At 41.8% G+C, this 57,671-nt stretch carries 41 protein-coding genes and 1 other annotated feature (2 of these 42 cut by a window edge); of the genes, 24 read left to right on the top strand and 17 right to left on the bottom strand.

What is annotated here, in order from left to right; all coding sequences use genetic code 11:
- The 7 genes from lpxC to L4C37_RS08000 form a co-directional block, all read left to right on the top strand.
- Positions 1–858: the 3' portion of a UDP-3-O-acyl-N-acetylglucosamine deacetylase gene (lpxC, locus tag L4C37_RS08030; protein ID WP_273293507.1), read on the top strand. Its footprint begins 60 nt before the window's first position; the window shows 858 of its 918 coding nt (coding positions 61–918); its start codon lies beyond the left edge, outside the window; its stop codon occupies positions 856–858.
- A 411-nt stretch (positions 859–1,269) separates the two neighbouring features.
- Positions 1,270–4,005: a preprotein translocase subunit SecA gene (gene secA, locus L4C37_RS08025; protein ID WP_429768301.1), complete on the top strand. Its 2,736-nt coding sequence runs from the start codon at positions 1,270–1,272 to the stop codon at positions 4,003–4,005.
- Positions 4,006–4,100: 95 nt separating this feature from the next.
- Positions 4,101–4,499 carry an 8-oxo-dGTP diphosphatase MutT gene (gene mutT, locus L4C37_RS08020; RefSeq protein WP_137374504.1) on the top strand — a complete coding sequence of 133 codons (399 nt, stop codon included), beginning with the start codon at positions 4,101–4,103 and terminating at the stop codon, positions 4,497–4,499.
- An 88-nt stretch (positions 4,500–4,587) separates the two neighbouring features.
- A complete protein-coding gene (dapB, locus tag L4C37_RS08015) occupies positions 4,588–5,412 on the top strand; it encodes a 4-hydroxy-tetrahydrodipicolinate reductase (protein ID WP_273293505.1) in 825 nt (274 codons plus the stop codon).
- Between the two features lie 502 nt (positions 5,413–5,914).
- Positions 5,915–7,054, top strand: a complete 1,140-nt coding sequence (gene carA / locus L4C37_RS08010; RefSeq protein ID WP_137374506.1) for a glutamine-hydrolyzing carbamoyl-phosphate synthase small subunit — start codon at positions 5,915–5,917, stop codon at positions 7,052–7,054.
- 16 nt (positions 7,055–7,070) lie between these two features.
- Positions 7,071–10,301 carry a carbamoyl-phosphate synthase large subunit gene (carB, locus tag L4C37_RS08005; protein WP_137374507.1) on the top strand — a complete coding sequence of 1,077 codons (3,231 nt, stop codon included), beginning with the start codon at positions 7,071–7,073 and terminating at the stop codon, positions 10,299–10,301.
- A gap of 195 nt (positions 10,302–10,496) precedes the next feature.
- Positions 10,497–11,276, top strand: a complete 780-nt coding sequence (locus L4C37_RS08000) for a TSUP family transporter (RefSeq protein WP_429768300.1) — start codon at positions 10,497–10,499, stop codon at positions 11,274–11,276.
- On the opposite strand, the gene L4C37_RS07995 is transcribed toward L4C37_RS08000, so the two are convergent.
- The 10 genes from L4C37_RS07995 to gltB all read right to left on the bottom strand — a co-directional run bounded on the left by L4C37_RS07995 (position 11,227) and on the right by gltB (position 29,953).
- Complete coding sequence (locus tag L4C37_RS07995; RefSeq protein WP_273293564.1) at positions 11,227–12,072, bottom strand: LysR family transcriptional regulator; 846 nt, start codon at positions 12,070–12,072, stop codon at positions 11,227–11,229. The genes L4C37_RS08000 and L4C37_RS07995 overlap by 50 nt on opposite strands.
- Positions 12,073–12,279: 207 nt before the next feature.
- Entirely contained in the window at positions 12,280–12,897 is a 618-nt protein-coding gene (locus tag L4C37_RS07990) for a TRIC cation channel family protein (protein WP_137374510.1), read from the bottom strand.
- 71 nt (positions 12,898–12,968) lie between these two features.
- Complete coding sequence (gene btuF, locus L4C37_RS07985) at positions 12,969–13,790, bottom strand: vitamin B12 ABC transporter substrate-binding protein BtuF (RefSeq protein WP_429768358.1); 822 nt, start codon at positions 13,788–13,790, stop codon at positions 12,969–12,971.
- Between the two features lie 25 nt (positions 13,791–13,815).
- Complete coding sequence (locus L4C37_RS07980) at positions 13,816–14,769, bottom strand: cobalamin biosynthesis family protein (RefSeq protein ID WP_273293562.1); 954 nt, start codon at positions 14,767–14,769, stop codon at positions 13,816–13,818.
- Between the two features lie 11 nt (positions 14,770–14,780).
- A complete protein-coding gene (gene mtnN / locus L4C37_RS07975; RefSeq protein ID WP_137374512.1) occupies positions 14,781–15,491 on the bottom strand; it encodes a 5'-methylthioadenosine/S-adenosylhomocysteine nucleosidase in 711 nt (236 codons plus the stop codon).
- Positions 15,492–15,623: 132 nt separating this feature from the next.
- Complete coding sequence (locus L4C37_RS07970; RefSeq protein WP_429768299.1) at positions 15,624–16,052, bottom strand: DUF1499 domain-containing protein; 429 nt, start codon at positions 16,050–16,052, stop codon at positions 15,624–15,626.
- A gap of 107 nt (positions 16,053–16,159) precedes the next feature.
- Entirely contained in the window at positions 16,160–17,920 is a 1,761-nt protein-coding gene (locus tag L4C37_RS07965; protein WP_429768298.1) for a diflavin oxidoreductase, read from the bottom strand.
- A gap of 30 nt (positions 17,921–17,950) precedes the next feature.
- Positions 17,951–23,398: a glutamate synthase-related protein gene (locus L4C37_RS07960; protein ID WP_429768297.1), complete on the bottom strand. Its 5,448-nt coding sequence runs from the start codon at positions 23,396–23,398 to the stop codon at positions 17,951–17,953.
- Between the two features lie 538 nt (positions 23,399–23,936).
- On the bottom strand, positions 23,937–25,406 hold the full coding sequence (locus L4C37_RS07955) for a glutamate synthase subunit beta (RefSeq protein WP_137374516.1): 1,470 nt from the start codon (positions 25,404–25,406) through the stop codon (positions 23,937–23,939).
- Positions 25,406–29,953, bottom strand: a complete 4,548-nt coding sequence (gltB, locus tag L4C37_RS07950; protein ID WP_137374517.1) for a glutamate synthase large subunit — start codon at positions 29,951–29,953, stop codon at positions 25,406–25,408. The genes L4C37_RS07955 and gltB overlap by 1 nt, the downstream gene beginning before the upstream one ends.
- Before the next feature lie 534 nt (positions 29,954–30,487).
- Between gltB and mnmL the strand changes: the two genes are divergently transcribed.
- From mnmL to L4C37_RS07930, 4 genes are all read left to right on the top strand, one after another.
- Positions 30,488–31,450: a tRNA modification radical SAM protein MnmL/YtqA gene (gene mnmL / locus L4C37_RS07945; protein WP_429768295.1), complete on the top strand. Its 963-nt coding sequence runs from the start codon at positions 30,488–30,490 to the stop codon at positions 31,448–31,450.
- A 43-nt stretch (positions 31,451–31,493) separates the two neighbouring features.
- A complete protein-coding gene (locus L4C37_RS07940; RefSeq protein WP_372264470.1) occupies positions 31,494–33,245 on the top strand; it encodes a diguanylate cyclase domain-containing protein in 1,752 nt (583 codons plus the stop codon).
- Positions 33,246–33,385: 140 nt separating this feature from the next.
- A complete protein-coding gene (gene arcB, locus L4C37_RS07935) occupies positions 33,386–35,833 on the top strand; it encodes an aerobic respiration two-component sensor histidine kinase ArcB (RefSeq protein WP_429768294.1) in 2,448 nt (815 codons plus the stop codon).
- A 4-nt stretch (positions 35,834–35,837) separates the two neighbouring features.
- The gene (locus tag L4C37_RS07930) at positions 35,838–36,278 is read left to right on the top strand and encodes a hypothetical protein (protein WP_273293550.1); all 441 of its coding nucleotides are present in this window, start codon (positions 35,838–35,840) and stop codon (positions 36,276–36,278) included.
- A 100-nt stretch (positions 36,279–36,378) separates the two neighbouring features.
- Here L4C37_RS07930 and arcA read toward each other — a convergent pair whose 3' ends face one another.
- Positions 36,379–37,095, bottom strand: coding sequence for a two-component system response regulator ArcA (gene arcA, locus L4C37_RS07925; RefSeq protein WP_137374522.1), 717 nt, complete (start codon positions 37,093–37,095; stop codon positions 36,379–36,381).
- 577 nt (positions 37,096–37,672) lie between these two features.
- Between arcA and L4C37_RS07920 the strand changes: the two genes are divergently transcribed.
- The gene (locus L4C37_RS07920) at positions 37,673–38,155 is read left to right on the top strand and encodes a putative 4-hydroxy-4-methyl-2-oxoglutarate aldolase (protein WP_429768293.1); all 483 of its coding nucleotides are present in this window, start codon (positions 37,673–37,675) and stop codon (positions 38,153–38,155) included.
- A gap of 14 nt (positions 38,156–38,169) precedes the next feature.
- Here L4C37_RS07920 and L4C37_RS07915 read toward each other — a convergent pair whose 3' ends face one another.
- Complete coding sequence (locus L4C37_RS07915) at positions 38,170–38,625, bottom strand: ribonuclease regulator (RefSeq protein ID WP_429768292.1); 456 nt, start codon at positions 38,623–38,625, stop codon at positions 38,170–38,172.
- Between the two features lie 311 nt (positions 38,626–38,936).
- Positions 38,937–39,055 (top strand) — a sequence feature (Thr leader region).
- A gap of 30 nt (positions 39,056–39,085) precedes the next feature.
- Here L4C37_RS07915 and thrA point away from each other — a divergent pair.
- From thrA to thrC, 3 genes are read left to right on the top strand one after another with little or no spacing between them, the layout of a single operon-like run.
- Entirely contained in the window at positions 39,086–41,545 is a 2,460-nt protein-coding gene (gene thrA, locus L4C37_RS07910) for a bifunctional aspartate kinase/homoserine dehydrogenase I (protein WP_137374525.1), read from the top strand.
- Between the two features lie 17 nt (positions 41,546–41,562).
- Positions 41,563–42,519 (top strand): homoserine kinase, encoded by a 957-nt coding sequence (gene thrB, locus L4C37_RS07905; protein WP_429768357.1) that lies wholly within the window; start codon positions 41,563–41,565, stop codon positions 42,517–42,519.
- Positions 42,516–43,799, top strand: coding sequence for a threonine synthase (thrC, locus tag L4C37_RS07900; RefSeq protein ID WP_429768291.1), 1,284 nt, complete (start codon positions 42,516–42,518; stop codon positions 43,797–43,799). Before thrB ends, thrC begins: the two co-directional genes overlap by 4 nt.
- Before the next feature lie 153 nt (positions 43,800–43,952).
- On the opposite strand, the gene grcA is transcribed toward thrC, so the two are convergent.
- Entirely contained in the window at positions 43,953–44,330 is a 378-nt protein-coding gene (gene grcA, locus L4C37_RS07895; RefSeq protein ID WP_137374527.1) for an autonomous glycyl radical cofactor GrcA, read from the bottom strand.
- A gap of 328 nt (positions 44,331–44,658) precedes the next feature.
- On the opposite strand from grcA, the gene nfo reads away from it, so the two are divergent.
- From nfo to L4C37_RS07880, 3 genes are all read left to right on the top strand, one after another.
- On the top strand, positions 44,659–45,552 hold the full coding sequence (gene nfo, locus L4C37_RS07890) for a deoxyribonuclease IV (protein ID WP_372264479.1): 894 nt from the start codon (positions 44,659–44,661) through the stop codon (positions 45,550–45,552).
- Between the two features lie 442 nt (positions 45,553–45,994).
- Positions 45,995–46,672, top strand: coding sequence for a uracil-DNA glycosylase (ung, locus tag L4C37_RS07885; RefSeq protein ID WP_429768290.1), 678 nt, complete (start codon positions 45,995–45,997; stop codon positions 46,670–46,672).
- A gap of 89 nt (positions 46,673–46,761) precedes the next feature.
- On the top strand, positions 46,762–47,313 hold the full coding sequence (locus tag L4C37_RS07880; RefSeq protein ID WP_429768289.1) for a hemerythrin domain-containing protein: 552 nt from the start codon (positions 46,762–46,764) through the stop codon (positions 47,311–47,313).
- Positions 47,314–47,499: 186 nt separating this feature from the next.
- On the opposite strand, the gene L4C37_RS07875 is transcribed toward L4C37_RS07880, so the two are convergent.
- The gene (locus L4C37_RS07875; RefSeq protein WP_137374531.1) at positions 47,500–47,688 is read right to left on the bottom strand and encodes a DUF3545 family protein; all 189 of its coding nucleotides are present in this window, start codon (positions 47,686–47,688) and stop codon (positions 47,500–47,502) included.
- A gap of 708 nt (positions 47,689–48,396) precedes the next feature.
- On the opposite strand from L4C37_RS07875, the gene L4C37_RS07870 reads away from it, so the two are divergent.
- Together L4C37_RS07870 and yaaA are read left to right on the top strand one after the other, a co-directional pair.
- Positions 48,397–49,824 (top strand): alanine/glycine:cation symporter family protein, encoded by a 1,428-nt coding sequence (locus L4C37_RS07870; protein WP_137374532.1) that lies wholly within the window; start codon positions 48,397–48,399, stop codon positions 49,822–49,824.
- 186 nt (positions 49,825–50,010) lie between these two features.
- On the top strand, positions 50,011–50,787 hold the full coding sequence (gene yaaA / locus L4C37_RS07865) for a peroxide stress protein YaaA (protein ID WP_429768288.1): 777 nt from the start codon (positions 50,011–50,013) through the stop codon (positions 50,785–50,787).
- Positions 50,788–50,929: 142 nt separating this feature from the next.
- On the opposite strand, the gene srmB is transcribed toward yaaA, so the two are convergent.
- Together srmB and L4C37_RS07855 are read right to left on the bottom strand one after the other, a co-directional pair.
- Positions 50,930–52,177, bottom strand: a complete 1,248-nt coding sequence (srmB, locus tag L4C37_RS07860; protein ID WP_273294712.1) for an ATP-dependent RNA helicase SrmB — start codon at positions 52,175–52,177, stop codon at positions 50,930–50,932.
- 108 nt (positions 52,178–52,285) lie between these two features.
- Positions 52,286–53,014, bottom strand: a complete 729-nt coding sequence (locus tag L4C37_RS07855) for a tRNA1(Val) (adenine(37)-N6)-methyltransferase (protein WP_429768287.1) — start codon at positions 53,012–53,014, stop codon at positions 52,286–52,288.
- A 351-nt stretch (positions 53,015–53,365) separates the two neighbouring features.
- Between L4C37_RS07855 and brnQ the strand changes: the two genes are divergently transcribed.
- Positions 53,366–54,679 (top strand): branched-chain amino acid transport system II carrier protein, encoded by a 1,314-nt coding sequence (gene brnQ, locus L4C37_RS07850; protein ID WP_137374536.1) that lies wholly within the window; start codon positions 53,366–53,368, stop codon positions 54,677–54,679.
- A 126-nt stretch (positions 54,680–54,805) separates the two neighbouring features.
- Here the strand turns inward: brnQ and fldB are convergent, their stop codons facing one another.
- Positions 54,806–55,327 carry a flavodoxin FldB gene (gene fldB, locus L4C37_RS07845; RefSeq protein WP_137374537.1) on the bottom strand — a complete coding sequence of 174 codons (522 nt, stop codon included), beginning with the start codon at positions 55,325–55,327 and terminating at the stop codon, positions 54,806–54,808.
- Positions 55,328–55,478: 151 nt separating this feature from the next.
- Between fldB and xerD the strand changes: the two genes are divergently transcribed.
- From xerD to recJ, 3 genes are all read left to right on the top strand, one after another.
- Positions 55,479–56,396, top strand: coding sequence for a site-specific tyrosine recombinase XerD (xerD, locus tag L4C37_RS07840; protein ID WP_273294707.1), 918 nt, complete (start codon positions 55,479–55,481; stop codon positions 56,394–56,396).
- 26 nt (positions 56,397–56,422) lie between these two features.
- Positions 56,423–57,226 (top strand): thioredoxin fold domain-containing protein, encoded by an 804-nt coding sequence (locus tag L4C37_RS07835; RefSeq protein WP_429768286.1) that lies wholly within the window; start codon positions 56,423–56,425, stop codon positions 57,224–57,226.
- A gap of 66 nt (positions 57,227–57,292) precedes the next feature.
- Positions 57,293–57,671, top strand: the 5' end (the start) of a protein-coding gene (gene recJ / locus L4C37_RS07830) for a single-stranded-DNA-specific exonuclease RecJ (protein ID WP_429768285.1). Its footprint extends 1,358 nt past the window's final position; the window shows 379 of its 1,737 coding nt (coding positions 1–379); it begins with the start codon at positions 57,293–57,295; the stop codon falls past the right edge of the window.

Raw genomic sequence — 57,671 nt, 5'->3', positions numbered from 1 at the left:
GGTCGTAAAGTCACGCTTACTCTTCGCCCTGCAGCTGCAAATACAGGTGTTGTTTATCGTCGTACCGATGTAAATCCACCAGTAGACTTCCCAGCTGATCCAGCTTCAGTCCGTGACACTATGTTGTGTACCGCTTTGGTAAATGATGATGGTGTACGTATTTCAACAGTAGAGCACTTAAATGCAGCTCTAGCTGGAATGGGTATTGATAACATTATTGTTGAAGTTGATGCTCCTGAAATTCCGATTATGGATGGTAGCGCAAGCCCATTTGTCTATTTACTACAGCAAGCTGGCGTTGAAACATTAAACGCTGCCAAGCGTTATATCCGAATTAAGAAACCTGTACGTTTTGAAGATGGCGATAAATGGGCTGAATTTGTACCATTTAATGGCTTCCGTATGGATTTCGAAATTGATTTTAACCACCCTGCGATTGAATCTGACGAACAGCGTTTATTGTTTGATTTTTCATCTCAAGGTTTTGTTAAAGAAATTTCACGAGCTCGTACCTTCGGTTTTATGCGTGATATCGAATACCTACAATCACAAAACCTTGTGTTGGGTGGTAGCTTTGATAATGCAATAGTTCTGGATGAATATCGAATCCTGAACGAAGAAGGTCTTCGTTTCGAAAATGAATTTGTGACACATAAAGTTCTAGATGCGATTGGTGATTTATATATGTGTGGACACGCTATTATCGGTGAGTTCAGAGCATATAAATCAGGTCATGGCTTGAACAACCAACTTCTTAGAGCTGTATTAGCTGATCAAGAAGCGTGGGAGTGGGCAACATTTGAAGAAGAAGCTGGCTCACCTGTCGCTTTTGCAGAGCCTAATATGGTTTTAGCGTAAGCTAAAGAATTTTTAAAAAGCCAAGCTATTAGCTTGGCTTTTTTGTATCTGAATTTCAGCATCCTTCCTTTCTAGCCCAACGAATCTGTATTTTTTGATGGATACCTGTTTAATCCCTCACCAATCTGTAATAAAACTTCAAACCACATCAAACAAATGAATTCTAAAATGGTTGTCAGTAACAAAATTACTTACACTAGAAGGCAATATTTTCAACTCAAGCCTTGAAAACTCTACTCTCAAGTCCAATATCAAAGATACAAGATTTATCTCAGTATCCTGGTTTGCAATGAAAGACTAAGTTAATAGTTATAGATCCTACTCTATGCTAATAACTGGTTAACCACTGGTAGAGACAAACGGCATTTAACCAGATCGTACTCGGTCTGAGAACGAAGAGATTCCTAGCACATGATTACTAAGCTGCTGACAAAGGTAATTGGCAGTCGCAATGATAGAACACTGCGCCGCCTTAAAAAAATCGTAAAAGAAATTAATAACTACGAGCCAACATTTGAAGCTCTATCTGATGAAGAGTTGAAGAATAAAACCGTTGAATTTAGAGCTCGTATTGAAAAAGGTGAAAGCCTAGATCAGCTACTCCCAGAAGCATTCGCAACAGTACGTGAAGCATCTAAACGTGTATATGGCATGCGTCATTTTGACATGCAACTTGTTGGTGGCATGGTACTTAACGCTGGTCAAATTGCAGAGATGCGTACTGGTGAAGGTAAAACGTTAACAGCAACTCTTCCTGCTTATTTGAATGCATTACCAAGTAAAGGTGTTCACGTTGTTACAGTGAATGACTACCTAGCTAAGCGTGATGCGGAAACAAACCGCCCATTATTTGAATTTTTAGGTATGACGGTTGGTGTCAATGTTCCAAACATGCCGCCACCGGAAAAAAAAGAAGCGTACTTAGCTGATATTCTATACGGAACAAATAATGAATTTGGTTTCGATTACCTACGTGACAACATGGCTTTCCGAGCGGAAGATCGAGTTCAGCGTGAGCGCTTCTTCGCTGTAGTCGATGAAGTGGATTCTATCTTAATTGATGAAGCTCGTACTCCTCTGATCATTTCAGGACCTGCTGAAGATAGCTCTGAACATTACACTCGTATCAATACTTTGATCCCTCACCTTGAGCGTCAAGATAAAGAAGATTCTGAAGAGTACCGTGGCGATGGTCACTACACTATGGATGAAAAATCTAAGCAAGTTCATCTGACTGAAACTGGTCAAGAGTTTGTTGAAGAATTGATGGTGGAAAATGGCTTAATGGAAGAAGGTGATACATTGTATTCACCAGCTAATATTAGCTTACTACATCACGTCAATGCTGCTTTACGTGCTCATGTACTTTTTGAAAAAGACGTCGATTACATCGTTACTGAAGAAGGCGAAGTAGTTATCGTTGATGAACATACTGGTCGTACAATGCCAGGACGTCGTTGGTCTGAAGGTCTACATCAAGCTGTAGAAGCTAAAGAAGGTGTGAAGATCCAGAATGAGAACCAAACGCTAGCATCGATCACCTTCCAGAACTTCTTCCGCTTGTACGAAAAACTGTCAGGTATGACAGGTACAGCAGATACAGAAGCATTTGAATTTCAGTCTATCTACGGTTTAGAAACGGTAGTTATTCCAACGAACCGTCCAATGGTACGTGATGACATGCCCGATGTTGTATATCGTACCGAAGAAGATAAATTTAATGCGATCATTGAAGATATCAAAGAGCGTGTTGAAAAAGGACAACCGAGCTTAGTTGGTACTGTTTCTATTGAAAAATCAGAACTACTTTCTAATGCGCTTAAGAAAGCTAAAATTAAGCATAATGTACTGAATGCAAAATTCCATGAAATGGAAGCAGAAATCGTTGCACAAGCTGGTACACCAGGTGCAGTAACGATCGCAACTAACATGGCAGGTCGTGGTACTGATATCGTGTTAGGTGGTAGTTGGCAGTCTGAAGTGGATAAGTTAGAAAATCCAACGAAAGAACAGATTGATCAGATTAAAGCTGACTGGAAAGTTGTACACGATAAAGTATTAGAGTCAGGTGGTTTACATATCATTGGTACTGAGCGTCATGAATCTCGCCGTATTGATAACCAGCTACGTGGTCGTTCTGGTCGTCAAGGTGACGCAGGTTCTTCACGTTTTTACTTATCTATGGAAGATTCATTACTCCGTATTTTCACTTCAGATCGTATGGCTGGTCTTATCCAAAGCGGTATGGATGAAGGTGAAGCGATTGAAAGCCGTATGCTTTCGCGTTCTATTGAAAAAGCGCAGCGTAAGGTTGAAGGTCGTAACTTTGATATCCGTAAGCAGCTGCTAGAATATGATGATGTAGCAAATGACCAACGTAAAGTGGTTTACGAGCTGCGTGATGAACTAATGAGTGCTGATGACATCAGCGATATGATCGAGCAGAACCGTTTTGATGTGTTTACAGCAATTCTTGATGAATACATCCCGCCACAATCTTTAGAAGATATGTGGGATATTCAAGGTCTACAAGAACGCTTGAAGAATGATTTTGATTTAGATTTCTCGATTCAAACTTGGTTAGATGAAGACGATAAGCTTTATGAAGAAGCTTTACGTGAAAAGATTCTAGCGACTGCGGTTGAAGTATATAAAGAGAAAGAACAGATTGTTGGTGCACAAGTTTTACGTAACTTCGAAAAATCAGTGATGCTACAAACGTTAGATGGGCTTTGGAAAGAACACTTGGCTGCGATGGATCACTTGCGTCAAGGTATCCACTTACGTGGTTATGCTCAAAAGAACCCGAAACAAGAGTATAAGCGTGAGTCTTTTGAACTATTTGAAGGCTTATTAGATGCTCTGAAAACAGATGTGGTTACTATTCTTTCAAAAGTTCGAGTTCAGCAACAAGAAGAAGTTGAGAAGATGGAAGCCCAGCGTCAAGCTCAGGCTGAAGAAGCGGCTCGCCGTGCTCAAGCTCAACATGCTTCAGCTCAAAATCAGCTATCAGATGGCACGAGCGAAGAAGCTGCTGATGGTTCACACCAGCCAGTTGTTCGTGATGAGCGTAAAGTTGGTCGTAATGAACCATGTCCATGTGGAAGTGGTAAAAAATTCAAGCAATGCCACGGTCAAATTAACTAATTAGAACCGTATTTATTTGTATGAAATAGAAAGAGTCGCTTAGGCGGCTCTTTTTTTAACCAAAATTAAGTTAAGTTGTTTAAGTAGAGGCATAAATGAAACGAATTCATATAGTTGCAGGGATTATATTCAATTCTGATAAATCGGAAGTGTTTATAACGAAGCGCCCAGATAACCTTCATAAAGGAGGGTTCTGGGAGTTTCCCGGAGGAAAAGTTGAAGCCGGCGAGAGTATTGAACAAGCAATGGGGCGTGAGCTAGATGAAGAGATCGGTATATCTGTCACAGCTCAATCATTATTCGAACATTTAGAATTTGATTACCCTGAAAAATCATTGAAGTTTGATTTTATCCTGGTGACAGAGTTCGAAAATGAGCCTTATGGGAAAGAAGGTCAACAAGGAAAGTGGGTTAAGATTTTGGATTTAGCTTCTTATTCTTTCCCTGAAGCAAATGTTCCTATTTTAGAAAGAGTTGTAAAAGAGTTCTCTTAATGACTAGCCTATGGTTACGAATGTTGTTAATTTAATTGAATCGTGAATACAAAAATGTTTGTTACTTTTAACAGTCATTAAAACAAATATGGAGATAGATGCAGTGGTAAGAATTGCAATTGCAGGAGCAGCTGGTCGCATGGGGCGCAATTTAGTTAAGGCAACCCATCAAAACCCTAATGCAAGCGTAGGCTCTGGTTCTGAGCGCCCAGAGTCGTCATTGGTTGGTGTCGATGTTGGCGAACTCTGTGGAGAAGGGCACTTCAATGTAGCTCTTGTTGACGATCTATCTAAAGCAATAACAGATTTTGATGTAATTGTTGATTTTACTGCACCAGTTAGTACTTTGGCTAATATTGAACTGTGCAAACAGCATGGTAAGAAGTTAATTATTGGTACGACAGGTTTTTCTGAAGAAGAAAAGCAAATAATTGATTCTGCGGCTAAAGAGATCTCAATTGTTATGGCTCCAAACTACAGCGTTGGAGTAAATCTAGTATTTAAGTTACTAGAAAAAGCAGCGAAAGTGATGGGCGACTATAGCGATGTGGAAATTGTAGAAGCGCATCACCGTCATAAAGTTGATGCGCCGTCTGGTACTGCTATTGGTATGGGGGAAGCGATAGCTGGAGCTATGGGTAATAACTTGAACGATGTAGCTGTTTGGTCTCGTGAAGGTATTACTGGTGAGCGAACTAAAGATGAAATCGGTTTTGCGACGATCCGTGCGGGCGATATTATCGGTGAGCATACTGCAATGTTTGCTGATATTGGTGAGCGAGTGGAGATCACTCATAAAGCAACAGACCGAATGACTTTTGCTAATGGGGCAATCAAGGCGGCAGTTTGGTTAAACGACAAACCCGCAGGTTTTTATACCATGACAGATGTCCTTGGTTTAAATGACCTATAAATAGATATTTATGCGCTGGCAATTGCCGGCGCTTTCTTTATTCACTGTATTTACCTTAATAGTTTCCCTTTCTTAATCTTCAATTTATTCTCTTTTCCCAGCTTGTTCAGCTTGCTTTTACTGTTTCTTTTATTTGTTTGGTTGTTATTTTTGATTGAAGCCCTTAAATGTCTGTATTTATCTTGGTATTTATCGATTGCTTTTTTTGGATGTTATTTTTACCGCTCGATAACGAGAGGAAATTAGGGGTTAAAATTATAAAATCGTAATCTTCGTATTAAAAGAGCCATAAAGTTAGACTTTTGAAGGTTTGGAGGGGGAAATTGAATTAGTTATTACAAATGTTTAATTTCTTTCTCGTTAAATGTTGACACATATCACGCAGATCACTAAAATACCGCCAATTTGTCTAATTTCCATAAACACGCAGTTATGGGTGTTGCAGGAAGGTAGATTTGCAAATTAAATCAATTTTAATGCATTTTTATTTCTGGAGGTTGTCTTGAAGAAGTCAGCACTGCTTGTCCTAGAAGATGGGACAGTATTTCACGGTGAAGCCATCGGCGCGGTCGGTTCTGCAGTTGGTGAAGTCGTTTTTAATACCTCGATGACGGGGTACCAAGAAATCCTCACTGATCCTTCCTATTCTCAACAAATCGTTACCCTTACTTATCCTCACATTGGCAATACCGGAACCAATTCCGAAGATGAAGAATCCTCTTCAATCCATGCTCAAGGCCTTGTGATTCGCGATCTCCCTCTAATCGCTTCTAACTTCCGTAATGAACAATCTCTTTCTGATTATCTAAAGTCGCAAAACGTTATTGGTATTGCTGACATAGATACTCGTAAGTTGACGCGTATTTTACGAGAGAAAGGCGCGCAAAACGGTTGTATCGTAGCGGGTAACAATTTAGATGAAGCTTTGGCTCTAGCTAAAGCAAAAGAATTCCCTGGCCTGAAAGGTATGGACCTTGCGAAAGAAGTTACAACAAAAGAAGCGTATCAATGGAAACAAGGTTCGTGGACGCTTACGGGTGGACTTCCTGAAGCGAAAGCAGACTCTGAATTGCCATACCACGTTGTTGCTTATGACTTCGGTGCAAAACGAAATATCTTACGAATGCTTGTTGACCGCGGCTGCCGCCTAACGGTTGTTCCTGCTGAAACTTCAGCAGAAGAAGTACTCGCTCTAAACCCTGACGGCGTTTTCCTTTCAAATGGTCCTGGTGACCCAGAACCATGTACTTACGCGATTGAAGCAACAAAAGTGTTCCTAGAAAAAGGTTTACCAATCTTTGGTATCTGTCTAGGTCACCAGATTCTTGCTCTTGCGTCAGGCGCTAAAACAGTGAAGATGAAGTTTGGCCACCACGGTGCAAACCACCCGGTTAAAGACTTAGATCGTGATGTTGTGATGATTACTTCACAAAACCACGGCTTCGCTGCTGACGAAGATACGCTTCCAGAGACATTACGAGCGACTCATAAGTCTCTATTTGATGGTTCTCTACAAGGTATCCACCGTACAGATAAACCAGCATTTAGCTTCCAAGGTCACCCAGAAGCAAGCCCAGGTCCAGAAGATGCGGCGCCGCTATTCGACCACTTCATTGAATTAATTAAACAGCACACAGCGTAATCCGGAGTAGTAGATAATGCCAAAACGTACTGACATTAAAAGTGTTCTAATTCTAGGTGCTGGTCCGATTGTTATCGGTCAAGCATGTGAGTTTGATTACTCTGGTGCTCAAGCTTGTAAAGCACTTCGCGAAGAAGGTTACCGAGTTATTCTTGTAAACTCGAACCCAGCGACAATCATGACTGACCCAGACATGGCTGATGCGACTTACATCGAACCTATCCAATGGGAAGTGGTTCGTAACATCATCGCTAAAGAGAAGCCAGATGCAGTTCTACCGACAATGGGCGGCCAAACTGCACTTAACTGTGCGTTAGATTTAGAAAAATACGGTGTACTTGAAGAGTTCGGCGTAGAGATGATTGGCGCAACCGCTGACGCTATCGATAAAGCAGAAGACCGCTCTCGTTTTGATAAAGCAATGAAAGCTATTGGTCTTGAGTGTCCAACGGCTGATACAGCGAAAACGATGGAAGAAGCTTACAAAGTTCAAGAAATGGTTGGTTTCCCTTGTATCATTCGTCCATCGTTTACGATGGGTGGTACAGGCGGTGGTATCGCTTATAACAAAGAAGAATTTGAAGAAATCTGTCGTCGTGGTTTGGACTTGTCTCCAACCAACGAACTTCTAATCGATGAGTCACTTATCGGTTGGAAAGAGTACGAGATGGAAGTGGTTCGTGACAAAAACGACAACTGCATCATTGTATGTGCGATTGAAAACTTCGACCCGATGGGTATTCACACTGGTGACTCAATCACAGTGGCTCCGGCTCAAACGCTGACAGACAAAGAATACCAACTAATGCGTAACGCATCTCTAGCAGTATTGCGTGAGATTGGTGTTGAAACGGGTGGCTCAAACGTACAGTTTGGTATCAACCCGAAAGATGGCCGTATGGTTATCATCGAGATGAACCCACGTGTATCTCGTTCTTCTGCACTTGCTTCTAAAGCAACAGGTTTCCCAATCGCTAAGATTGCAGCGAAACTGGCTGTTGGCTTTACGCTAGACGAGCTAATGAATGACATCACTGGCGGCGCAACGCCAGCATCATTCGAACCAACAATCGACTACGTAGTAACTAAGATTCCTCGTTTTAACTTCGAGAAATTTGCAGGTGCAAACGACCGTCTAACGACTCAAATGAAGTCGGTTGGTGAAGTTATGGCTATCGGCCGTAACCAACAAGAATCTCTACAGAAAGCACTTCGCGGTCTAGAAGTTGGCGCAACTGGTTTTGACGAAATGGTTGACCTAGATGCACCTGATGCTCTAACGACGATTCGCCATGAGCTTAAAGAAGCTGGTTCTGACCGTATTTGGTACATCGCAGATGCTTTCCGTGCAGGTATGTCAGTTGATGGTGTATTCAACCTAACGCAAATTGACCGCTGGTTCCTAGTTCAAATTGAAGACATCGTAAAACTAGAGCAAGAACTTAAAGCGAAAGGCTTTGCTGGTCTGAATAAAGACGAGCTAATGAAGCTTAAGCGTAAAGGTTTTGCTGATGCTCGCCTGTCTAAGATTCTAGGTGTGGCTGAAAGTGAAATTCGTCGTCTACGTGACCAATACGATATTCACCCAGTCTACAAGCGTGTAGATACGTGTGCGGCTGAGTTCTCTTCTGATACGGCTTACATGTACTCATCTTACGATGACGAATGTGAATCTAACCCAACAGATAAAGAAAAAATCATGATCTTAGGCGGCGGTCCAAACCGTATCGGCCAAGGTATTGAATTCGATTACTGTTGTGTACATGCATCTCTAGCATTACGTGAAGATGGCTACGAAACAATCATGGTTAACTGTAACCCTGAGACAGTTTCGACAGACTACGATACGTCTGACCGTCTGTACTTTGAACCAGTAACTCTGGAAGACGTACTAGCAATCGTTCGTGTTGAGAAGCCAAAAGGCGTTATCGTTCAGTACGGTGGTCAAACACCACTGAAACTGGCTCGTGAGCTTGAAGCTGCTGGCGTACCAATCATTGGTACTAGCCCAGACGCAATCGACCGTGCAGAAGACCGTGAGCGTTTCCAAGTTGCTGTTGACCGTCTTGGCCTTCTACAACCAGAAAACGCGACAGTAACAACAATGGAGCAAGCGGTAGAGAAATCTCGCGAAATCGGCTTCCCATTGGTTGTTCGTCCTTCTTATGTTCTTGGTGGTCGTGCGATGGAAATCGTATATGACGAGCAAGACTTACGTCGCTACTTCAACGAAGCGGTAAGCGTTTCAAATGAATCTCCAGTACTACTTGATAGCTTCCTTGACGATGCTGTTGAAGTAGATGTTGATGCAATTTGTGACGGTGAACGCGTTGTTATTGCGGGTATCATGGAGCATATCGAACAAGCGGGTGTTCACTCTGGTGACTCAGCATGTTCTTTGCCTGCTTACACGCTAAGTCAAGAAATCCAAGACGTAATGCGTGAGCAAGTTGAAAAGCTAGCGTTTGAGTTGGGTGTTCGTGGTCTAATGAATACGCAGTTTGCTGTTAAGAACAACGAAGTGTACCTAATCGAGGTTAACCCTCGTGCAGCACGTACAGTACCGTTCGTATCGAAAGCAACAGGCGCAGCTGTCGCTAAGATTGCAGCACGTGTTATGGCGGGTCAATCTCTAGAGTCTCAAGGCTTTACGAAAGAAATTATCCCACCATACTACTCAGTGAAAGAAGTTGTTCTGCCGTTCAACAAATTCCCTGGTGTTGACCCACTATTAGGCCCAGAAATGCGCTCTACTGGTGAAGTTATGGGTGTTGGTGCAACGTTTGCTGAAGCATATTCTAAAGCTGAATTGGGTTGTGGCAATATTTACCCAGAAGGTGGTCGTGCACTTCTTTCTGTTCGTGAAGGCGATAAAGAACGTGTTGTTGACCTAGCTTCTAAGCTATCTAAGCTTGGTTACCAGCTAGACGCAACTCACGGTACTGCTGTTATCCTTGGCGAAGCGGGCATCAACCCTCGTCTAGTAAACAAAGTACACGAAGGTCGTCCTCATATTCTTGACCGTATCAAGAACAACGAGTACACGTACATCGTGAACACTGCAGCTGGCCGTCAAGCGATTGAAGATTCAAAAGTTCTTCGTCGTGGTGCACTTGCTGAGAAAGTTAACTACACGACTACGCTAAACGCTGCATTCGCGACTTGTATGGCGCACACTGCAGACGCGAAGACGTCAGTAACTTCGGTTCAAGAGCTACACGCTCAGGTTAAAGCTTCTCAAGCTTAATCGCCTAAAGTGTATCGCTGTTAAACGGATATAAATGTTCAAAGCCCACTCTTCGGAGTGGGCTTTTTTATGTCTGTTATCTTGCTTGAGTTAAATGATGAATATTTAGAATAGGTTAGAATCTTGTGTTTCGTTATTGATCGCCTGTCGTGAGTGGTAACTTGTCGCTATACGGGAATGTAAGGTGTTGGGTATATGGAAATCACTCTTGAAATATTGGTTATTTTGTTTGTTGTCGCAACGGCAGCTGGCTTTATTGATGCAATGGCTGGCGGCGGTGGGTTAATCACTTTACCGGCATTGCTAGCGGCAGGAGTACCACCAACGCAAGCACTGGCAACCAACAAACTCCAAAGCTCATTTGGCAGCTTCTCAGCAAGTTGGTATTTCGTGAGTAATGGTATTGTCAGCATTAAGGAGATGCGCCTCGCTATCTTTTGTACCTTTATAGGATCTGCAATTGGTGCTGAGTTAGTTCAGCACATTGATGCGAGTTTACTGACTAGCGTGATCCCACTTCTGCTTATTGCTATTTCTCTCTATTTCTTATTAGCGCCACAAACCAAAGCGTCTGAAGGAAAAGCAAAGATCTCCGAGGCGATCTTTGCTTTGTGTGTTGGTGGCGGTGTTGGTTTCTATGATGGATTTTTTGGTCCAGGAACTGGTTCCATTTTCACTGTTTGCTTTGTCGCGATAGGTCATTTTTCATTAGTCGATGCTACGGCGCGAACTAAGGTGCTTAATTTCACCTCGAATATCGCCGCTTTAATCTTCTTTATCTTGGCTGGCTTACCAATTTGGGAGTTAGGGTTAGTGATGGCGGTTGGCGGTTTTATGGGGGCTCAGCTCGGCGCTAAAGTGGTGGTGACAAAAGGGCAAAAATGGATTCGTCCCCTTGTGATCGTGATGTCGATGCTAATGGCGTCTAAACTGCTTTGGGAACAGCATCAACAATGGTTTCTATCAGTATTTTAACTCGTGGAGACTGGTAGCTATTCGGTCTTACACAGATATGAATTGGTCGAATCAGCCCCTTTAATTCGGGAAAGCTATACAAATATTGAGGCTCAATATTAAGTGTCTTGACGATCGATAGCGGGATTAAAGCCGGACCTGTCCCACCCAACGCAAGTTGAGCGGCTGCTGTATAGGCATCCATCTCCATCAGGGGTTTAATACCAAACCTTTCTAATACAGACAGCTGATAAGAGTTCGCGGGGTTAGTCATATCGTTAGTGATGATTTTGGGTGGAAGCTTCACTAGCGGCGCCTTACTCACTATGTAGAACGGTTCATCAAACAGATGGAATGTCATCAATCCATGATGTGGTGGCAATAGGCCAGCACACAACCCTAAAGTCGCTTTGCCCGATTGTACTCGTTCTATAATTCTAGGAGTGTGATTGGTGGTGATAGTGATGTATTTATCTTGTTGGATAAATTGCCCCATCATCGCACCTAAATAACCAGCGATCAGCGATTTAGAACTATCTAAGGTGATGAGAGTGGTATCTTCCAATTCTTGCTGTTCATAAATAAGCCCACGAAGCTCATTGAATGTAGGACCAATACTCTCGATTAATGCAATCGCAGCTGGTGTTAGTTTTATCTGCCGGCCGTTCGGTTCTATGAGCTTTTTTCCTAGTTTCTTTTCTAGGTTAGCAATTCGTTTGCTAACTGCTGATTGGCTGATATAAAGCAAACTGCCAGTGCGGCTCATGGTTTTTGCTTTACTTAAAACCAATAGAGTTTCGATTCCTTCGAGTAGCATTAGGCTGTATTCATGAAAGTTGGGAATGATTGTTTCAACTTACCTTAAACACTATCCATTCTCTAGATTTGAAACTAAAGCTTTGAACTAAGTTAGGCATTTTTTATTAGACTAGAAAAGAGTAACAAAGAAAGCAAAAGGCTTGTGGCGAAGGTCGTAGATTAAAAAGGCTCCTATGCGGAGCACTTTTTTATTTTTACCGATAGCCTATTTGATGGCAAAAGTCGGTAATGATAAGTGCCATCGAATGGCACCAAGCCTAATCAACAATGTTGAGAATACACCGGCTAAAAATGCGGTTTCTGAATCGTGCCCCATACTAATTGCCATAGTATGGAAAACGCCACCAATGATACAAGCGGTCGCGTAGACTTCACTTCTTAGAATCATTGGGACTTCACGAGCAAGCACGTCACGGATAATACCGCCACCACAGCCAGTGATTACACCCATGATGATAGCCACTAATGCTGAATCTTGATAGGAGAGGGCTTTCTCAACACCAATACCAACAAAAACCGCAAGCCCTATGGCGTCACTGACTGGCAGAATCCACCATGCTAAACGTTTAGGGCGTCTAACAATTATCATGGTTATGAGGCATGTTGTTAGAATTACCCAAAGGTAAGTGGTGTCTGTTATCCAAAAAACAGGAGTAGCACCCAGTGCCATATCGCGAATAGTGCCACCGCCGATAGCAGTTACACTTCCTAATACAGCGACACCAAATGGGTCCATTTTTAGCCGACCAGCTAAAATTACGCCAGATATAGCGAAAATAGCAGTGCCAAATAAATCAATAAAGTAAAGCAGCATGGAGTCCATGATACTAGCGCTCTTATAAAAGTTGTGGGAACAGGTAGAGCGCGAATTGTACGAAAATTTTCAGGAAAAAGTTAGCGATTTTGGCGAGCTTTATCAAAGTAATCGCACACTTGCCCGATAGCTTTTAAAGTTCGGTCTGTTGGGCGGTTAATCCAGTCTGAATTAAGGGACCAAATTTGATTTTTACTGATTGCTGGAATTTCATTTTTCCACCCTTCCCACATATTCCCATTCTCTATGGCATGTTGGGAGGTGAATATGACTTCTGGCTTGTTGATTACCACTTGTTCAATACTTACTTGAGGGTAGGGTGAGCCGCTAGATTCAAAAATGTTTTCACCTCCGCAAAAATCAAATACCTCACTAGGCCAATTACCTTTTGCTACCGTGATAATTGGTTTCTCACTGAGCTGATAGAAATAGCGAACAGGTTCTGCATTTTGGTATTTTTCTTTTAGAGATTGAATGCTATTTCGGTAGTTTTGAGCGTTTTTTTCCCCAATCTCAGGGTTACTTGCATATTGGCTTAACTGTTCAATATTATTAGCTATGTTATCGAGTGTTTTTGTTTTTGAATAATAAATTTCAAAACCAAATTGTTCGAGTTTTGCCAATTCTCTAGGCGGGTTCCCAGCAGGCCAAGCCAAAATAAGATCAGGTTGTAGGGCGATTATTTTTTCGACTTTAATGCCTTGGTAGTTAGCTACTTTCTCTAATCTAGCTGCTTCTTCGGGATAATCACTATGCTCACTCACGGCAATTAATTTATCACCAAGACCAGCAGCGTAGGCAAGCTCAGTTGCATGCGGGGCAAGGCTAATAACTCGCTGAGCGGGTTTTATATCACTGGCTGCAAAAGAGGGAGTAGAGAGGTTTAGTGTAAATATGGAAATGACTAATACAAGGTGGAAATTCAATTTAAATGCCTTGATGGATAACGAGTAAAATGATGCTTTGAATAAAAACCCAAGCCATGATTCTCCAAGCGAGTAATTTCTGGAGTTGGGATAAATGTAAAGCTGATGGGGCGATACGACCACCTAACTTTGCACGTACAGCCTTGGTGTCGTTATAGATTGCAGGCCCGCCGAGTGACAGTTCTAATTTATTACCTGCTGCAGTGATTAACCAAGCAGGTCCTGGCAGTGGCCATGATTTACTTTGAGTCAGCATAGAGCTAAAGGTATGGCTAGCTTTTGAGCCAAATACAATCATCAGAGCAAATAGACGTAAGGGAATAAAATCTAAAACGGCAACTACTTTCGTTACTGTCAGTCCAAAAGGAGAAAACTGACGTCGACTTGGTGACCAAGCTCTCGCAAGCTCTGCTGTGAGTCGATACATTAATGCTGCAATACCACCACCGATGGCATACCAGAAAAGAACGCAGATAACATTTCGACCATAACCCATAATGATGGTTTCAGCCCCTGCTTTGCCTAACCCTAAAACAGATAGGGTCTCTGTTTGACGGTTAACAATGGGTGCCAATAGACCGCGAGCTTTGTTTTTGTCTTGTTTTCCTAATGCTCTGATGAGTTGATTAGCCAATTTTTCATTATTTCGCCAATCTATAGCAAGCAGCAGTAAGGCGAGTTCAAAAAATTGTGGTTGCCACATTAGCGGTTTGAGTGCGATTAAAGTAATCAAAGCAGGAAAGCACATGAGCAGCCACGCCAAAGAACCTGACAATAAGCTTTGTGAGTAACTTTGGTTAGTATTCACTTTGCTAGCCAACAGCTCCGCAAACTTATGCCAAAGAGTCGCGGGATGTGCAGCATGTGGGATAGGTAAAATAAGATGAAATAGCAGTGCTCCCCACATCACGAGGAGCACTCCATTTGCAAATACTTGGTCAAACAGTGTTTGCATTGTGTCGGTGCTTACTTAAGAAGTTCAACCATCTTCAGAACCATCTCTGAAGAACTTTGAGCCGCAAGAGGTAAGAATTCTTCAAAACTCATTGGAGACTCTTTATCTGCAACATCAGAAATTGCACGTACTACAACAAATGGTACTTGGAATTGATGACAAACTTGAGCAATAGCAGATGCTTCCATTTCAACTGCGATAACAGAAGGGAAGTGCTTGCGGATAAACTCTTGGCGTTCAGGTGTGCAGACAAAGGCATCTCCAGTACAAATCAAACCACGAACGGCATGAACATTTTTGCCTTCAGAAAGAGAGATTTGAGCTAGGGCTTTTTCAGCTACGGCCATTAATTTTTCGTCTGCTTTGAATGCAGCGGGTTGACCTGCCATTTGACCAATTTCGTAGCCGAACGCGGTTACATCTGCATCGTGGTGGCGAACTTCTGTTGAGATAACCACATCGCCTAAGTTTAGGCTAGAGTCAAAACCACCAGCAGAGCCTGAGTTGATGACAACATCAGGTTGGTACTCACTTAATAAGATAGACGTACCTACAGCGGCCGCTACTTTACCAATACCAGATTGTAGCAATACAACGTCAACACCATTTAGCTGTCCAGAAAAGAAAGTACAACCACCTTTGTTTACTTCGTTCATGTCAGTAATAGCTGCTTTTAGGATCGCAACTTCTTGTTCCATTGCGCCAATGATGCCGATTTTCATGTGTAATCTCTTTAAAATAGTAGAACAGTAGACCGAAATTGTAGCATGGAAAAGAAGCGGCTAGCGACTGCTCAAAGTACTTCTCGATGACATTCAATCTTATTGTCTTGGTAAGTGAAGGATAAGGTCGACCTACTTAATTAGCTTTGCGACTTTTAATGACTCTCTAAGCTGCTCTGCACGTTTTCGGTTTACACCAAAATCTGAGTGACCTGTGCGAGACTCAGAGCGAACAAGAAGCTCTCCATCTACTATCTTTAACTCTAGATCATCGACAAAGCGCATAATTAAACTGGTGCATTCAATGCGTAAATAATCGCCCGTTTTTTCTGCTGTTTTTGATCTCGGTATAGCAAGAGATACTGTTTCAATTTGATCTAATGTAGCGGTTTCAGAAAGAGTAAATGTAGCCAAAGAATGCTGTTCACGATTGTCTTGCGTTGAAACGCAGTTTGGTTTGTCACCACAAGGTGATGAGGTTCTATCTGTCATTGTTGTTACCCCTTGACTACATGCCGTTAATCCTAAAAGAGTGATGGTTAGGAGAGCGATTTTTTTCATGTCTTTTGTCATATTAATACCCACTGTTTTTATTATGATTTGTTATTTACAGTAAAAAGGATCCAATATTTGGATCCTTTTTAGTTTAGGTCAAGGTTTTAGTTCAATTAATAAACATCACGAACATAACGTTTTTGTTTTTTTAGCTTGCTTATGTATTCTTTGGTTTCTTCTTGGTTGAATTGACCATGTGTAGATATGATGTCATGTAACGCTTTATCAACGTCTTTCGCCATATAATATGCGTCACCACATACAAAAAAGTAACCGCCTCGTTCAAGCCATGCAAACAGTTCAGCTCCGTTATCTCGCATCTTATCTTGGACGTAAACCTTCTCAGCTTGATCTCTAGAGAAAGCTAGATCTAAACGAGTTAAAACCCCTTTAGATTGCAGCACCTCGATTTCTTCTTGGTATATGTAATCAGTGGCGCTATTACGATCTCCAAAAATCAGCCAGTTATCACCAGGGGAAGCCTGTATTTCCCGCTCTTCTAAGAAAGCTCTAAACGGTGCTATGCCTGTCCCGGGTCCAACCATAATCATTGGTGCTTTGTCGTCTTCTGGAACCGCAAAGTTTTTATTTGGCGCAAAGTAGCACGGTACTTTTCCACCTTCGTTAACCAGGTCTGCCAGCCAACTTGAGCAGGTACCATTGTAACTGCGATCCTCATTTTGATAACGAACGCTACCAATCGTTAGGTGCACTTCATCTTTGTTTTTGTTCAAGCTTGAAGAAATTGAATACGCTCTTGGAGCGATAGGCTTGAGCAATGACAATACTTCAGCCAGTGAAAGCGTAACATTGGGGTAGTGACGTAAAATATCTAATGTGTCTTTGCCCCATAAAAAATCATTCAAAGCTGAAGTGTCTTCGTTGGCGATCATCTCTATTAGCTTATGATCACTAGCTGCTTCAGCCATCGCTTTTACAAACTCTTTAGAAGGGGTTCTAATATCCAAGTACTGGGTAAAGATTTCTTTTAGACTGTGATTTTCACCATTCCAAGATGGCTTTTCGTTACCGCTAAATTTTAAATGTTCAAGAAATGCTGAAACCAGATCGGGTTGGTTTTCAGGGATAACATTTAGAGCGTCACCTGGCTTATAAAACTCACCAGATCCTTCAAGTGATAGTTCATAGTGAACAATCTCTTTGCTGGAGCCTTCTTGGCTTAGAACGCGTTTATGTTTGAGTGTGGCTTGTAGTGGATTCTTGCGTCCAAACTTTGATTTTTGTTTTTGAGGAGATGGCGCACCTTGAGGAGAAGTTGCACCGTCATCACCTTTGTCAGCAATGATTGGTAATGTGGCAATCATCCATTCTTCAGCAAGCTGTTCAAAATCAATATCACAGTCGACTCGAGAGGTAACGCGATTTGCTCCAAGTTGTTCTAGGCGCTCATCCCATAATTTACCTGCAAGGCAGAATTCATCGTAGCTTGTATCGCCTAAAGCTAGAATTGAATAGAAGGTCCCCTCTAGTTTAGGAGCATTTTCATTGTCCATCGTCTGCCATAGGCTTTCTGCGTTGTCTGGCATCTCACCTTCACCATAGGTACTGGTGATGATTAAAATGCGAGATGATTTCACAAAAATTTGAGCATCAACATCGTCCATATCGAAGACGTTGGCTGTCATTCCATATTCTTTAGCTTTTTCTGCAGTATCGTAAGCTACGCTTTCTGCATTACCCGTTTGTGAACCATATAAAATGGTTAACGCCTTAACTTGGGGCTTGGATTCCGCGTGGACAACGGATTCTTCTTTGACTAATAAACGAGAATGTAAACCCGAAAAGAAGCCCGCCAGCCATGTCTTCTGGTCTTCATTAAATGGTATATCTTGTGGCAAATGAGGTACTTTCATTGTTCTTCCTATTTAAGATACTGCCTTTCCTTAGGCTGTTTGGGCTTCTTTATTTTGTTCAATTTCAAATCGAATAACATCAGCAAAGGCGTGACAATATTGAGTCGCTAAGCGTTGGTTAAGTGGCTCTATATCACTCATCTGCTTGTTGATTTCTATTTCACGAGCGATGATCCATACAGCAGTACCACGTGAGTGAGTGTCCCAGACATCACGTCTTGTAAGAGACGCTTTGTAGTCTTGAACTCGCTTATGGGCAAGCAGCACTGATAGCTCGTCATCTTTATAATTTGAAATAGCTTCCTTTACATCTTTCAATATGGAATCCAGAAGCTTTTTGTCTTTAAGCTCGAACATACGCTTTATGAGTCGGTTTTGTTCTGATGCTTCATTATTACCCTGTGCTTGCACCAGCTGATGAGCTCGATGTAACACACCGCTTTGTGCTAAAAGATCACAGATGAGTGAACTATCCATTTCACCATATTGAGGGCTTAAGCCATTTGATAGTGATGTAGCATCACGATAGGCAAAATGAATGTTTTCCATTAGGCGACTCGCTTCACCGTGAATCAGCTCTTCGAGCATTTTTTTACGGGGGTGGGCAGCAAGAATACTTTCTGGGTGTTGGCTTTGAACGAGCGCTAAAGGAAGAACCAAAGTAAATAAAGTTCTGCTGGTTGCCCAATCTGACAAGATTTGTTGTGCTTTGAGAGAGCCGGTAAAGCGAATGTGTTGCTCTAAGTGCCATTTCAGCGCATCTTCATAGCCAGGACTATGCTCAATTAGCGGTAATGTCATCACTGAATCTTTGCTGCAGCTCGCTGCAAATTTTCCATTTATGTCATATTGGTAGCTCACACCACCAGACATACCATTACCAAAACCTTTCCCATAGCCGCCTAAATTGATTACAGAACCGTTCGTCATGTATTCACAACAGAAGTCACCGACGCCTTCGACTACTGCGACAGCCCCTGAGTTACGAACTGCGAATCGGTCTCCTGCTTCGCCCTCAATGAAGGTTTGACCGCCTGTCGCTCCAAATAAAGCGAAGTTACCAATAAGAACGTTGTTGCCCGCAGAAAGAGCATTGTTACTTGGTGAGCGAACAACAATATGACCACCACTTGAACCTTTACCGACACCATCATTACAGGTTCCAGTATGCTCCATGACTAAGCCGCTATTGTTGAAAGCGGCATAGCTTTGGCCCGCGCTACCATGACTTTTTACGACGACAGACTCGGAATCAAGATAACGTCTACCGTTGCTTGCATGCTTAACGGAAGGGTGGTTTGTAGCAATACCTTTATAGTTTAGGTTGCGCTCAATATCGATAGATAGCTGGCCACCTGTCGATTTGTTACGGTTGTTGAGCTTACCTGCATCTAAAACAATGTTCTGCTGCTCTGTTTCAAAGTAGTCATTGAGCAGTGATTCAATCAGTGCATCATCAGGTGTAAAGTCAGCTTCTAAATAAACGGGTTTCTCAATTTTCACCTCGTTAACTTCACGCAACAATCCCGTGACATTAAGGCGTCCGACAATGCTGTGGTGGTTAGCTAGGTGAAGTAATTCAGTTTTTCCACGAATCTCTCTTAGGCTTGAGTATCCAAGTTTAGCGAGGTATTCACGGACTTCATGAGCAACATTTAAGAAGTACTGAGCAAGCGCTCGTGGATCACCTTGATAAAGTTCAGGGTTAGTTGTTAATCCAGCAGGGCATTTGACGTTACAGTTTTTAGCCATCACACATTTCAACATCATGAGGGCTGTGGTACCAAACTCGAATGAGTCCCCACCCATGATAGCTGACTTAATAACATCAATACCTGTTTGGTGCGCATTGGAGCAGCGTAGCGTTACTTTTTCTCGAAGCCCATTTTCACTTAAGGCTTGGTGCACTTCAGATATACCAATTTCAGCTGCTCGACCTGTATTTTTCAAACTAGTAACTGCAGCAGCACCCGTACCACCAGTGTTACCCGCGACGTTGATTACATCAGCTCCGGCTTTAGCTACCCCAACAGCAATGGTACCAATACCTTCAGAAGACACGAGCTTGACGATAACTTTGACTCGCGCAGCTTTCGCATCGTGAATCAGTTGCCCCAAATCTTCGATAGAATAAGTATCGTGATGTGGGGGAGGGCTGACTAGTTCTACCCCAGGTGTTCCGCCACGTGCGGCTGCAATTTCTACGGTTACTTTTGGGGAAGGCAGTTGACCACCTTCTCCTGGTTTTGCACCTTGAGCTATCTTTATTTCGATTTCTTCAAGTAAAGGATCGGCTAGGTAGCCGACCCAAACACCAAATCGACCAGAAGCAAACTGTTTGATCTTACTGGCTTTGATCGAGTTAAACCGAGAAGAGTGCTCGCCCCCTTCTCCGGAGTTGCTCATTGCACCAGCTATGTTGGTACCTTGCGCGACAGCTTGGTGAGCGTTGGAGTTAAGTGCGCCATGGCTCATTGCGCCAGAAGCGAATGTTGGAGTGATTTTGTGCGCTGGAGCAACATCACTCAACTCGATAGGTGCTCTAGCAGCTTTTACTCGACTTAGAAAACGTGAAAGATCTGGTTTGGCATCCACAAAAAGAACGTTGCCTTCTAACCAGATTTTATTGATCGTATTGACCCACGTTGTTTCTATTGCAATTTTGAGTGCGTTGATATTCTCAGGCTTATGTAATTCAAGAGAAAAAACATGAGTGTCACTAGAGTGTGGTGTGACGTTTAAGCCTGACCATAGGTAGCCGATATTCCCTTCAAAATGGAATCGATCTAGCAAGTGAGAAAACTCATTAGCGCTTTGAATGGCACCAAAATCTAAAGGTAACAATAGGATATCGCGAAGTGCTGCCGGGCGAGTTTCCCGTTCTTTATAAAGGCTTTGAGAGAAAGAGCGGTACGATGGTGTAACTGTAAACGCATCAATTTGAGCTGGCGTTAATTTTTCATAGCCAGACTCTTTGTAGGCAATATCTGCATTGGTCACGACCGCTGATTCTAACGCTTGTTCCGCTTGTTCTTGATCGATGTAACGAACGGTCTCTTGAGTCATGTTTATGTACTCACGAACCGCAGTATTACCAAAACTGTGACCAGCTCCATCTTGACGTTCTTTAAACAAACCTAAGAGTGGGATCTGATTTTCTTCGTTAATCGCAAGAGCCTTAAAGTGCCATTTGGCATTACTCCATGCCAAATCTTCAAATTGAGCACCACCCACCGGTGAGCTAATGTTTGGAAAATACGCTTTTAAGTTGTCTGAATCAGTATCAAGGAAGTTCGATTCAAAGAACTCGCCTCCGATGTAGCTTTCTGCAGTACAAAGACCAAACTTACCCATGGTCTTCATTAGCGATTTTTCACATGCTTTCTTGAAGTTTGCTAATCCGACTTCGACCGATTGATTCTTGGATAGTGTCATTGCTCGGTGATGTACTGAAATCGGACATACCGCAGAGACACCAAAACCGAGGATACACGCAATATCGTGGCTACTAGCAGCCTGTCCAGTTTGGTAGATCACGCTGGCGTCAAAACGTAGCCCTTGCTTGATCAATCGCTGGTTTATTGTTGTTGCCACAAGGATTGCGGGTAACGCTGCTTTGTCTTTCGCGATATTTTTATCACTTAAAACAATGATGCTGTGACCAGCTCGTACAGCAGCTTCAACATCATCAGAAAGTTGTGATAAGGACTCTTTCACTCTTTCAGTATTGCCTTCTCTACTGTTGAGAGTAGGCGTAAATAGGGCGTCAAAATTCGCAATAGATATGTGTTTTTGTGCCAGTATTTGCTCTAACTGTTGCGGTAATACAATCGGAGATTGCAAAACTAGCTGGGTGTTGTCTGTCGAGCTAAAGTTTGGCTTCGCACCTAAAGCGACCCTTAACGTCATACCGTCAGACTCTCTTAATGAGTCTAAAGGAGGGTTGGTGACTTGAGCAAAACGTTGACTAAAGTATTTGGACATTCCCCCTTCTTCGTCAGTTAAAACGTTAGGAGCAAGACCAAAGCCCATTGCGGTAATCTTTTCCGCACCAGTCTCAATCATTGGGTCTAAAAAGAATTTGAAGCTTTCTTGGTTTAATGAATAAGCGACATGGCGGCTGTAAGAACTGAAGGTTTTGTTTTCAGTAATTTGTTCTAAAGTACTAGGCTCAAGATCATCCAACGTTATTCTTGCTGACTCTAGTAGGGCAGTGTAGTTGCGCTCTTTAGCTAAGGTTTCAAGCACTTCTTTTGTTTCATAACTCTGCCCTGTCGCATGATCAAAGTAGATCATGCCACCCGCTTGAATTCGACCAAATCGAGTAACTTGATCGGCAGGGAAGTCTATTTGACCAGCTTCACTCATTACTGCGAGATATCGCTCTGTTTCTACAGTACGTAGAGGACGTAGACCAAGGCGATCCAGCCTAGCGCCTACCTTGACTCCATCAGAGAAGATCAGAGCAGCAGGTCCATCGTTTTTCTCTTCTGAAAGGCTGAAATATTCCAGCATTGCTTTAACTTCAGAGGAAAGATTTTCATCGTTTTCCCAAGCTGGTGGCATCATTGCTAGCACGGCTGTGACGATGTCCAGTTCATCTTCAACAACGCGTCTAGCTAAGGTTTGATCAAGTCGAGCCGAGTCAGATTGTCCTTTAGGAAAAATCACCTTTTTGTGCTGCTGACGAGCAATTGCATCTTCGCTTAAACGGTTTTTCTTGTCGGTGTTGAGTTCGCCATTGTGCGCCATTCTTCGGAAAGGCTGTGCCATCATAGTGGCTGGAGCGGTATTGGTTGAAAAGCGAGTATGGAAAAATAGCGTTGTAATTTGATGGTCAGAATGACTTAAATCTTTAAAGTAAGGTACGACTTCCCAAGAATTGAGACGACCTTTATAAACCTGAGTCTTTGAACTCATAGAGAGTGGATAAAAGCCATTCAGCTTATCGTCCGTGAAGCCAATAGATTCAAGCTCACTCAATGCTAAATTGATATCTAGTTCAAAGGCTTCTGGGGATCGACCTTCACGATCATTGATAAATACGGTTTGTTGTATCGCTTGCTGTACTTTTTGAGAGGCTTGGTTAATCGCTTTATTTGATACAGGGACTTCTCGCCAGAGTGCGATGGCTAAGTCGAATTTAGCCAACGTACGTTCAATGAGTTGTTTGGCGGCGTCAAATTCTAATTGGTTAAAAGGGAAAAAAAAGTTAGCGACACCAAAATCACCTTTACTCAATTGATCTTGAGAAAGTAAGACTTGGTAGAAATTGACGGATAAGTCGATATTGACCCCTGCACCATCTCCAATCCCTTCAGCATTCATGCCGCCACGGTGTGGGATAGTACATAAAGCTTGATGAGCAAGTGCGAGTAAATCGTGAGTTTGTTCACCACTTTTATCTGTGATGAATCCTACCCCACAACTCGAGTGCTCATGCTCGCGATCATACAGCGAGCGATATTCCTGATTCATTCGATCATTTCCTTGATTGCTTGCAGTCTAGACTGCGGGTTCCTTTGGCTTGTATCACTACAGTGCCGAATCCTTCAGCTTTTTATTTAAGAACGATTCCTATTCACTCTTAAAGCGATCTCAATAATTATCATGGCATTTCTTGGTTGGCAAGTTTATTTATCATGGTTCATCACCTATATTGCATAATTATTACTTAATTTGCGTGGGGTGATTGGTTTTTTATATTGTATAAACTTGTTTGATAAACTTAGTTTGGCAATAAACTCTATTTGCGAATAATTCTTAATAAATAATCACTTATTTGAGTTTTTTATAAATTCATATTGTTGAAAGAAGTAACGTCGTACTTGTAAGTGATATTTAACATTTTATTATCATTTCAATGAGGGGAGGTGAATAGTTAAGTAGTTGCTTTCGAAGTGGCTACGGACAGTATTAAAGTATCCTGCCGGAAGATAAGTACAAAAAAAGCCAGCATAAAATGCTGGCTAAAAATTTGGAAGGATTGCTGCTATTTAATGCAGCTTGTAATTATTTACGCTGAAAGCATTAGTGAATCAGATTTTGCTTCAAGATTGGTCCCACCCATTAGATAACCATCTATTTCTCGAGCACATTCACGGCCTTCATTAATACAACGAACAACAAGTGATTGACCTGTGCGCATATCGCCTGCTGCAAATACGCCTTTTTGGCTAGTTGCAAAACCTTGCGTTGCTACATTGCCACGATCATCAAGTTTGATGTCTAGTTGAGCAAGTACACCTGTTGGTTCTGGATGTAAGAAGCCCATCGCTAGGAATGCCATATCACATGGAATTACTCGCTCAGAGTTTGCTACTTCTTCAAAACCAGGACGTTCACCAGGCTTAGCGTCTTGCCATACGATGTCAGCAATTCGTAGACCAGTTACTTCACCTTTATCGTTGCCGATAAATTCTTTAGTCAGAATATTCCAGTGACGTTCACAACCTTCTTCGTGGGAAGTGGTTGTTTTCATGATCATAGGGTATTGAGGCCAAGGCATATTAGCAGGGCGCTTCTCTGGCGGGATCGGCATGATCTCTACCTGAGTAATGCTCGCTGCTTTATGACGGTTTGAAGTACCTACACAGTCAGAGCCGGTATCACCACCACCGATAACCACAATGTGCTTATCTTTAGCGTGAATTTCTTCTGTCTTAAGCTCTAAGTCATTTGCACGACGGTTATTTTGACCTAAGAATTCCATAGCGAAATGAACGCCTTTGAACTCTCGACCTGGGATTGGTAAATCACGAGGAACCGTTGAGCCGCCCGTTAACAGTACAACATCGAATTCTTGACGAAGTTGTTGAGCATTAACGTTCACACCAATGTGTTGGTTAACTTCAAACTTCACACCAGCTTGAGCCATCAGGTCAACCTTACGGTCGATGACGTCCATACCTAGTTTGAAGTCAGGAATACCAAAACGCAGCAGACCACCTACTTTTTCGTCACGTTCAAATACAGTAACGGTATGGCCGGCACTGTTTAGTTGCTCAGCCGCGGCTAAACCAGCAGGACCAGAACCGATGATCGCAATTGTTTTACCAGTGCGAGAACGTGGTGTTTTTGGTTTGGCGTACCCTTCACGGTACGCTGTTTCTACAATCGTTTTTTCGATATTACAGATTGTGATTGGATCTTGGTTAATACCAAGTACACATGCACTCTCACAAGGAGCAGGGCATACACGACCTGTAAATTCAGGGAAGTTGTTTGTAGAACTTAGGATGTTCCAAGCTTCTTCCCAGCTATCACGGTAAACCGCATCGTTGAATTCAGGAATGATGTTACCAATCGGACAACCGTTGTGACAGAAAGGGACACCACAATCCATACAACGAGATGCCTGAGTACCGATCTTTTCACCAAACTCTTCGTTAAGAACGAACTCTTTGTTGTCTTCGATACGAACTGATGGGTCGAGCTTCTTTGGAAGCTCACGACCGTGTTCTAAAAATCCAGTAGGCTTACCCATTATACTGCCTCCACTTCTTCCGTTTGTGCCTGTTGTGCTTCAGCCTTACGCTTTTGAAGTACCGCTTTGTAATCACGTGGCATTACTTTAACCAGTGATTGAATGCTTACCTCAAAGTTGTCTAGGAAAGACTTAGCAACTTCACTTCCTGTGAATTCAACGTGCTTAGTTAGCATTTCTTTTAGCAGAGCTTTATCTTCTGCTTCGATTGGATCTAGGTCGACCAGTTCAGCATTAAGCTTGGTTTCAAAGTCACCTGCTTTATCCCAAACATACGCAACACCACCACTCATACCAGCCGCAAAGTTACGACCTGTAGAGCCAAGGATTACCGCGACACCACCAGTCATGTATTCACAACCGTGGTCACCTACGCCTTCTACAACGACCTTCGCACCAGAGTTACGAACACAGAATCGTTCGCCAGCCATACCGCGAATGTAAGAATCACCTGATGTAGCACCGTAGAAACAAACGTTACCTACAACGATGTTGTCTTCAGCTACGATAGAAGATTTTGCGTCAGGGTATAGTACTAGCGTACCGCCAGATAAGCCTTTACCCCAGTAATCGTTCGCGTCGCCTTCAACTTCAAATTTCACACCTTTCGCAAGGAATGCACCGAAAGACTGACCTGCACTACCGTAGAACTTAACATTCATTGGCTTAGGTAAACCTTGGTCTTTGTAGACTTTAGAAATCTCGTTAGACAGCATGGTACCCGCAGAGCGGTCTGTGTTGATGATAGGGAATTCAGCGTTAACAGCTTCACCTTTCTCAAGTGCTGGAATTGCAGCTTGAATCAACTTGCGGTCTAGAACTTCTTCTAGGTTATGGTTTTGCTGTGTTTGGTTGTAAATACCATCGCCTTCACGCGCAGGTTCAATATGTAGAACAGGCGTTAGATCTAGGTTTTTGTACTTCCAGTGACCGATATCTTCACGAACTTTCAGTTTCTGAGATTGACCAACCATTTCTTGAATTGTGCGATAGCCAAGTTCTGCCATCACTTCACGTAGACCTTCAGCCATGTATTGGAAGAATGTCACTACGTCTTCTACGCGACCGTCAAAACGTTCACGAAGGGTCTTGTTCTGTGTTGCGATACCAACTGGGCAAGTGTTTTTGTGACACTTACGCATCATGATACAGCCTTCAACAACTAATGCTGCTGTTGCTACGCCCCATTCTTCAGCACCTAGTAGTGTTGCTACTGCAAGGTCACGAGGTGTTTTCATCTGACCATCAGACTGAACAACGATACGGTTACGTAGACCATTCTTCAGTAGTGTTTGGTGAGTTTCCGCTAGACCTAGCTCCCAAGGAAGACCGGTATGACGGATAGATGACATTGGAGATGCACCTGTACCACCATCAAAGCCAGCGATAAGTACAACGTCAGCTTTTGCTTTTGCTACACCTGATGCGATCGTACCAACACCTGCTTCCGATACTAGCTTCACGTTTACACGACCAGCACGGTTAGCGTTCTTCAGATCGTAGATTAGCTGAGCCAAATCTTCGATTGAGTAGATATCGTGGTGTGGCGGTGGAGAGATAAGACCTACGCCCGGAGTCGAGTGACGCGTTGCACCGATCCAATCATCAACTTTATCACCAGGTAATTGACCACCTTCGCCAGGTTTTGCACCTTGTGCCATCTTAATCTGAAGTTCATCAGCATTAGATAGGTAGTAAGAAGTCACACCAAAACGACCTGAAGCAACTTGTTTAATTGCTGAACGTTCCCAATCACCATTTTCTTTACGCTCGAAACGAACTGGGTCTTCACCGCCTTCGCCTGAGTTAGATTTAGCACCGATACGGTTCATTGCGACAGCAAGTGTTGAGTGTGCTTCGTGTGAGATAGAACCGAAGCTCATCGCACCTGTAGCAAAACGCTTCAAAATATTCTCAATAGGTTCAACTTCCGCTAGAGGGATAGAACCTGCTGGATTTTTGATGAATGCTAGCTGGCTACGCAGTGTTGCTGCATTGTCACCTTGGTCATCAACGGCTTTCGCGTACTTCTTGAATTGAACGTAATCTTTGTTACGAGTTGACTCTTGAAGCAAAGAGATTGTTTCTGGGTTGAATAAGTGTTTTTCACCACGTTGTTTCCACTGGTAAACACCACCAACATCTAGAACTTGTACTGGGATTTCACGTGTCGGGTAGCCCACACGGTGACGAACCAATACTTCTTTCGCGATGTCATCGATAGTCAGGCCTTGAATACGAGAAACTGTGCCTGTGAAGTATTTTTCAACCACAGATTTGCTAATACCAAGAGCTTCAAAAATTTGAGCACCGTGGTACGACTGAAGCGTAGATATACCCATTTTAGAGAAGATCTTAAGAAGACCGCCGTTAACACCTTTACGGTAGTTGTCGAACAGTTCTTCAGCCGATAGATTAGGGTCTAGCTTCTTAGTACGCTGAAGATCAATGATCGTTTCAGTCACTAGGTATGGGTTAACTGCGTTAGCACCGTAACCGACTAAGGTTGCAAAGTGGTGCGTTTCACGAGCGTCGCCAGTCTCTACTACGATGTCACACTTCGCACGTAAACCTTTACGGATTAGGTGGTGGTGAACGGCGCCAACAGCCAGCATTGCTGGAATAGCTGCGTGGTTAGAGTTAACTGCACGGTCAGTTAGAAGAATGATTGAGTAACCATCGATTACTGCATCTTCGGCATACTGACAAATACGCTTAAGAGCACGTTCAAGTTTGCCTTCTTCTTCACTTGCACGGAAAACGATATCTAGCGTCTTAGCTTGTAAGTGCTCGTTATCGATAGCGCGAAGTTTTTCAAGTTCAGCGTTTGAAAGTACTGGAGATTCTAGTTCTACTTTTTGACAGTGTTCTGGCGTTTCAGCCAGTAAGTTCTGGTCTTTACCTAGGTAAGTGTTCAGAGACATAACCATGCGCTCACGAATCGGGTCGATAGGCGGGTTAGTTACTTGAGCAAATAACTGTTTGAAGTAGTTTGATAGATGCTGAGATTGGTGAGAAAGAATCGCTAGTGGCCAATCGGCACCCATAGCAGAAAGTGGTTCATAACCAGTCTTCGCAAGAGGAACGATAATCTCGTTCACTTCTTCAGAGCTCACACCAAAAGCTTGTTGGTGATGCATCAGTTTTTCAGGAGAAGGTTGGCTGTGTGCATTATCTGCTTCAGGCAATTCTTTCAAGCTTAATAGGTTGTCTTTAACCCATTGCTCGTATGGCTGTGAGTTAGCAATGCCATCTTTCACTTCTTCATCAGAAATGATGCGACCTTGCTCTAGGTCAGCAACAAAAATACGACCTGGTTGCAGACGACCACGGAACTCTACGTTCTCAGGTTCAATTTCAACAACGCCAGATTCAGAAGCCATCACAAGGAAGTCATCTTTGGTCACTGTGTAACGAGAAGGACGCAGACCGTTACGGTCAAGTGTTGCGCCAACTTGAACACCATCAGTGAAACATACAGAAGCCGGACCATCCCAAGGTTCCATTACATTCGCGTGGTACTGATAGAACGCACGACGTGTAGGATCCATGTTTTTGTTTTCTTGCCATGCTTCAGGGATCATCATCATCAACGCATGTGGCAGGCTGCGACCAGAAAGAACTAGGAGCTCTAATGCCATATCAAAGTTAGATGAATCTGAACTGCCTTCCTGACAAATAGGAAGAAGCATGTCGATTTCAGCTTTAGTGAAAAGATCAGATTCAATGATCGCTTCACGTGCTTTCATCCAGTTCAAGTTACCACGAACCGTATTGATTTCGCCGTTATGAGCGATGTAACGGAATGGTTGAGCTAGACGCCAGCGAGGGAATGTATTTGTTGAGAAACGAGAGTGAACAAGCGCAAGTGCCGTTACCATCGTTGGGTTTTGAAGATCTAGGAAGTATTGAGGAACTTGTTCCGTCGTTAACTGACCTTTGTAAACTAGAGTCTTATATGACATTGAGTTGATGTAGAAATCATCGCCAATGTTAGACACACTTTCTAAACATACACGAACCGTGTAGTTACGTAGTACGTAAAGTTTACGCTCTAGTTCTTCTGGAGTGGTACTTGGGCCACCGGAAATGAATACGTGTTCAAATTGAGGTTCAGTGCTTAGTGGATCTGCACCGATCATTGAGTTGTCAGTTGGTAATTCACGGTAGCCTAAAACTTCAAGTTCTAGACGCTGAGCATTACGCTCAAGAATATCACGACACTGTGCACGCTTGTGTTCATCTTTAGGGAAAAGTACAACACCAACACCGTACTTTTCAAAAGAAGGAAGCTTAATTCCAAGCGTTACCGACTCTTCAAGTAAAAATTCATGGGGCTTTTGTAGCAAGATACCTGCGCCATCACCAGAGCAAGGATCACAACCTTGACCACCACGGTGTTCCATACGCGCTAGCATATCGAGGGCTTGAGTTACTACATCATGAGATTTACGGTTTTTTAGGTGAGCGACAAAACCGATACCACACGCATCATGCTCCAATTCTGGAGTATACATGCCCTGTGCACTCTGCTCTCTATCTACCATAGATACATCCTTCCAGTTTATTCTAGGCACAACTCCGCTTATATACAGATGATGAGCCTTGTCCTTTTATATTTATGAATCTAAAACTAACCCTTGGTGAGTTAGTTTGAGTCCTTTCCGTATCCCGCAGAAAAATATTGCGAGAAAAACAATCCTTGGTGTTTTCCAGTTAAATTTGAACACAATCTAGTGATTCATATAGGTGGGGTTAGGGAAACACCGATGTTTCGATGAGTTTCTTTGTAGTTGGAAATACAAATAAACCGCCAAAACTGTAAGTATCCTACAATTTTGTGAGGTTGAAATGCAAACAAAAGTAGATCGCAGCGCATTTTTTTTACACTGGAAATAGAAGTTATGTGTGTATTTTGCCTAATAAGTCGAATGTAACGCATTATTTTTGCATGTTTATTGACTTGGTATAACGCATATCGTTTTTATCTAATTAAAATTGCCCCTTAGTTATTTTCATTACCGTAATTTTATTACACAAATCTTAATGATATTCATTTCGATTTGCAACAGGGTTCAACAATGCAACTGCACGAGCTAGTCAACACCATAGGACAAGACTTACAGCGCCGTTATGGTGAGAAAGTCCATAAGTTAACCTTACATGGTGGGTTTAGCTGCCCCAATCGAGATGGCACGATAGGAAAAGGCGGTTGCACGTTTTGTAATGTTGCGTCTTTTGCTGATGAAGAGACTCAAATTCAAAGTATTGCTGCTCAATTAAGCGATAGAGCTGGAGAGATCGCCCGCGCTAAAAAGTATCTGGCTTATTTTCAAGCTTACACAAGCACCTATGCAGAAGTTCAAGTGCTAAAGAATATGTATGAAGAAGCGCTGCAGGCTCCCGAAGCCGATATTGTAGGCTTATGCGTGGGTACTCGACCTGATTGTGTACCGGATTCGGTACTCGATTTATTGTCAGGTTATGTTCAACAAGGTTATGAGATCTGGCTTGAGCTAGGTCTACAAACTGGCAACGATTTAACACTCAAGCGTATTAACCGTGGGCATGATTTTGCCATATATGAACATATTACTCAGCGGGCTCGTGCCTTAGGAATAAAAGTCTGCACGCATTTAATTGTTGGCTTACCCAAAGAAACGAAAGCCGATAATTTAGAAACGCTAAAGAAGGTGCTTGAAGTAGGCACTGATGGTATTAAATTACATGGTCTACATATTGTTGAAGGCAGCACCATGGCGAAAGCATGGAAAGCGGGTAAATTAGAGGCGCCTACGCTAGAAGAATATGTCGACATTGCCTGTGAGCTGATTCAAAGAACACCAGCTGACATTGTGTTTCATCGAGTATCGTCCGCAGCAAGAAGACCCACATTATTGTCACCATTATGGTGTGAGAATCGCTGGTTAGCGATGACTGAAATAGGCAGAGCACTTGATAAATCAGGTCCTCAAGGTATGAAGGTCGCCCAACCTTTTGAATATACACTGCCAATTTTAACAGCAGATAAAATAGTCAATTAGTGATATATTTTATCTATTGAATAGGTAGATGTATTGAGTGTAAATGGAACTGCTAAAAAGTTGGTTGTGGGATAATACGTATGGCTACGGCTTTGATATCGTAATTATTCTATTGTGCATTTTAATGTTTTGGTTTGTTTACTCTCGCTACCAAACCCACTTAGCCAATATCCTTTTAGACTCACCTTCCGCAATTTGTTTTATTGACCTGCGTTCTGGAGAAGTGTTGCAAGCAAATCGACCTGCTATGCAGCTTCTTGGAATTCGCCTTATTGGAATTAGCTTCCGTTATCCGACAACAGAAAGCCAACATAACTTCCTGCAATATTTATCCAGTCACCAACAATCACAATCTTTTGAGCAAGTCTCACTTTGGACATCATCAGAGTTTGAATCATTTAAAGTCAATTTTTCAGGTAGAAAAGTGTTCTTCCGCGGGAAGCGTGTGTGGATGATTTACGCATCCCCACATCAAAATTCTCAAGAAGAGCAGTCGGAAGAAATTAAAGCTCTAAATGTAGCTCGGACGGCTCTAGATTCTTTATCTGAATTAATTTATGTGAAAGATGAAAGTGGCAAATTAGTCGCGAGTAACCGCTCGTTCAAAAGGTTTTGGCATGGTAGACCTGAGGAAGGCACATTTAATGTGTCCGGTGGGATGCTTAAAGGTCGAGTAAGCGAACGATCATGGACGACTGATCAAGATGGAAAAAGTTGCTTGCTGGAAACTTATCAAAGCGTTTTACTTTCTGAAAATGGTCACAATATTGGAGTGCTCTCGATCAGTCATGATGTGACGGATTGGCATGATATGCAGCAGCAATTACGCGCCGAAATGGAAAAGCGTAAAGATACAGAGGTAGCGCTGGCGCAGAGAGATACTATTCTGCAAAATATCCTAGAGTCTAGCCCTGACTCTATTGGGATCTTCAATGAAAACATGGTCTACCAAGCTTGTAATCGACCATTTGTTCGTGCTCTTGGCATTTCAGATGTCAATGATTTGATAGGTAAACGCTTGCAAGATGTGGTTCCCGGTAATATGTATCTAAGATTATCCGAAACCGATACTCAAGTGCTTCATCATGGAAAGTCCTTACGTTATATCGACAAAGTTCAGTCCAGTGAAGGTAACTACACTTGGTATGACGTAGTTAAATCTCCATTTAGGGAACCAGCTTCAGGAACTAATGGTGTACTCATTATGGCTCGCGATATTTCTGAGCGTTACCTAGCGGAACAAAAGCTCGAAGAAGCGAATTTAGAACTGGAACGTTTAAGCTTTATAGATAGTTTGACTCAGGTGTCTAACAGACGTCGATTTGATGAGCAGTTAACGACACTTTGGCATCATCATATCCGTGAGAATATCCCGATTACTATAATGCTGTGTGATATCGATTTCTTTAAAGGTTACAACGACTTTTATGGACACCAGCAAGGTGATGACGCTTTAATTCGAGTATCTCAAGCCTTTACTCGAGTACTGAATCGTTCTTCTGATTGTGTAGCACGATATGGTGGTGAAGAATTTGGCTTTATCCTGCCGAATACAACGGCTACAGGTGCTCAGTTAGTGGCACAAAGGATTCATGACGAAGTTGAAAAGCTAGGTCTTCAACATGACAAGTCTACAGTATCTAATCTATTAACAGTGAGCTTAGGTATTGCGTCGCTTGTCCCTAGACCTAGTGATGAAATGGAATCTGCGGTTGCTCTTGCAGACAGCGCACTTTATCAAGCAAAAGCCGATGGTAGAAACCAAACCAGTGTTCATCCTTCATCTATGTTTTAAGCTTAGGTTCTCTATTGCTCATTTATAGAATTTACCTTTTATTTAAAATGAATGGCACTCTCTTTCATGTGATGTGACAAGCTTACCTACTGACTCTAAACAGGTTAGAATATTGCTAGTCTTATCGCATGGAGCGCTAAATGAAACCCATGAAAAATCTCGCCCAGTATTATGTCGATCTTCTCGTCAAACTGGGAATTGTCCGCTTTTCTATCTTACTTGCCTTGGCTCTAGTCGCTCTTGCCGTTGTGGTTCAAGTCGGAATCACTTTAGCCTTAAAAGGCAATGTTGATGATATCGATATTGTCCGTTCTGTTTTCTTCGGTCTTGTGATTACCCCTTGGGCAGTTTACTTCTTATCTGTTGTTGTTGATCAGCTGGAAGAGTCTCGTCAGCGTTTAGCTAAGTTAGTTTCTAAGCTTGGTGATATGCGCTCCCGAGATCAGGATTTAAACAATGAACTTCAATTGAATATCGAAAAGCTGAATCAAGAGATTGAGGAGCGTAAAAAGGCAGAAGAAGCACGTGCTGAAGCGATGTACGATCTTGAAAATGAAGTCTTTCAACGAGAGCGAACTCAGCTAGAGTTAGCGGAACGCACGGCGTTATTACGTTCATTTATTGATGCTTCCCCTGATTTGATCTATTACCGGAATGAAGAGGGTGTTTTTTCTGGGTGTAATCGGGCGGTTGAAGAGCTAACTGGAAAGAAAGAAAAAGATCTGGTGGGTTTAACGCCTTGGGACGTATACAGCAAAGAAGTGGCACAACAAGTTGTTGAGACCGATGAGAAAGTTTTTGCCGATAACCAAGCCTTAACTTATGAACAGTGGCTGGAGTACCCCGATGGTCGTAAAAATTACTTCGAATTACGTAAGGTGCCATTCTATAGCAAAGAAGGTCGTCATTTAGGGTTAGTCGGTTTTGGACGAGACATTACTGAGCGTAAAGAACATCAAGAATCATTAGAAAAAGCGAGCCGAGATAAAACAACCTTTATCTCGACCATTAGCCATGAATTAAGAACGCCACTAAACGGTATTATTGGCTTAAGTCGAATGCTGCTTGATAGCCATTTAACCCAAGAGCAGCGTAAGCATATGCAGACGATTAAAGTCAGTGCTGTGACTTTAGGTAATATCTTTAATGACATTATCGACATGGATAAGTTTGATCGTCGCAAATTGGAATTGCTGCCTACGCCTGTGAATTTTGAAGACTTTGTCGTAGAGATGGAAAGTATCTCTGGGTTAATGGCAGAGCAAAAAGGGCTGAGATTTGATTTAGAGAGATTGTCTGAACTTCCTCTTGCGATTGAAGTTGATGGCACTCGCTTAAGACAAGTGCTTTGGAATTTAGTCAGTAACGCAATGAAGTTTACCAAAGATGGTGGTGTGGTGATGACGGTCAGCGCTGATGTTGAAGACGGATTTGCCAATATAGTGATGGAAGTTGAAGATACCGGCATTGGTATACCTGAAGCGGAAGTTGATAAGATTTTCGCGATGTATTATCAGGTGAAATCTGGCGCTGATAACTTACACGCAGTCGGAACTGGTATAGGTTTAGCAGTTTCTAAGCAGCTGATTAATATGATGGATGGTGATATTGATGTCACCAGTGAAGAAGGCTTTGGTAGTACATTTACTGTTTCAATTCGCGTTCCCGTTCATAACGATCAAAAAGTGCTGCTCAAAACTCCGAGAAAGCAGTCTCAATTGAATATTTTTATGGTTGAGGATATTGAACTTAATGTAACGGTTGCTCGTTCATTACTTGAAAGTTTAGGTCACACAGTCAAAGTTGCGATGACAGGGAAAGATGCACAAATTGAGTTTACCCCAGAAGAATATGATTTAGTTCTATTGGATATCCAGCTTCCAGATATGACAGGCTTTGATGTGGCTCAGTACTACCGCGACAAATATCCAGAGTTACCGCCATTAGTAGCACTCACTGCTAATGTACTGAGTGACAAACAAGAATACTTCCAAAAAGGAATGGATGAGGCGATCAGTAAACCCTTATCGGTAAAAGCGATTCAAGACGTGATTGCCGAGTTAGTTGAAGTTGTTCCTCATAATATTAAAGGTAATGAGCCGTTAAGCTCTAACGTTTCCCACTCTAAGCTATCTGACACGTATCCAAAAGATGCTGATTCAGACGATTGTTTGGGTGAAGATGCGAAAGCGAATAAGAAGTGTCTTGAGTCAGTAACACAGGAGAATCCTACTTCGATTGATACCAGTTTACTTGATATCGACATGCTAGAGTCTTATGTTGATATTGTCGGGTCAAAGCCTGTTCTTGATAGTATAAAAATGTTTGAAGATATGATGCCCGGCTATATGGACATTTTAAATGCAAATATGGCAGCAAAAGATCAAGCAAGTATTGTTTCAGAGGCTCATAAAATTAAAGGTGCTGCGGGTTCTATTGGCTTAAAACGAATCCAGAAAACAGCTCAAAAAGCTCAATCACCAGATATGCCAGGATGGTGGGATAACGTATCTGGGTGGGTTGATTCAATAAATAATGAATATCAACACGATATTGAAGTTCTCAAAAGTTGGTTAAACCAAAGGTAGAAAAATGAAAAAAATTGCATTGGTATGTGCGCTGGCTTTAGCTGGCTGTTCAACAACTCAGGTCGAGTGGCAACAAGACAATCAAATTAAAGTTGCAGAAGCGACGGTCGTGCTGAAAAGTAACTTATGGATAAATAAAATGCCAAGCATTGGTGAAGCACAAGACCAAATGCTGCATGGCGCTATTTATCTTCAAGCCACGTCAGAATTACCGGCGGAGCTAGCTGTTGAAGGGCTTACAATTAAGCAGGGTGCTGAAACTTGGCTGATTGATGGTAACGATTTGGAATTAAGAACACATAGTGAAACTCAATGGGAAGTCGCTTTTAAATGGCAGTTAGAGGTCGATGATACACAGCCTGTTGATGTTGCTGTTCAACTAAAAGATGGTGAAGCGGTAAAGTGGTTGGTTGAGCATGATGTGAAGGTTGATACTGTTTACTAAATTATTAAGTATAAATCTAAAAAAGGAGCCTGTTATGCAGGCTCCTTTTTCATTATTAGAAAACAAAACACTTTCTAAAACTAACTTATCGTAAAGGTGGTTAGTCTTCTAGGTCACCACAGAAGCGGTAGCCTTCACCGTGAATCGTAGCAATGATTTCTGGAGTACCAGAAATTGATTCAAAGTGTTTACGAATACGACGAATAGTTACATCAACAGTACGGTCATGTGGTTTAAGCTCACGACCAGTCATCTTCTTAAGAAGGTCTGCACGTGTTTGTATCTTCCCTGGGTTTTCACAGAAGTGAAGTAACGCACGGAATTCAGAACGTGGCAGTTTGTAACCTTCGCCATCAGGGCTAACAAGAGAACGGCTGTTGATATCAAGTACCCAACCATTGAACTCGTATTTTTCTACGCTGCGTTTTTCTTCAGTTGTAGCACTTGTGCTCATTGAACGGTTTAGAAGGTTACGTGCACGAATAGTTAATTCACGAGGGTTAAATGGCTTAGTGATGTAGTCATCAGCACCGATTTCGAGGCCGAGGATCTTATCTACTTCATTATCACGACCAGTTAAGAACATAAGTGCTACGTTTGCTTGTTCTCTTAACTCTCGAGCTAATAAAAGACCATTTTTACCAGGAAGGTTAATGTCCATAATAACCAGGTTTACTTGGTTGTCAGAAAGCACTTGATGCATTTCTTCACCATCGCTGGCCTCAAAAACAGCATATCCCTCTGCTTCAAAAATACTCTTAAGAGTGTTACGAGTTACTTGCTCATCTTCAACGATAAGAATCTGCGGGGTTTGCATTTGGCGGTACCTAAATTTGTGACTAAACTGTGCTAATAGAATAAATTCTAGGCAAAAAAATAACATACAGGTAATGTAATTTTGATGATAACTCAAAGTTTTCAAAAAAACACTTACTTCCCGCTATCCGCCTTCCTTGCAGCTTTGCCCAATAACGTATATCCAAGTACGCCAATACTATTCTGTTAGTGATTGCTGCGAATTCTATAATGTTAACAGCATGCTAACAATGCGAGAATGTTAATTCCATTCACTTTGTTGATTTATATCAATTGCTGATTTGCAACAAACGCTAATAGTATGGCTACAAGTTAAGCTGTATGTTAATTGACTAGTTAATTAACATATTGGAATTTTTATACATGAAAGAATTGTAGATGACTTGTAGAGTTTTGTCGGAAGATCTTGTAATACTGTTGGTAAAAGAGATTAGGATAACGATAAAACACGCAAAAACTCATTTAATAAATTATAAAGCCTGCTTTGTAACTGAATGTGTTTTATAACTGGTTAAACTGTATAACTAAAAATGCATAATGCTATGCCACTTCGCATAGTTTAATCTCATGGAGGATATATGCACGATATAACACCGGACTTGTGTGACCAATTTGAAAGTAAAGTTACTTTACTTCGACTTCCTACTCAAAACTACGGTCAAAAAGGTGCGTTCTGGGGTGAAATTGTCACAGTACGTTGCTATCACGATAATTCTAAAGTACGCGAAATGCTCGAAAAAGATGGGACTGGCAAAGTATTATTTGTAGATGGTAACGGTTCTTGCCAGAAGGCTCTTTTGGGAGATCAGTTAGCAATTTTAGCCATTGAAAATGGATGGGAAGGGATAGTTGTAAACGGTGCTATTAGAGATGTTGCAATGATGTCTCAAATGGAACTTGGTGTTCAAGCTCTTGGTGCTTGTCCATTTAAAACAGAGAAACGAGGCGCTGGAGAGGTGAATGTGACACTCTCTATTCATAACCAGCTAATACAGCCGGGTGATTATATTTATGCAGATTGGAATGGCATTTTATTATCATCAGAGAAGTTAATCGCCTAGCGTATTTATTGGCGCTAAAAGCGAAAGCCTAAACCCACTTCAATACCTTTCTGCCACTCTTCATAGTCAAGAGTGGCATGAATATCTAGATTGTCTGTCACTCTCATTCGGCTGGATACTTCAGCAGTTACCACATTTTCATTTTCGTTGTTGGTGTTATAAGTGTGAAATGCACTTTTTACAGATACTTTTTCTGTTAGTTGGTAGCTGACGCCGCTTAAAAAGCCATTTTCAGACTTAAGATAAGACGTGTTTATTCTTGCCCCTACATATAAATCAACGTTGTTGAAAACATTGTATGAGTAGCCACCATCTACTTGCCATACATCAAAATTATCATTTGATGTATTTTGGCTAGAAATAAAGAGCTTATGTGGGGACTCGATACCTTGTCCTGGAAGGAGAGGAAGCTGATTGGCAAAACAAACTGAGGGCGCAGCAAAAATCATAAGAAATAGTATTCTTCTCACTCTCCACTCCTTTGTCCGAAATTATTATTTTTAACAGCCTCATAATTAAAGCACACAAATAATAAGCTAGCTTTAAAATTGACCTAATATCTGAATATTATGTGATATGCACCATGACTCACTGGTGTGTAGGGGATGTGTACTCAGAACTATTCTTCGCAACTGTTAAGTGTAATTTTCATTGAAATGAAGCTCAGCCCTTAAAAAACGTCTGAATATAAAAAAAACGCAACTTTTGATTGACGGCACACATGAAAAATTGATACACGTAGAGGTAAGCAAACATAGAGAATTTAATATGCAGCACACACGCCACCTAGTAATGACCACCACCATTATTATTACCGACATTATTATTGTTGGGGCAGGCTGCTAAGTAACGGATTAACAAGAAAAGGCCTGTATCCAACAAGATACAGGCCTTTTTTTATACCATTTTTTTGATTTTATGGAGAAAGGGATGCGAGTTCTAAAATTTGGAGGTTCATCGTTAGCTGATGCTGATCGTTTTTTACGAGCTGCAGATATCATTGCTAACAATGCTCAACAAGAAGAAGTAGCGGTTGTTTTATCAGCCCCAGGCAAAACAACGAATAAACTGGTTGCGGTTATTGAAGCAGCTTTGAATAACGGTGAAGCTGAACATCAAATCACCGAGCTTGAATCGTCATTCGAGTCTCTGTTTAATGAGATCAAAACGGTATTACCCTCTATTGATGGCGAGGCATTTGAAGAGCAAGTGAAAGTCTCGCTGGCTCAACTTCGTCAATTTGTTCATGGTATTAACCTTTTGGGCATGTGCCCGAATCACGTTAATGCACGTATCATCAGTAAAGGTGAGCGTATCTCTATTCAGTTAATGAAGGCTGCATTAGAGGCAAAAGGACAGGCTGCGAGCCTAATTGACCCTGTACAATACCTATTTGCTCAAGGTGATCACCTTGAAGCTATGGTTGATGTTGAGGTTTCTACACAAAACTTCCGCCAATCTCCTCTTCCACAAGGTCACGTTAATATCATGCCTGGTTTCACTGCCGGCAATGATAAAGGCGAACTGGTTACACTTGGTCGTAATGGTTCTGACTATTCAGCCGCTGTACTTGCCGCTTGTTTACGTGCTGATTGTTGTGAAATTTGGACGGATGTAGATGGCGTTTATAACTGTGACCCTCGGTTAGTCGATGATGCTCGATTACTGAAATCTCTGAGCTACCAAGAGGCAATGGAACTTTCATATTTCGGTGCATCGGTTTTACACCCAAAAACAATCGCCCCGATTGCCCAGTTCCACATTCCATGCCTGATTAAAAATAGTTTTAATCCTCAAGGCGCTGGCACGCTCATTGGTCAAGACACAGGTGAAGATAATCTGGCGATTAAAGGCATTACGACACTTAGCGATCTAACCATGGTCAATGTTTCCGGTCCTGGCATGAAAGGCATGGTCGGCATGGCGAGTCGCGTCTTTGGTGCTATGTCTTCTGCGGGTGTGTCGATTGTTCTTATTACTCAATCTTCTTCTGAATACAGCATTAGTTTCTGTATTGAATCTGCTGATAAAGCTAAAGCTCAAAGAGTGCTTTCTGAAACGTTTGAGCTGGAATTAAAAGACAGCTTACTTGAACCTGTAGAGTTTATGGACAACGTTGCCATCGTGACTCTTGTTGGCGATGGTATGCGAACTTCTCGCGGCGTTGCTTCTCAGTTCTTCTCATCACTAGCTGAAGTGAATGTAAATATTGTCGCGATTGCTCAAGGATCATCTGAGCGAGCAATTTCAGCGGTAATCCCAGAAGATAAAATTTCTGAAGCGATTAAAGCGTGTCACGAGAACCTATTTAACTCGAAGCATTTCCTAGATGTATTCGTTGTTGGTATTGGTGGTGTTGGTGGTGAACTTGTTGACCAAATTAAGCGTCAGCAAACTAAGCTAGCTGAGAAAGGCATTGTGATTCGTGTTTGTGGTCTAGCAAACAGTAAAGGTCTACTACTGGATAGTGAAGGTTTACCTCTAGAACAGTGGCGTGACCGTATGTCGAGTGCAACTGAAGAATTTAGTCTGTCTCGCTTAGTAGCATTAGTACAGCGAAACCACATCATTAACCCAGTTCTTGTAGATTGTACATCCAGTGAAACTATTGCTGATCAATATGCTGATTTCTTAGCGGCTGGTTTCCACGTGGTTACACCTAACAAGAAAGCCAATACAGCAAGCATGTCTTACTATCACCAGTTGCGTGAAGTTGCGCGTAGCTCTCGTCGTAAATTGATGTATGAGACAACCGTAGGCGCAGGCCTACCTGTTATCGAAAACCTGCAGAACTTAATTGCAGCAGGCGATGAATTAGAGAAATTCAACGGTATCTTATCTGGCTCGTTATCTTATATTTTCGGTAAGTTAGATGATGGTATGACGCTAAGCCAAGCAACGAATATCGCAAAAGATAATGGCTTCACTGAACCAGATCCTCGTGATGATCTTTCAGGTATGGATGTTGCGCGTAAACTACTGATTCTTGCTCGTGAAGCAGGAATGGCATTAGAACTTGAAGATGTAGAAGTTGACCAAGCGCTTCCACCTGGTTTTGATGATTCAGGCAGTGTAGAAGAGTTTATGGCTCGCTTACCTGAAGCGGATGCTTACTTCCAAGAACAATCGGCAATTGCTGCTGAAGAAGGGAAAGTATTACGCTACGTAGGTGAAATCGCCGATGGTAAATGTAAAGTTCGCATTGCTGCTGTCGATGGTGATGATCCAATGTTTAAGATTAAAGACGGTGAAAACGCATTAGCCTTTTACAGTCGTTACTACCAGCCAATTCCACTGGTACTGCGTGGCTATGGTGCAGGTACTGAAGTTACTGCGGCAGGTGTATTCTCAGATGTAATGCGTACTCTTGGTTGGAAGTTAGGGGTTTAGTAATGAGTTCAAGTTATATGGATGTGGTGGTCTACGCACCGGCTTCAATCGGTAATGTGAGTGTTGGCTTTGATGTTCTGGGGGCCGCAGTCTCACCTATAGATGGCACACTATTAGGTGACCGAGTATTGGTTAAAGCTGGTGGTAAACCATTTACTCTTAAAACAGCAGGCAGTTTTGTTGCTAAATTGCCGACGGAAGCAAAAGACAATATTGTTTACGATTGCTGGGTTGTATTTGCTCGTGAGTTGGCTAAAAAAGGCGTTGAGCTGAAGCCACTAGAAATGACTCTTGAGAAAAATATGCCAATTGGTTCTGGTTTAGGTTCAAGTGCTTGCTCGATTGTCGCAGCTCTTGATGCGCTCAATCGTTTTCATGCTCAGCCATTGAATGAGATGGAACTGCTCGCGCTGATGGGCGAAATGGAAGGCAAAATTTCGGGTGGAATTCACTACGATAATGTTGCTCCATGTTACCTCGGTGGTTTACAGCTTATGCTGGAAGAGTTGGGCATCATTAGCCAAGAAGTACCATGTTTTGATGAGTGGTATTGGGTAATGGCGTATCCGGGTATTACCGTTTCAACGGCTGAAGCTCGTGAGATCTTACCTTCGCAATATCGCCGACAAGATGTCATTGCTCATGGTCGTAACCTCGCTGGTTTTATTCATGCTTGCCATTCTGGTCAGCCAGAGCTTGCTGCTAAAATGATCAAAGACGTGATCGCAGAACCGTATCGTGAGAAACTGCTTCCAGGTTTTGCTGATGCTCGTAAATTTGCATTATCAGCTGGAGCGCTTGCTACTGGAATATCAGGGAGCGGTCCGACCTTATTTAGCATTTGCAAAGATAAAGATGTCGCTGAGCGTGTTGCACGCTGGTTAGAACAAAATTACGTACAAAATAAAGAAGGATTCGTTCACGTTTGTCGTTTAGATAAACAGGGTTCGATCGTTACAGGAAGTGAGCTATGAAGCTGTACAACATAAAAGAAAATGATGAACAAGTCTCTTTTGGTCAAGCCGTTCGCCAAGGGCTAGGTCGTAACCAAGGTCTATTTTTCCCATCTGAACTGCCTAAGTTTGATGATATCGATGCGCTTCTTGAAGAAGATCTCGTATCTCGCAGCAGTAAAATTCTATCAGCCTTAATTGGTGATGAACTTCCTGCAGAGCAAGTAAACCAGCTGGTTGATGCTGCATTTCAGTTCCCAGCGCCAATCAAACAAGTTAAAGATGACGTTTACGCTCTGGAGCTTTTCCATGGTCCAACATTAGCGTTTAAAGATTTTGGTGGCCGTTTTATGGCGCAATCTTTAGCTGCTGTGTCTGATGGCGGAAAAATCACTATTTTGACTGCTACATCTGGTGATACCGGTGCTGCTGTTGCCCATGCTTTCTATGGTATGGAAGATATTAATGTCGTGATTCTTTATCCGAATGGAAAAATCAGCCCACTGCAAGAAAAACTGTTTTGTACATTAGGCGGAAACATCCACACCGTTGCTATCGATGGTGATTTTGATGCTTGTCAGTCATTGGTTAAACAAGCATTTGATGATGCTGAGCTTCGTAAAGAAATTGGTCTGAACTCGGCTAACTCTATCAATATCAGTCGTTTAATGGCTCAGATTTGCTACTACTTTGAAGCTGCTTCTCAGCTGACAAAAGAACAGCGTGAGAATTTAGTTATCTCTGTACCAAGTGGTAACTTTGGTAACTTAACTGCTGGCTTATTGGCAAAAGCACTTGGCTTGCCAATTAAACGCTTTATTGCTGCAACTAATGAAAATGATACGGTTCCACGTTACCTAGAAACTGGTAAATGGGACCCTAAACCAACGGTCGCAACGACTTCTAATGCAATGGATGTTAGCCAGCCAAACAACTGGCCACGTATTGAAGAACTTTGCCAGTTAAAAGGTTGGGGTTTAGATACTTTAGGCAAAGGAAAGGTTTCTGACGATCAAAGTGCTGAGTCGGTACGTGATTTACAAGCTCAAGGCTACTTATGTGAGCCTCATGGCGCTATTGCTTACCGACTACTGGATGAGCAACTTCAGGACGGTGAAACAGGTTTATTCTTATGTACTGCTCACCCTGCTAAATTTAAAGAAGTGGTCGATGATATTTTAGGTACAGATATTGATTTACCAGCGCCTCTTGCTAAGCATGCTGCAATGGATCTTTTATCAGAAAACCTTGCGAACGATTTTGATGCTCTTAAAACGGTTTTACGTCGAGTACAAAAATAGAATCGTTTTAATTTAGTGGCTTTCGTTAGGAAGCCATTAGTTCTTGTGACCTCTTTGTGTAAGAGGTTGGAAAAAATAGATAAAGAAACGGCGCTCATTGAGCGCCGTTTTTGTATTTGGTCTTTAGCGATTGCTTAAGAGGTGAGTTCTAAATTATAGAGACTCTGTGAACGTACGTGCGATAACATCACGTTGCTGTTCAGTAGTTAAAGAGTTGAAGCGAACAGCGTAACCCGATACACGGATAGTTAACTGTGGGTATTTTTCTGGGTGTGCAACTGCGTCTTCTAATGTTTCACGCTTAAGAACGTTCACGTTTAGGTGTTGACCACCTTCGATACGTGGTGCGCTCTCGATTGCAACTTCACGGCTTTCGTATTCACCTAGGTCAGCAGCGGCAATAACTTGATCTGCTTCGTAACCAGCAGAAGCAACAACACAGCGAGCTTCGTTCTTCTCGCTGTCTAGTAGCCAGATTGAGTTAAGTAGGTCGTCGTTTGCTGCTTTAGTAATTTGAATACCTTGGATCATATCTATCTCCTAGTCCACTAAGGTTGTGGTTTGATTATGGTGTTAACTTTCGTTTTTTATTGAGCTGGGTAATATATACCTAATTTGGGTTATCTAGATATTGATTTAAGTCAAAAAACAACCAAAAACCTTATTTTTTAAAAGGTAATTTTATTGAGATAAATCAATAAAACCTTTGAAAACAATATGATTACAAAATATTTAAAATTATAAAGAATATTTAACGAGTCAGTTTGTTGTAAATTTACTACATTATTTGTATTTTTATTGAACTGACATAGATTACAGCAAGCATTTACCATGTATTCTGAAAGTGTGAAGTGATTTAATGACAAGCAAATTATCATCTGATGAACAAAAATTTATAGGGGCTCATGTCTCTGCTGCCGGTGGCGTTGACCAAGCGCCAATGAGAGCTCGTGAAATTGGGGCTAATGCCTTCGCTCTGTTTACTAAAAACCAAAGGCAATGGGCAGCAAAACCTCTAGAAGAGAAGACCATTAGCGCATTTAAAGCCAATTGCAAAATGTTGGGGTTTGGCGCCGATCAAATTCTTCCTCACGATTCTTACCTGATAAACCTAGGAGCACCAGAAGAAGAAAAGTTAGAAAAGTCTCGTGCAGCCTTTATTGATGAAATGGAACGATGTAATCAACTTGGTTTGAAGCTTCTCAATTTTCATCCTGGGAGTCATTTAAAGAAAATTTCTGAAAATGAGTGTTTAGCTAAAATCGCAGAGTCGATAAACCTTGCCCATCAAGCTGTGCCTGATGTAATTGCTGTTATCGAGAATACTTCTGGTCAAGGCAGTAACCTTGGGTGGAGATTTGAACATTTGGCTGAAATTATTGAGCAGGTAGAAGATAAATCAAGAGTTGCGGTGTGCCTAGATACCTGTCACACCTTTACCGCTGGATATGACCTACGTACTAAAGAGGCATGCGAACATACTTTTTCAGAGTTTGATCGTATCGTTGGTATGCACTACCTCAGAGCAATGCACATCAATGATTCAAAAGCTGAATTTGCTAGTAGGGTTGATAGACATCATTCGTTGGGTAAAGGTGAAATCGGTTGGGATTGTTTTGAATACATTGCAAGCGATCCAAGGTTTGATGGTATCCCATTGATTTTAGAAACAATTGATCCATCTTTATGGATTTCTGAAATTCAGCAATTAAGAAAATTCCATAAAGATTACAAAGATAATATGGGCGCGTAGGTAAAAGCGCCTAAAAGTTGGCACCTTTCTTTCATAGTGTTTAGTGAATATGTAGAACACTAATCAATAGAGGAGGGTGCCTTATGTATTCTTTATCACATACCCCAGAACTTCAAATTCAACCTGCTAGCCGTCTCCCGGCTCCAAATCGCCATAACCACAATCATGGTCATCATCGAACGCAGCAAAAAAGTGGTTAGAAAACCTCTCTGACTCTTGAAAGCACTTTGTCCTCAACATAATTTGTTCTAAGCACAATTTCTTATAAATAGTGGAATGGGGTATAACTAGCCCCCTTCGCTATTTTAAGAAGCACTCAAATTTTAGAACCAATTAAATTTTAGAAGCAAGCAAAGTTCTGAAAGCTTCTTAATGTGTGAAGTTAAGAAATTTAGTGTCGAAAGCTAAATAATCCAAGTAGTCGTGTTGATAGAGGCAATAAATGAATTCGTTGAATACATGGGAAACGATCATCGATGATGAGCGCAGTAAAGATTACTTTAAAGAAGTGATCGCGTTTGTCGAAAATGAACGAAATATAGGTAAGGTGATTTTTCCACTTGAAGAGCATGTATTTAGTGCGTTTGAAATGACTCCTTTTAAAGATGTGAAAGTCGTTATTATTGGGCAAGATCCTTATCATGGTCCAGATCAGGCTCATGGGCTGGCTTTTTCTGTATTACCTGGTGTTAAGATTCCTCCTTCACTACGTAATATGTATAAAGAGCTGCAGCAAGATATTGATGGTTTTGTTGTTCCTTCCCATGGGTATTTAAATACTTGGGCTTCTCAAGGGGTTCTCATGCTCAATACGGTACTGACTGTCGAGCAGGGGAAAGCCCACTCTCATGCTAAATGTGGGTGGGAGATCTTTACTGATGCCATTGTTGAGCGCCTTAATGAGAGAGAAGAACCTATCATATTTTTACTTTGGGGAGCCCATGCTCAAAAGAAGGGGCAAGCTATTAATGCAGAAAAGCACCATGTACTAACTGCTCCTCACCCTTCTCCTTTATCGGCTCGTCGGGGCTTCTTTGGGTGTCAGCACTTTTCTAAAGTTAATCAAATCTTAAGTGGAGGTGATCAGCCTATTATTGATTGGTCTCTGCCAGAAGAGTAAACCTTTGGTTGTTTTTCGACCAGCGTCAAAGCGTATTCATTACTCTTCATATACACTTACTTATAGTAGGTGTAATGGAGTGCAATACTATGATGATTGAAAGGATAAGACGCGAGCATAGCTACATGGTGCAATTGTTGGTGATTTTGAGGAACAAAACAGCACAGTTGAAAGCGGGTGAAACAATAAACTACAGTTTAGTTTTTGAAATTGTTAGCTATTTATTGAACCATTCAGAAAAAGTACATCACCCTAAAGAAGACATTATTTACCGCCATTACTTAAAGCATTATGGTGAAACACAAAATATTGAAAACTTAGAGTCGGAACATAAACGCTTGTCTGACATTACGGCTGAGTTTTTATTAGTCGTTGAGATGATCCTACAAGATGCAGTGGTTCCTCAGCAGGTCTTTATTAGTCAGCTCGAAGGGTTTGTGAGTGCACAAAAGGCACATTTAGAGCTAGAAGAAAGGCATATACTGCCGATGATCGTCGATACCTTCACTATGAAAGATTGGCAAATGGTCGAGTCGCAATGGGCTCAACCTGAAGATGATCCTGTTTTTGGCAATACTATTGCAGACCAATATAGACAGTTAGCGGCAAGAGTTCGCCAGAATGCTGAAGAGTGCGTTTAAAAACGCTGGCTAGTTGAGTTATACGCTGTATTAATACCGGCACTCAAGAAGCAGGATAGAAACAAAAAAGGCACTAAATAAGTGCCTTTTTCTTAATTCAGTTTTTGAACTAAAAATAATTGAGCGAACTAAAGCTTCAGCTAATGTTTCTTAAGGCTTTATGTATCCTTAAATATATATTCATTCTTATAGCTTTATATCTTCAATCCCAAAATCTAAGCCTAGATTCATATCCATGAGTTCTTTTTGCAAGCGTTTACGGTCATTGATTTCCTCTATCTCACGCCACTTACGTTTAAGTGGTTTTGCACGGCTCTTTTGAGTATGTCTAGGCATTTCTAGTTCTGCGATATCATCAAATTGAAAGTTATCCATAAGCTATATTCCATCCGTGGTTGAGTCTTTTCGAACTATTAAGTATCACATTTAGCTTCACCTTAACTTTGATTTGTTTCGCATTTGTTTCATGTATATGAAGGTTTTGTGTGTGTTTTATACGTGTGCTCACATATTGTCGAACTAAGTGCGGTTAAAAAATAAGCAAACGCACTTAAGTAAACGATTAAATTCGTTGGCTTAGAATGTTAATTCATTGTGCGAAGGGAATAGCATTTTAATCACAATGCTCCTAAGTGCATATTATTGATCAGTTAATGGTGGATCAATGTGCCTATCAAAATAAGAAAAAGTAAGCCATACCTTATATAGCCTAGCTCTGCGGTACATTTAAGGAGCGCTATTCTTCTATTGAGGGGGCATTGGGAGTTGTTGATGTGATGTCTGGATAATGTAACTTCTATTGGGGTGGGTTGTTGATTTTTGTGTTAATGATGTGTGGTTTTATAGTGAAATGTCGCATTAAAATGCATTTTAGTGCATATTGATTTTTGCTTCATCTCGCTGCATTATCCGCCCGTCAAAAAATACACTGATACGTAAAATGGATGCATGAAGCGACATTTACAGTCTAAATTGCAGCAATAATATAAAAACTAATGCCGACACAACATTGACACTGGCATAGGCAATTTAGAGGAGGGCTAGGATGCAAGATCAGTGCTTAAACTCAATTACGAGGTTCACGTGACAGATTTAATTAATTTAATGAATGATCTCCTGTGGGGATCTATTTTAGTTTACTTACTTGTTGGTGTTGGTATTTACTTCACTGTACGACTAGGTTTCATTCAATTCCGCCATTTCGGCCACATGTTCTCTGTTTTGAAGAACAGCCGTAAAGCAGACAGTGCTGGTATCTCTTCTTTCCAAGCTCTTTGTACTAGCCTAGCTGCTCGTGTAGGTACAGGTAATATGGCTGGTGTTGCTGTTGCTCTTACTGCTGGTGGCCCTGGTGCTATCTTCTGGATGTGGCTAATTGCCATGCTGGGTATGGCTACATCATTTGCGGAAAGTACGCTAGCACAGCTATACAAAACGCGTGATAACGACGGCAACTACCGTGGTGGTCCAGCTTACTACATGGAAAAAGGCTTAGGCATGCGTTGGATGGGGGTTCTATTCTCTATCTTCCTTATCATCGCATTCGGTCTTGTATTCAATGCAGTACAAGCAAACGCAATTGCAAGTGCAATGAATACAGCATTTGACCTTGAGCGTAGCTATGTTGGTGTTGGTATTGTTGTGATTTCTGCATTCGTTATCTTTGGTGGTATCCGTAAGATTGCACGTACTGCTGAAATCATCGTTCCAATTATGGCTCTTGCTTATCTAGCTATCGCTATCTACGTAATGTTAATGAACATTGAGAAAGTGCCTGAAGTTCTGGCTCTTATCTTCAAGAGTGCATTTGGCTTACAAGAAGCTGCTGCTGGTGGCTTAGGTTACGCAATTGCTCAAGCGATGATCAACGGTATTAAACGTGGTTTGTTCTCGAACGAAGCTGGTATGGGTTCTGCGCCAAATGCTGCGGCATCGGCAACTCCTTATCCGCCGCACCCAGCATCACAAGGTTATGTGCAAATGCTAGGCGTGTTCATGGATACCATCGTTATCTGTTCTGCAACTGTAGCAATTATCCTGATGTCTGGTGAGTATGTGCCACACGGTGAAGTTACAGGTATCGAGCTAACTCAACGTGCATTAACAGCACAAGTTGGCGAGTGGGGCGGCATCTTTGTTGCGGTAGCGATTTTCTTCTTCGCTTTCACTTCAATCATTGCAAACTACTCGTACGCTGAAACGAACCTTATCTTCTTAGAGCACAACAATAAGAAAGGTCTAGTACTTTTCCGTATTGTGGTACTAGGTATGGTTATGTTCGGTTCTCTTGCGACATTGCCGACGGTATGGGCTCTTGCAGATGTATCCATGGGCTTGATGGCAATTGTCAACTTGGTAGCGATTATCCTGCTTTCTGGCATCGTGATTAAGCTTGCGAAAGATTACAACCGTCAACTAGACGAAGGTAAAGTACCAACATTCGATTCGAATGACTTCCCTGAGCTTAAATCTCAACTAGAAGATGGTATTTGGGATAACACTAAGAAGTAAGTTTATTTTACTTAACGTTTCCTAAATGAATAAGACCAAGGCTTTATGCTTTGGTCTTTTTTTTTTTTCTACAAAACCCGATTGCTGTAAACCTATTGAAGTAATAGGAACAGCCGTAAAGACAAAATGTGATTTTTTCTATACTCTAGCTGCCATACAGTTATCTTTATTAGTAAGGTCAAAGTTATGTTAGTTGTCGTTTCCCCTGCAAAAACATTAGATTACGAGTCACCACTGGCGACTGAGCGCTTTAGTCAGCCTGAGTTTGTTGAGCATTCAGCAGAGCTAATCGAAGTGTGCCGCAAGTTGACGCCTGCTGATGTATCAGCTTTGATGAAAGTGAGCGATAAAATTGCTGGTTTGAATGTTGCTCGCTTTGAGCAGTGGAGTGAAACTTTCACTCAAGAAAATGCACGCCAAGCGATTCTTGCTTTTAAAGGGGATGTCTACACAGGGCTAGATGCAGAAACGCTAACTGACGAAGATTTTGACTACGCACAAAGCCACCTACGCATGCTTTCAGGGTTGTATGGTTTACTAAAACCGTTAGATCTGATGCAACCTTACCGTTTAGAAATGGGTACTCGTTTAGCGAATGAGCGTGGTACGAACTTATACCAATTCTGGGGTAACCTGATCACAGATAAGCTTAATGAAGCACTGAACGCACAAGGTGATAATGTGCTAGTTAACCTTGCTTCTAATGAATACTTTAAAGCGGTTAAGCCAAAGGCGTTAGATGGGCAAATTATCACGCCAGTATTTAAAGACTGCAAAAATGGTCAATATAAGGTGATCAGCTTCTACGCTAAAAAAGCGCGAGGCATGATGGCTCGTTACATCATTGAGAATAAAATTGATTCGATTGAAGCATTAACAAAGTTTGATACTGCGGGTTATTACTTTGTTGAAGAAGAGTCGAATGCTAAAGAATTAGTGTTTAAGCGCGAAGAGCAAAAATAACCGATTAAACTCGTTAGATTCCTAAAGCTTCAGTTATAAAAAAGCCCCTTGTCGTAATAAACGACAAGGGGCTTTTTAGTCAGTCTTTCAAGCTAGTCGGTTTGTAAAGCTAGCCAGCTATAAAAGTAAGTCAGTAAGATGATTACTTTTTCTTAGCGGCTTTCTTTTTCTTCGCGATTTTTTGTTTCGCTACTGCTTTTTTATCTTCTTTCTTTGGCTTTTTCTTTTTCGTTACAGCTGGCTTTTTGTGTGTTGGACGCATGCCATCAATGAAACGTTCTTTGATGACATCTTTAGTGTAGCGAGCCACACGTTCGATCATCAGTTGGTCATGAGCTTCAACAATTGAAACAGCATTACCTTTTTTACCTGCGCGAGCGGTACGACCAATACGGTGAAGGTAAACGTCTGCAGTGCGTGGCATGTCGTAGTTGATTACGTGGCTTACGTCAGGAAGGTCGATACCACGAGCCGCTACATCCGTTGCCAATAGTACATTTACAGAACCATCACGAAAACGCGCTATCGCGTTGTTACGGCGATCTTGAGGCATTTCACCTTGGATCCATGCACATGGGATTTTCGCGCTTTCAAGTTGAGCTCGAAGATCACCTAAGCGATCTCGTGTTTTTAGGAACACGATTGAACGTTCAGCTTGCTCAGTAATAATATGTTTAAGCAGGTTCAGTTTGTGTTCTGGTGTATCAGCACGATGGTACCACTGCGTAATCTTCTTACGCTCACGTAATGAAGGTTGAGCACTTATCTCTGCTGGGTTTTTTAGAAGGTCTTCAGTGAAACCTTCAATACCTTTACCTTCCAGAGTTGCTGAGAAAAGTAAGGTTTGTTTACGCCAGCGACATTCCGCAGATAAGCGATCAACGACAGGACCAAAGCCCATGTCTAGCATACGGTCGGCTTCATCTAGGATTAGCCATTCAATTGCGCGGCAATCGAAACGCTCACCTTCAATGTATTCCATTAAACGACCAGGTGTTGCAACAACGATGTCTTGAGTCGTGCTCAGTATGTCGGCGTGCTCTTGGTACATCACACCACCAGTAATAGTGAAGATATTCAAGCTGGTATATTTTGCTAATTCACGCGCTTGCTCAGTAATTTGCATTGCTAGTTCGCGTGTTGGCGTAAGAATAAGCATACGAGCTGGACCAGCCTTCTTACGAGGGAAGTCTTGCAAGTACTGTAGAGCTGGAAGTACGAAAGAGGCTGTTTTACCTGTGCCTGTTGGTGCAGAAGCTAAAACGTCTTTTCCATCTAACGCTTGTGGGATCGCTTCAGCTTGTATCTGTGTTGGGCGCTCATAGCCCATTTCGTCGATTGCTTTTAGCAGCTCTTGGTTTAGATCGAGTTCTGCAAAGGTTCTGATCACTGTTGTTTCTCCACAAGCAATAGGGTTTCTGCCACTCATTAGGCAGAAGATAAAAAAGAGTAGTCGGACATTATAGAAGCATTAGTGATTAGGATCACATGGTATTTGCTACATCTTGAGATAAAAATCTTTAGTCAGCTTAATAAAGGGATCGCTATAACCGCCATTACTATGAATTGTGAGTTGTTCACGCTCCGTAATTACTAATTTATTAGGATCTTTTACTAGTTCAAAAAGAAGGCGAGAAGGGGATTTTTTTTCTGTTGTTTTGACTTCAAGCCTGCGTGAAACAGACCATCCAGATGCGTTTGCGAGATTAATGAAAACTTCGCCTTCTGGAGTAGGAAGAATGAAATAAGCGCTAGCGCCTTCTGTCGTGATATTAAAACAATGCTCGATAAGGGCGTTATGAGCAAGAGTATGAGTGTGCCTTGCCGTGGCGCGTTGGCTATTTTTCGCCTGCTCTCCGCTATTGAAGTAAGGAGGGTTACATATAACGCCATCGAACTTCTCGTTAAAAGGCAAAGCAGTAATATCACCATGATGCAGGGTGATTCGCTCTTTCCATGGAGAATTATTGATATTAATGGTGGCGGCTTTAATTGCATGCCGGTCTATATCAACTGCATCAATCGAAGCTGATACATAGCGCTGTGCGATCATGAGTGAAAGCAGTCCTGTGCCAGACCCAATATCAATGATTCTATTTTTATTAGCAAAATTTGCCCACGCTCCAAGTAAAACGCCATCAGTGCTAACTGGCATGCCACTTTGTCCTCCAAAAATGGAAAACTGTTTAAAATTGAAGCTCTTGGTTTCAATCATGATCTTTTTCACTAATATTCTATTTATTTAAATAATTTAAGTGATTACCTCTAATGTTAATCACTTGTGTGGTTATATGTTCTATTTGTTGGTGGCTTGTTGTGGTCTTTGTGTGGTTTATAGTTTCAGCTATTTTTAATAAAGCAGTGTAATTCACTAGTTATTGGTTATAAATGCAAATTAATATAGTGTTTTTTTGTGCTGACTTGCAGCTTGATGAGTGTTTCGTCATTATGCGCGACTATTTTATAGATTGAGTGCACGTTTTTAGCGTAGAAGCTCACATAAATAGTAATGATAAGTCACGGAAGAATAATTCGTGCAAACACAACATCAATTCAAAAATAAAATTAAGGATTATCTGTGAAACAGAGTTTAAAAATAACAGATATTACGGCATTGGGCTTTATGCTTTTTGCGTTTTTCTTGGGGGCGGGTAACATCATTTTCCCACCTCTTGCTGGCCAATTAGCCGGTGATCACTATTTACCAGCTATGTTTGGTTTCCTATTAACAGCGGTTGGACTTCCTCTTATTACCATTATTGCTATCGCTGTTGCTGGTGGTACTTGGGGGCACTTAACTCAAGATCTTCCTAAGCGTGCTGCATCAATCATGGCTGTGTTGATTTTTATCATCATTGGTCCTGCATTTGCTGCCCCGCGTACAGGTTTAGTTGCGTATGAAATGGCGGTGAAACCGTTCTTCATTGATGCCGTTCAAGCGCACCTGACTATATTCTCTATTGCCTTTTTTGCTATTGCGATGTTTTTCGCATGGTCTCAAGGCAAGCTAATTGACGTCATTGGCAAGGTACTCACGCCAGTTCTATTTGTTGGACTTGTCATTTTAGCGGTTGCGGTATTTATTAATCCGCAAGATAGTATTTTATTGGCTCAAGGCGAGTACTTAACTCAGCCGTTAACCAAAGGTTTCCTTGAAGGTTATAACACCATGGATACCTTTGGAGCATTGATGTTCGGTATGCTAATTGTGGATGCTATTCGCAATAAAGGTATTACGGACCGTGCTGCTACAACAAAATACCTAATTAGTGCAGGTTGTATCGCGGCGGCTGGTTTAGCGTTCGTTTACATTTCACTATTCTATTTAGGAGCAACAAGTTCGGTAGTGGCTGCTGGCGCTGATAACGGTGGCATAGTGTTAAGCCAATACGTTCAAGCTCTATTTGGTCCATCAGGTCAAATTGTATTATCTGTAATCGTATTGCTTGCTTGTTTAACAACGGCAATTGGTCTTATTTCAGCTTGTTCTGAGTGCTTTAGCTCATTGACGCCTATCTCTTACAAAAAATGGGTCATCATTAATGGTGTAGCTTGTGCGATTGTTGCGAATGTAGGTTTAGCTCAACTGATTTCGCTTTCAGTTCCTGTGTTGTTTGCTCTATATCCAGTAGCTATCGCGTTAGTAGCGTTAACTTTCATTCGTAAGAAATTACCGAATACCAAAGTGGCTTACCGCGTAGTTCTGCTAGTTTCTTTGATGTTTGCTTTGATTGATGCAGCTAAAATTGCAGGTGTTGATGTTTCTGCATTCAGCATGCTGCCATTGTTTGAAATTGGCATGGGCTGGTTAATGCCAACAGTAGCCGCGATTATTTGCATGTTCTTTATTGGTAAGACAGAGCAAGAAGAGTTTACTGAAGAAGTGGCTTAATCGAGGCGAAGAGCCTGTGTTTAGAGTGAATTACTTTAAATATCGGATACACGAATAGAAAAAGGGTAGGTGCCAACGCATCTACCCTTTTTAATATCTATGTGCTGTCTCAATAGAGATTTAAAACTACAGCTTATCGTGCAGCTCAACCAATACTTGTTCACACCACTTTTCAATGCGCTCGTCGCTTAATTCATACTGTGAGTCTTCATCTAGCGCGAGACCTACAAATTGAGATTTATCTTCTGTGAGAGCTTTAGACGCTTCGAACTCGTAGCTGTCGTCGTTTGGCCAGTAGCCAATCATTTCTGCACCAGCAATTTTTAACTCATCATGAAGCAGACCCATTGCGTCTAGGAACCATTCACCATAGCCTTCTTGATCACCTAAACCAAACAAGGCAATCGCTTTGCCTTTTACAGGTGTGGTTGCAATATCTTCCCAGGCCTCGTTCCAATCTTCCTGAATTTCACCAAAATCCCACGTAGAGATTCCGAGTAATAACAGGTCGTAATCTGCCATTAACGAAAGTGGGCTTTCTTTCACGTTATGGATGTCGACAAGGTCTTCACCAATGATGGCTCTGATTTTTTCTGCAGCCATCTCTGTATAGCAAGTGGTTGAGCCGTAAAATAATCCAATTTTCATAGCAAATATTCGGTTTTAGTTTGGGATGGGGGATTCTACCCACAAATTGCTTTTGATTGCAGCGATTATCCGCCCAACTCGTAATTTTTATAGCAATCAATAGTGCACTAGCTTACTCTCAAATGTGTTTTAAATATTATGAGCAAACGCTATGCAGTCGCCATCTCAAGGGCAGAGTTTAGATCATGGAATCGTAGAGCAGTTTTTAGACGCGATGTGGATGGAGCGAGGGCTTTCTGAAAACACATTAGTGTCTTATCGCACGGATTTGTCTAAATTATTAGTTTGGATGGAAAAGAATAACTATCGCCTCGATTTCATCAGCCTTTCTGGTTTGCAGGATTACCAAAGCTGGCTAGCAGATCAAGATTTTAAACAAACGTCTCGTGCTCGTATGCTTTCTGCTATTCGCCGCTTATTTCAATATTTGCACCGTGAAAAAGTACGAGCAGATGATCCCAGCGCTTTGCTCATTAGTCCCAAGTTGCCAAAGCGTTTACCTAAAGATTTAAGTGAAGAACAGGTTGATGCTTTGCTTGAAGCTCCAGACCCTAATGACCCGATCGAACTTCGTGATAAAGCGATGCTTGAATTACTTTATGCGACAGGCTTACGTGTGACTGAACTGGTGAGTTTGACCATGGAAAATATCAGTTTACGCCAGGGTGTTGTTCGCGTAACCGGTAAAGGCGGTAAGGAGCGTTTAGTGCCGTTGGGCGAGAATGCTGTTGATTGGATAGAAACATTCATTGAGCAAGGTCGCCCACAATTGTTAGGTGATAATAGCTCAGATGTTGTTTTTCCGAGTAAACGAGCTCGTCAAATGACCAGACAAACATTCTGGTATCGTATTAAGCATTATGCGGTACTGGCGGGAATTGACACGGAATTATTATCGCCTCATGTACTTCGTCATGCTTTTGCTACGCATTTACTGAACTATGGGGCGGATCTAAGAGTCGTACAAATGCTATTAGGGCATAGTGACTTATCTACGACCCAAATTTATACTCACGTGGCAACTGAAAGGCTGAAGCAAATTCATGCTCAGCATCACCCTCGTGCTTAATTCAATTTTATTTTAAGGTGAACTAAATGAGCGTATTACGCCGTCTTCCTTTATTGGCTTTACCCTTTTTTATCACAGCATGTAATGCGTCAGAAGAAACGAAAAAAGTAGATGAGACACAGGTTACTGAATCTCAAGCGTCTGCGCAGCCCTCTGATGTATCAGAAGCAATTACAAAATCGCTGACAACTCGTTTTGAGAAGATTGGTATTAAAGTTCTGAAAATCATTCCATCAGATATTGATGGTTTGCTGGAAGTTCAAACCAATAACGGCATCATTTTTTCATCACCTAAAGGTGACCATTTTCTAGCAGGCACTTTGTATTCGCTTGATGAAAATGGAAAGTTCAGCGATGTATTGGCTGAACGTCAGGCTCCTTTGAATGCAGGTAAAATTGCAGCCCTTGCAGATAAAACAATTGAATACAAAGCTGAAAATGAAAAATATGTCGTAACGGTTTTTACTGATATTACCTGTGGTTACTGTGTTCGTTTACATAGCCAAATGAACGGTTATAACGAGTTAGGCATTACTGTTCGCTACATGGCTTACCCTCGTCAAGGTGCGACGGGTCAAGTTGCTGACCAAATGGCAGGTATTTGGGCGGCACAAGATCCACAAACCGCTATGCATGATGCAAAGGTAAACCGTAAATTTGCAGCTAATGTTGCGAATATTGAAAAATCAAAACAAGATATTAAACAGCAATACGCATTAGGTCGTGATCTTGGTATTAGCGGTACACCTGCAATATTTTTACCAAGCGGTGAGCTTGTAAGTGGTTACTTACCACCAGCTCAACTTCTGGCTCGACTAGAGCAACAATAAGCGACTTAGCATTATTTACCCAACTTGATTTAAGGAGGCTTAACCAAGTGTTAGGCCTAAGGAACTATGATAGAGATCCAACGTAGACCCGATGTTGATACCAGTGCATTGCCTGCTGAATTACCTGAACTTCTCAAGCGTATTTATGTAAGCCGTGGTATCAATAATGCCAGTCAGTTAGAAACGGCGGCCAAAGGTCTTCATTCTTATCAAAAGTTGGGCGGCATCGATACTGCTGTTGAGTTGCTATTCAATGCTATTCAGCAGCAAAAACGTATCATCATTGTGGGTGATTTTGATGCCGATGGCGCGACAAGTTCTGCATTGTCTGTGCTTGCCCTGCGTATGTTGGGAAGTTCCAACGTTGACTACCTTGTTCCAAACCGTTTTGAGGATGGTTATGGCTTGAGCCCTGAGGTTGTTGAACAAGCCATTGAACTTGGCG

The organism is Vibrio kagoshimensis, from assembly GCF_050337535.1.
GTDB classification, from domain to species: Bacteria; Pseudomonadota; Gammaproteobacteria; order Enterobacterales; family Vibrionaceae; genus Vibrio; species Vibrio gallaecicus.
Note: the sequence above shows the minus strand (reverse complement) of the source record. Positions and strands in the feature narration are given on the sequence as shown.

Bases quoted from the DNA above. Each gene is read 5' to 3' on its own strand.
- L4C37_RS07835 (WP_429768286.1), top strand. From the start codon at position 56,423: ATGAGCGTATTACGCCGTCTTCCTTTATTGGCTTTACCCTTTTTTATC.
- L4C37_RS07980 (WP_273293562.1), bottom strand. From the start codon at position 14,769: ATGCAAACACTGTTTGACCAAGTATTTGCAAATGGAGTGCTCCTCGTG.
- thrA (WP_137374525.1), top strand. From the start codon at position 39,086: ATGCGAGTTCTAAAATTTGGAGGTTCATCGTTAGCTGATGCTGATCGT.
- L4C37_RS07930 (WP_273293550.1), top strand. From the start codon at position 35,838: ATGAAAAAAATTGCATTGGTATGTGCGCTGGCTTTAGCTGGCTGTTCA.
- L4C37_RS07970 (WP_429768299.1), bottom strand. From the start codon at position 16,052: ATGAAAAAAATCGCTCTCCTAACCATCACTCTTTTAGGATTAACGGCA.
- arcA (WP_137374522.1), bottom strand. From the start codon at position 37,095: ATGCAAACCCCGCAGATTCTTATCGTTGAAGATGAGCAAGTAACTCGT.
- gltB (WP_137374517.1), bottom strand. From the start codon at position 29,953: ATGGTAGATAGAGAGCAGAGTGCACAGGGCATGTATACTCCAGAATTG.
- L4C37_RS07995 (WP_273293564.1), bottom strand. From the start codon at position 12,072: ATGCTACTCGAAGGAATCGAAACTCTATTGGTTTTAAGTAAAGCAAAA.
- L4C37_RS07875 (WP_137374531.1), bottom strand. From the start codon at position 47,688: ATGGATAACTTTCAATTTGATGATATCGCAGAACTAGAAATGCCTAGA.
- L4C37_RS08000 (WP_429768300.1), top strand. From the start codon at position 10,497: ATGGAAATCACTCTTGAAATATTGGTTATTTTGTTTGTTGTCGCAACG.
- mutT (WP_137374504.1), top strand. From the start codon at position 4,101: ATGAAACGAATTCATATAGTTGCAGGGATTATATTCAATTCTGATAAA.
- xerD (WP_273294707.1), top strand. From the start codon at position 55,479: ATGCAGTCGCCATCTCAAGGGCAGAGTTTAGATCATGGAATCGTAGAG.
- dapB (WP_273293505.1), top strand. From the start codon at position 4,588: ATGGAGATAGATGCAGTGGTAAGAATTGCAATTGCAGGAGCAGCTGGT.
- mnmL (WP_429768295.1), top strand. From the start codon at position 30,488: ATGCAACTGCACGAGCTAGTCAACACCATAGGACAAGACTTACAGCGC.
- carB (WP_137374507.1), top strand. From the start codon at position 7,071: ATGCCAAAACGTACTGACATTAAAAGTGTTCTAATTCTAGGTGCTGGT.
- L4C37_RS07940 (WP_372264470.1), top strand. From the start codon at position 31,494: ATGGAACTGCTAAAAAGTTGGTTGTGGGATAATACGTATGGCTACGGC.
- secA (WP_429768301.1), top strand. From the start codon at position 1,270: ATGATTACTAAGCTGCTGACAAAGGTAATTGGCAGTCGCAATGATAGA.
- ung (WP_429768290.1), top strand. From the start codon at position 45,995: ATGAATTCGTTGAATACATGGGAAACGATCATCGATGATGAGCGCAGT.
- grcA (WP_137374527.1), bottom strand. From the start codon at position 44,330: ATGATCCAAGGTATTCAAATTACTAAAGCAGCAAACGACGACCTACTT.
- fldB (WP_137374537.1), bottom strand. From the start codon at position 55,327: ATGAAAATTGGATTATTTTACGGCTCAACCACTTGCTATACAGAGATG.
- L4C37_RS07990 (WP_137374510.1), bottom strand. From the start codon at position 12,897: ATGGACTCCATGCTGCTTTACTTTATTGATTTATTTGGCACTGCTATT.
- L4C37_RS07880 (WP_429768289.1), top strand. From the start codon at position 46,762: ATGATGATTGAAAGGATAAGACGCGAGCATAGCTACATGGTGCAATTG.
- nfo (WP_372264479.1), top strand. From the start codon at position 44,659: ATGACAAGCAAATTATCATCTGATGAACAAAAATTTATAGGGGCTCAT.
- thrC (WP_429768291.1), top strand. From the start codon at position 42,516: ATGAAGCTGTACAACATAAAAGAAAATGATGAACAAGTCTCTTTTGGT.
- yaaA (WP_429768288.1), top strand. From the start codon at position 50,011: ATGTTAGTTGTCGTTTCCCCTGCAAAAACATTAGATTACGAGTCACCA.
- L4C37_RS07965 (WP_429768298.1), bottom strand. From the start codon at position 17,920: ATGAAAGTACCTCATTTGCCACAAGATATACCATTTAATGAAGACCAG.
- L4C37_RS07960 (WP_429768297.1), bottom strand. From the start codon at position 23,398: ATGAATCAGGAATATCGCTCGCTGTATGATCGCGAGCATGAGCACTCG.
- thrB (WP_429768357.1), top strand. From the start codon at position 41,563: ATGGATGTGGTGGTCTACGCACCGGCTTCAATCGGTAATGTGAGTGTT.
- L4C37_RS07920 (WP_429768293.1), top strand. From the start codon at position 37,673: ATGCACGATATAACACCGGACTTGTGTGACCAATTTGAAAGTAAAGTT.
- mtnN (WP_137374512.1), bottom strand. From the start codon at position 15,491: ATGAAAATCGGCATCATTGGCGCAATGGAACAAGAAGTTGCGATCCTA.
- L4C37_RS07955 (WP_137374516.1), bottom strand. From the start codon at position 25,406: ATGGGTAAGCCTACTGGATTTTTAGAACACGGTCGTGAGCTTCCAAAG.
- arcB (WP_429768294.1), top strand. From the start codon at position 33,386: ATGAAACCCATGAAAAATCTCGCCCAGTATTATGTCGATCTTCTCGTC.